60 protein-coding genes (2 of these 60 cut by a window edge) are annotated in these 54027 nt (G+C 71.1%); 33 read left to right on the forward strand and 27 right to left on the reverse strand.

Annotated elements, in window-relative coordinates; translation table 11 throughout:
* The 5 genes in view from AMIS_RS16135 to AMIS_RS16155 are tightly spaced (at most 16 nt apart) and all read right to left on the reverse strand, a layout consistent with a single transcriptional unit that may run on beyond the window.
* On the reverse strand, nucleotides 1-491 hold the beginning of the coding sequence (locus tag AMIS_RS16135) for a class I adenylate-forming enzyme family protein (RefSeq protein WP_014443398.1). 1000 nt of this gene lie to the left of the window's left edge; the window shows 491 of its 1491 coding nt (coding positions 1-491); it begins with the start codon at nucleotides 489-491; its stop codon lies beyond the left edge, outside the window.
* Nucleotides 488-1465 carry an acyl-CoA dehydrogenase family protein gene (locus tag AMIS_RS16140; protein WP_014443399.1) on the reverse strand — a complete coding sequence of 326 codons (978 nt, stop codon included), beginning with the start codon at nucleotides 1463-1465 and terminating at the stop codon, nucleotides 488-490. Before AMIS_RS16140 ends, AMIS_RS16135 begins: the two co-directional genes overlap by 4 nt.
* Nucleotides 1462-2634 (reverse strand): acyl-CoA dehydrogenase family protein, encoded by a 1173-nt coding sequence (locus AMIS_RS16145; protein ID WP_014443400.1) that lies wholly within the window; start codon nucleotides 2632-2634, stop codon nucleotides 1462-1464. The genes AMIS_RS16140 and AMIS_RS16145 overlap by 4 nt, the downstream gene beginning before the upstream one ends.
* Before the next feature lie 16 nt (nucleotides 2635-2650).
* A complete protein-coding gene (locus AMIS_RS16150; protein WP_014443401.1) occupies nucleotides 2651-4219 on the reverse strand; it encodes a succinic semialdehyde dehydrogenase in 1569 nt (522 codons plus the stop codon).
* Nucleotides 4216-5550 carry a cytochrome P450 gene (locus AMIS_RS16155; protein ID WP_014443402.1) on the reverse strand — a complete coding sequence of 445 codons (1335 nt, stop codon included), beginning with the start codon at nucleotides 5548-5550 and terminating at the stop codon, nucleotides 4216-4218. Before AMIS_RS16155 ends, AMIS_RS16150 begins: the two co-directional genes overlap by 4 nt.
* Nucleotides 5551-5636: 86 nt before the next feature.
* Here AMIS_RS16155 and AMIS_RS16160 point away from each other — a divergent pair, with 86 nt between their 5' ends.
* From AMIS_RS16160 to AMIS_RS16170, 3 genes are all read left to right on the forward strand, one after another.
* Nucleotides 5637-6248: a TetR/AcrR family transcriptional regulator gene (locus tag AMIS_RS16160; protein ID WP_014443403.1), complete on the forward strand. Its 612-nt coding sequence runs from the start codon at nucleotides 5637-5639 to the stop codon at nucleotides 6246-6248.
* Nucleotides 6249-6334: 86 nt separating this feature from the next.
* Entirely contained in the window at nucleotides 6335-7924 is a 1590-nt protein-coding gene (locus AMIS_RS16165; protein WP_197538032.1) for an MFS transporter, read from the forward strand.
* Nucleotides 7925-7936: 12 nt separating this feature from the next.
* Nucleotides 7937-9505: a GMC oxidoreductase gene (locus AMIS_RS16170; RefSeq protein ID WP_014443405.1), complete on the forward strand. Its 1569-nt coding sequence runs from the start codon at nucleotides 7937-7939 to the stop codon at nucleotides 9503-9505.
* Here AMIS_RS16170 and AMIS_RS16175 read toward each other — a convergent pair.
* Both AMIS_RS16175 and AMIS_RS16180 read right to left on the reverse strand, forming a co-directional pair.
* Nucleotides 9491-10582: a cytochrome d ubiquinol oxidase subunit II gene (locus tag AMIS_RS16175; protein ID WP_014443406.1), complete on the reverse strand. Its 1092-nt coding sequence runs from the start codon at nucleotides 10580-10582 to the stop codon at nucleotides 9491-9493. The two genes, AMIS_RS16170 and AMIS_RS16175, sit on opposite strands and share 15 nt — an antisense overlap.
* Entirely contained in the window at nucleotides 10579-11976 is a 1398-nt protein-coding gene (locus AMIS_RS16180) for a cytochrome ubiquinol oxidase subunit I (protein ID WP_157434889.1), read from the reverse strand. Before AMIS_RS16180 ends, AMIS_RS16175 begins: the two co-directional genes overlap by 4 nt.
* A 122-nt stretch (nucleotides 11977-12098) precedes the next feature.
* On the opposite strand from AMIS_RS16180, the gene AMIS_RS16185 reads away from it, so the two are divergent.
* The 3 genes from AMIS_RS16185 (at nucleotide 12099) to AMIS_RS16195 (ending at nucleotide 15453) form a co-directional block, all read left to right on the forward strand.
* On the forward strand, nucleotides 12099-13418 hold the full coding sequence (locus AMIS_RS16185; RefSeq protein WP_014443408.1) for an NAD(P)/FAD-dependent oxidoreductase: 1320 nt from the start codon (nucleotides 12099-12101) through the stop codon (nucleotides 13416-13418).
* On the forward strand, nucleotides 13396-14793 hold the full coding sequence (locus tag AMIS_RS16190; RefSeq protein ID WP_014443409.1) for a glucose-6-phosphate dehydrogenase: 1398 nt from the start codon (nucleotides 13396-13398) through the stop codon (nucleotides 14791-14793). The genes AMIS_RS16185 and AMIS_RS16190 overlap by 23 nt, the downstream gene beginning before the upstream one ends.
* A gap of 222 nt (nucleotides 14794-15015) precedes the next feature.
* Nucleotides 15016-15453 (forward strand): hypothetical protein, encoded by a 438-nt coding sequence (locus tag AMIS_RS16195; protein ID WP_014443410.1) that lies wholly within the window; start codon nucleotides 15016-15018, stop codon nucleotides 15451-15453.
* On the opposite strand, the gene AMIS_RS16200 is transcribed toward AMIS_RS16195, so the two are convergent.
* The 4 genes from AMIS_RS16200 to AMIS_RS16215 all read right to left on the reverse strand — a co-directional run bounded on the left by AMIS_RS16200 (nucleotide 15418) and on the right by AMIS_RS16215 (nucleotide 19020).
* Nucleotides 15418-16599: an alanine--tRNA ligase-related protein gene (locus AMIS_RS16200; protein WP_014443411.1), complete on the reverse strand. Its 1182-nt coding sequence runs from the start codon at nucleotides 16597-16599 to the stop codon at nucleotides 15418-15420. The two genes, AMIS_RS16195 and AMIS_RS16200, sit on opposite strands and share 36 nt — an antisense overlap.
* Nucleotides 16600-16811: 212 nt before the next feature.
* Nucleotides 16812-17408 carry a YdeI/OmpD-associated family protein gene (locus tag AMIS_RS16205; protein WP_014443412.1) on the reverse strand — a complete coding sequence of 199 codons (597 nt, stop codon included), beginning with the start codon at nucleotides 17406-17408 and terminating at the stop codon, nucleotides 16812-16814.
* A gap of 9 nt (nucleotides 17409-17417) precedes the next feature.
* Entirely contained in the window at nucleotides 17418-18563 is a 1146-nt protein-coding gene (locus AMIS_RS16210) for a Fic family protein (RefSeq protein ID WP_014443413.1), read from the reverse strand.
* Nucleotides 18564-18795: 232 nt separating this feature from the next.
* Nucleotides 18796-19020: a hypothetical protein gene (locus AMIS_RS16215; RefSeq protein WP_014443414.1), complete on the reverse strand. Its 225-nt coding sequence runs from the start codon at nucleotides 19018-19020 to the stop codon at nucleotides 18796-18798.
* Nucleotides 19021-19143: 123 nt separating this feature from the next.
* Here AMIS_RS16215 and AMIS_RS16220 point away from each other — a divergent pair, with 123 nt between their 5' ends.
* Entirely contained in the window at nucleotides 19144-19644 is a 501-nt protein-coding gene (locus tag AMIS_RS16220; RefSeq protein ID WP_014443415.1) for a hypothetical protein, read from the forward strand.
* Here the strand turns inward: AMIS_RS16220 and AMIS_RS16225 are convergent.
* Genes AMIS_RS16225 through AMIS_RS16235 form a run of 3 tightly spaced genes read right to left on the reverse strand, consistent with a single transcriptional unit; the run spans nucleotide 19641 to nucleotide 21971 of the window.
* Nucleotides 19641-20429, reverse strand: a complete 789-nt coding sequence (locus tag AMIS_RS16225) for a MerR family transcriptional regulator (RefSeq protein WP_014443416.1) — start codon at nucleotides 20427-20429, stop codon at nucleotides 19641-19643. The two genes, AMIS_RS16220 and AMIS_RS16225, sit on opposite strands and share 4 nt — an antisense overlap.
* Nucleotides 20430-20445: 16 nt before the next feature.
* Nucleotides 20446-21207 (reverse strand): ABC transporter permease, encoded by a 762-nt coding sequence (locus tag AMIS_RS16230; protein ID WP_014443417.1) that lies wholly within the window; start codon nucleotides 21205-21207, stop codon nucleotides 20446-20448.
* Complete coding sequence (locus AMIS_RS16235; protein WP_014443418.1) at nucleotides 21204-21971, reverse strand: ABC transporter ATP-binding protein; 768 nt, start codon at nucleotides 21969-21971, stop codon at nucleotides 21204-21206. Before AMIS_RS16235 ends, AMIS_RS16230 begins: the two co-directional genes overlap by 4 nt.
* A 55-nt stretch (nucleotides 21972-22026) precedes the next feature.
* On the opposite strand from AMIS_RS16235, the gene AMIS_RS16240 reads away from it, so the two are divergent.
* The gene (locus AMIS_RS16240) at nucleotides 22027-22713 is read left to right on the forward strand and encodes a phosphatase PAP2 family protein (protein ID WP_014443419.1); all 687 of its coding nucleotides are present in this window, start codon (nucleotides 22027-22029) and stop codon (nucleotides 22711-22713) included.
* Nucleotides 22714-22769: 56 nt separating this feature from the next.
* On the opposite strand, the gene AMIS_RS16245 is transcribed toward AMIS_RS16240, so the two are convergent.
* Nucleotides 22770-23657, reverse strand: a complete 888-nt coding sequence (locus AMIS_RS16245; RefSeq protein ID WP_014443420.1) for a helix-turn-helix transcriptional regulator — start codon at nucleotides 23655-23657, stop codon at nucleotides 22770-22772.
* 101 nt (nucleotides 23658-23758) lie between these two features.
* Between AMIS_RS16245 and AMIS_RS16250 the strand changes: the two genes are divergently transcribed.
* Nucleotides 23759-24799, forward strand: a complete 1041-nt coding sequence (locus AMIS_RS16250; protein ID WP_014443421.1) for an NAD(P)-dependent alcohol dehydrogenase — start codon at nucleotides 23759-23761, stop codon at nucleotides 24797-24799.
* 41 nt (nucleotides 24800-24840) lie between these two features.
* Nucleotides 24841-25233, forward strand: a complete 393-nt coding sequence (locus tag AMIS_RS16255) for a pyridoxamine 5'-phosphate oxidase family protein (protein WP_014443422.1) — start codon at nucleotides 24841-24843, stop codon at nucleotides 25231-25233.
* 63 nt (nucleotides 25234-25296) lie between these two features.
* Here the strand turns inward: AMIS_RS16255 and AMIS_RS16260 are convergent, their stop codons facing one another.
* Nucleotides 25297-26076: a glycoside hydrolase family protein gene (locus tag AMIS_RS16260; RefSeq protein WP_014443423.1), complete on the reverse strand. Its 780-nt coding sequence runs from the start codon at nucleotides 26074-26076 to the stop codon at nucleotides 25297-25299.
* A gap of 237 nt (nucleotides 26077-26313) precedes the next feature.
* Here AMIS_RS16260 and AMIS_RS16265 point away from each other — a divergent pair, with 237 nt between their 5' ends.
* The 9 genes from AMIS_RS16265 to AMIS_RS16305 all read left to right on the forward strand — a co-directional run bounded on the left by AMIS_RS16265 (nucleotide 26314) and on the right by AMIS_RS16305 (nucleotide 32761).
* Nucleotides 26314-26991: a TetR family transcriptional regulator gene (locus tag AMIS_RS16265; RefSeq protein ID WP_014443424.1), complete on the forward strand. Its 678-nt coding sequence runs from the start codon at nucleotides 26314-26316 to the stop codon at nucleotides 26989-26991.
* 88 nt (nucleotides 26992-27079) lie between these two features.
* On the forward strand, nucleotides 27080-28087 hold the full coding sequence (locus AMIS_RS16270) for an NADPH:quinone reductase (protein WP_014443425.1): 1008 nt from the start codon (nucleotides 27080-27082) through the stop codon (nucleotides 28085-28087).
* 123 nt (nucleotides 28088-28210) lie between these two features.
* Nucleotides 28211-28681 carry an SRPBCC family protein gene (locus tag AMIS_RS16275; RefSeq protein WP_014443426.1) on the forward strand — a complete coding sequence of 157 codons (471 nt, stop codon included), beginning with the start codon at nucleotides 28211-28213 and terminating at the stop codon, nucleotides 28679-28681.
* A gap of 19 nt (nucleotides 28682-28700) precedes the next feature.
* Nucleotides 28701-29099 (forward strand): ArsR/SmtB family transcription factor, encoded by a 399-nt coding sequence (locus AMIS_RS16280; protein WP_014443427.1) that lies wholly within the window; start codon nucleotides 28701-28703, stop codon nucleotides 29097-29099.
* Nucleotides 29096-29839: a cation transporter gene (locus tag AMIS_RS16285; RefSeq protein WP_014443428.1), complete on the forward strand. Its 744-nt coding sequence runs from the start codon at nucleotides 29096-29098 to the stop codon at nucleotides 29837-29839. The genes AMIS_RS16280 and AMIS_RS16285 overlap by 4 nt, the downstream gene beginning before the upstream one ends.
* A gap of 138 nt (nucleotides 29840-29977) precedes the next feature.
* Entirely contained in the window at nucleotides 29978-31159 is a 1182-nt protein-coding gene (locus AMIS_RS16290) for an NAD(P)/FAD-dependent oxidoreductase (protein WP_014443429.1), read from the forward strand.
* Nucleotides 31160-31169: 10 nt separating this feature from the next.
* Entirely contained in the window at nucleotides 31170-32111 is a 942-nt protein-coding gene (locus tag AMIS_RS16295) for a sigma-70 family RNA polymerase sigma factor (RefSeq protein WP_014443430.1), read from the forward strand.
* 52 nt (nucleotides 32112-32163) lie between these two features.
* Nucleotides 32164-32364 (forward strand): hypothetical protein, encoded by a 201-nt coding sequence (locus AMIS_RS43380; protein ID WP_014443431.1) that lies wholly within the window; start codon nucleotides 32164-32166, stop codon nucleotides 32362-32364.
* Nucleotides 32365-32542: 178 nt separating this feature from the next.
* Complete coding sequence (locus AMIS_RS16305) at nucleotides 32543-32761, forward strand: helix-turn-helix transcriptional regulator (protein WP_014443432.1); 219 nt, start codon at nucleotides 32543-32545, stop codon at nucleotides 32759-32761.
* 37 nt (nucleotides 32762-32798) lie between these two features.
* On the opposite strand, the gene AMIS_RS16310 is transcribed toward AMIS_RS16305, so the two are convergent.
* From AMIS_RS16310 to AMIS_RS16325, 4 genes are all read right to left on the reverse strand, one after another.
* Nucleotides 32799-35132 (reverse strand): PAS domain-containing hybrid sensor histidine kinase/response regulator, encoded by a 2334-nt coding sequence (locus tag AMIS_RS16310; RefSeq protein WP_014443433.1) that lies wholly within the window; start codon nucleotides 35130-35132, stop codon nucleotides 32799-32801.
* Nucleotides 35133-35223: 91 nt separating this feature from the next.
* Nucleotides 35224-35724, reverse strand: a complete 501-nt coding sequence (locus AMIS_RS16315) for a flavodoxin family protein (RefSeq protein WP_014443434.1) — start codon at nucleotides 35722-35724, stop codon at nucleotides 35224-35226.
* 6 nt (nucleotides 35725-35730) lie between these two features.
* Nucleotides 35731-36597, reverse strand: a complete 867-nt coding sequence (locus tag AMIS_RS16320) for a universal stress protein (protein ID WP_041829824.1) — start codon at nucleotides 36595-36597, stop codon at nucleotides 35731-35733.
* Nucleotides 36598-36698: 101 nt separating this feature from the next.
* Nucleotides 36699-37052 carry a hypothetical protein gene (locus AMIS_RS16325; RefSeq protein WP_014443436.1) on the reverse strand — a complete coding sequence of 118 codons (354 nt, stop codon included), beginning with the start codon at nucleotides 37050-37052 and terminating at the stop codon, nucleotides 36699-36701.
* A 123-nt stretch (nucleotides 37053-37175) separates the two neighbouring features.
* Here AMIS_RS16325 and AMIS_RS16330 point away from each other — a divergent pair, with 123 nt between their 5' ends.
* From AMIS_RS16330 to AMIS_RS16345, 4 genes are all read left to right on the forward strand, one after another.
* Nucleotides 37176-38123: a YihY/virulence factor BrkB family protein gene (locus AMIS_RS16330; RefSeq protein WP_014443437.1), complete on the forward strand. Its 948-nt coding sequence runs from the start codon at nucleotides 37176-37178 to the stop codon at nucleotides 38121-38123.
* An 18-nt stretch (nucleotides 38124-38141) separates the two neighbouring features.
* Nucleotides 38142-39332 (forward strand): low temperature requirement protein A, encoded by a 1191-nt coding sequence (locus AMIS_RS16335; protein ID WP_014443438.1) that lies wholly within the window; start codon nucleotides 38142-38144, stop codon nucleotides 39330-39332.
* Nucleotides 39333-39418: 86 nt separating this feature from the next.
* Nucleotides 39419-39763, forward strand: coding sequence for a YciI family protein (locus AMIS_RS16340; protein ID WP_014443439.1), 345 nt, complete (start codon nucleotides 39419-39421; stop codon nucleotides 39761-39763).
* A 40-nt stretch (nucleotides 39764-39803) separates the two neighbouring features.
* Complete coding sequence (locus AMIS_RS16345; RefSeq protein ID WP_014443440.1) at nucleotides 39804-41003, forward strand: RNA polymerase sigma factor; 1200 nt, start codon at nucleotides 39804-39806, stop codon at nucleotides 41001-41003.
* Nucleotides 41004-41061: 58 nt separating this feature from the next.
* Here the strand turns inward: AMIS_RS16345 and AMIS_RS16350 are convergent, their stop codons facing one another.
* Nucleotides 41062-41364 (reverse strand): TraR/DksA family transcriptional regulator, encoded by a 303-nt coding sequence (locus AMIS_RS16350; protein WP_014443441.1) that lies wholly within the window; start codon nucleotides 41362-41364, stop codon nucleotides 41062-41064.
* Between the two features lie 293 nt (nucleotides 41365-41657).
* Between AMIS_RS16350 and AMIS_RS16355 the strand changes: the two genes are divergently transcribed.
* The gene (locus AMIS_RS16355; protein ID WP_041829825.1) at nucleotides 41658-42482 is read left to right on the forward strand and encodes a DUF4397 domain-containing protein; all 825 of its coding nucleotides are present in this window, start codon (nucleotides 41658-41660) and stop codon (nucleotides 42480-42482) included.
* Nucleotides 42479-43201 carry a class F sortase gene (locus AMIS_RS16360; protein ID WP_014443443.1) on the forward strand — a complete coding sequence of 241 codons (723 nt, stop codon included), beginning with the start codon at nucleotides 42479-42481 and terminating at the stop codon, nucleotides 43199-43201. The genes AMIS_RS16355 and AMIS_RS16360 overlap by 4 nt, the downstream gene beginning before the upstream one ends.
* A 9-nt stretch (nucleotides 43202-43210) precedes the next feature.
* Here the strand turns inward: AMIS_RS16360 and AMIS_RS16365 are convergent, their stop codons facing one another.
* Nucleotides 43211-43705 (reverse strand): glutathione peroxidase, encoded by a 495-nt coding sequence (locus AMIS_RS16365; protein ID WP_014443444.1) that lies wholly within the window; start codon nucleotides 43703-43705, stop codon nucleotides 43211-43213.
* Between the two features lie 85 nt (nucleotides 43706-43790).
* Between AMIS_RS16365 and lipB the strand changes: the two genes are divergently transcribed.
* The gene (gene lipB / locus AMIS_RS16370; protein ID WP_014443445.1) at nucleotides 43791-44441 is read left to right on the forward strand and encodes a lipoyl(octanoyl) transferase LipB; all 651 of its coding nucleotides are present in this window, start codon (nucleotides 43791-43793) and stop codon (nucleotides 44439-44441) included.
* A 23-nt stretch (nucleotides 44442-44464) separates the two neighbouring features.
* On the opposite strand, the gene AMIS_RS16375 is transcribed toward lipB, so the two are convergent.
* Entirely contained in the window at nucleotides 44465-44743 is a 279-nt protein-coding gene (locus tag AMIS_RS16375; RefSeq protein WP_014443446.1) for a hypothetical protein, read from the reverse strand.
* A 284-nt stretch (nucleotides 44744-45027) separates the two neighbouring features.
* On the opposite strand from AMIS_RS16375, the gene AMIS_RS16380 reads away from it, so the two are divergent.
* From AMIS_RS16380 to AMIS_RS16400, 5 genes are all read left to right on the forward strand, one after another.
* Nucleotides 45028-45732 (forward strand): hypothetical protein, encoded by a 705-nt coding sequence (locus tag AMIS_RS16380; RefSeq protein WP_014443447.1) that lies wholly within the window; start codon nucleotides 45028-45030, stop codon nucleotides 45730-45732.
* Between the two features lie 38 nt (nucleotides 45733-45770).
* Complete coding sequence (locus AMIS_RS16385) at nucleotides 45771-46451, forward strand: uracil-DNA glycosylase (RefSeq protein WP_014443448.1); 681 nt, start codon at nucleotides 45771-45773, stop codon at nucleotides 46449-46451.
* Nucleotides 46452-46554: 103 nt separating this feature from the next.
* Complete coding sequence (locus AMIS_RS16390; RefSeq protein WP_051042489.1) at nucleotides 46555-47013, forward strand: hypothetical protein; 459 nt, start codon at nucleotides 46555-46557, stop codon at nucleotides 47011-47013.
* A gap of 7 nt (nucleotides 47014-47020) precedes the next feature.
* Nucleotides 47021-47758, forward strand: coding sequence for a YqjF family protein (locus AMIS_RS16395; RefSeq protein ID WP_014443450.1), 738 nt, complete (start codon nucleotides 47021-47023; stop codon nucleotides 47756-47758).
* A gap of 50 nt (nucleotides 47759-47808) precedes the next feature.
* A complete protein-coding gene (locus tag AMIS_RS16400; protein WP_014443451.1) occupies nucleotides 47809-49308 on the forward strand; it encodes an aminotransferase class I/II-fold pyridoxal phosphate-dependent enzyme in 1500 nt (499 codons plus the stop codon).
* Here the strand turns inward: AMIS_RS16400 and AMIS_RS16405 are convergent.
* From AMIS_RS16405 to AMIS_RS16420, 4 genes are all read right to left on the reverse strand, one after another.
* Complete coding sequence (locus AMIS_RS16405) at nucleotides 49271-50047, reverse strand: amino acid ABC transporter ATP-binding protein (RefSeq protein WP_014443452.1); 777 nt, start codon at nucleotides 50045-50047, stop codon at nucleotides 49271-49273. The two genes, AMIS_RS16400 and AMIS_RS16405, sit on opposite strands and share 38 nt — an antisense overlap.
* Nucleotides 50048-50052: 5 nt before the next feature.
* Nucleotides 50053-50847, reverse strand: coding sequence for an amino acid ABC transporter permease (locus AMIS_RS16410; protein WP_014443453.1), 795 nt, complete (start codon nucleotides 50845-50847; stop codon nucleotides 50053-50055).
* A 33-nt stretch (nucleotides 50848-50880) separates the two neighbouring features.
* Entirely contained in the window at nucleotides 50881-51705 is an 825-nt protein-coding gene (locus tag AMIS_RS16415) for a transporter substrate-binding domain-containing protein (RefSeq protein WP_014443454.1), read from the reverse strand.
* A 105-nt stretch (nucleotides 51706-51810) separates the two neighbouring features.
* A complete protein-coding gene (locus AMIS_RS16420) occupies nucleotides 51811-52845 on the reverse strand; it encodes a hypothetical protein (RefSeq protein ID WP_014443455.1) in 1035 nt (344 codons plus the stop codon).
* A gap of 152 nt (nucleotides 52846-52997) precedes the next feature.
* On the opposite strand from AMIS_RS16420, the gene AMIS_RS16425 reads away from it, so the two are divergent.
* Both AMIS_RS16425 and AMIS_RS16430 read left to right on the forward strand, forming a co-directional pair.
* Nucleotides 52998-53465: a peroxiredoxin gene (locus AMIS_RS16425; protein ID WP_014443456.1), complete on the forward strand. Its 468-nt coding sequence runs from the start codon at nucleotides 52998-53000 to the stop codon at nucleotides 53463-53465.
* A 59-nt stretch (nucleotides 53466-53524) separates the two neighbouring features.
* Nucleotides 53525-54027: the 5' end (the start) of a fibronectin type III domain-containing protein gene (locus tag AMIS_RS16430; RefSeq protein WP_172666593.1), read on the forward strand. 1834 nt of this gene lie beyond the right edge of the window; 503 of the gene's 2337 nt are visible here — the first part of the coding sequence; its start codon is at nucleotides 53525-53527; its stop codon lies off the right edge, out of view.

Consider the following 54027-nt stretch of genomic DNA (forward strand, 5'->3'; position numbering starts at 1 on the left):
CGCCCGGTGGTGCCGCCGGTGTAGAGCAGCGCCGCCAGGTCGTCGTCCTCGCGCGGCACGATCGCGGACGGCTCGGCGGACTCCAGCTCGGAGAACGAGGAGCCGATCGTGTACGCCGTGACCCCCAGCCCTTCCGCGGCGTTCCGGAAGAGATCGGCCAGCTCCGGGCTGATGATCGCCGCCGTGGCGCCCGAGTCGGTGAGGATGTGCCGCAGCTCCGGCACGCTCTGCAGGAAGATCACCGGGGTGACCACCGCGCCGGCCCGCCAGATCGCCCGGTAGGAGATGAACACCTCGGGGGCGTTCATGGTCAGCACGACGACCCGGTCGCCGGGCCGGACGCCGCGCGCCCGCAGACCACCGGCCACCCGCGCCGACCGCTCGTGGATCTCCCCGGAGGTCACCCACCGGCCTTCGAAGAACAGGTACTCGTAGTCGCCGTGGCGTTCGAAGGACTGCTCGGCGAGGACGGCGAGATGATGCCCGGTCATGACGAAGCCTCCATTGCCAGTCGTGCCACCTCGTCGAACGCCGCCACGTCGTCACCGAGCAGGAACCGGTCCACCTTGGCCCGCCGCCAGTACAGGTGCGCGTCGTGCTCCCAGGTGAAGCCGATGCCGCCGTGCACCTGGATCACCGCCTCGGCCGCCTGGTCGAGGGTGGTGGCCGCGGCGGCCTTGGCGGCGGCCGCGGCGAGCGGCAGTTCGCCCGGCGCGTGGTCGGCGGCCCAGGCGGCCCACCAGACCAGCGACCGCAGCTGCTCCACCGCGACGTAGACGTCCACGAGCATGTGCTTGATCGCCTGATAGGAGCCGATCGGACGCCCGAACGTCCGGCGCTCCTTCGCGTACTCCACACCGATCTCCAGGATCCGTGCGGCGGCGCCCAACCCCTCAGAGGCGAGCACGGTACGGCCGACGCGCTCCCCGCGACGCCACAACTGTTCGGCGTCGCGGGCCAGCACGACGGTCTCGCCGAGCGCGACGTCACCGAGTCCGCGGGTCGCGTCGATCGGGTCCCGGACGGTGACCGTGCCCGGCCCGCAGACCAGGTCGCCGTCGCGCAGCGCCAGGAACGTGTCCGCGCCCGCCGCGTCCAGGACCGGCCCGTCGTCGTCGGCGACCGCCACGGCCAGGCTGCCGTCGGCGAGACCGGCCAGCCGGTCCGGATGATCGGCGAGCAGCACGGCGGCCCGCGCGTAGGTCACCAGGGACGGCCCGGCGAGGACCCGCCCGGCCTGCTCGGCCACCACGGCCAGATGCAGGACGCTGCCGCCACCCCCGCCGGCTGACTCCGGGACGGTGATCGCCGGGTAGCCGCTCTTCACCAGTTCCGCGCGTCCCGGCCGTACCGGTGCGCCGCCGTCCAGCGCCGCACGGGCCACCGCCGGACCACCCGCCGCGGCCAGGAACTCGCCCGCCGCGGCGGCCAGGTCCCGGTGCTCCTGATCGAGGTCGAAGTTCATCGCAGGCTCTCCCGGAACGTGAGTCCCTTGTCGGCACGAGGTTCGGCGGGCAGCCCGAGGACCCGCTCGCCGATGATGTTGCGCAGCACTTGGTCGCTGCCGCCCGCGATGGCCATGCCGGGCATCACCGCCTGCGCGTTCTGCCACACGCCGTCGCCGTCGGGGGTGGTCGCCACCCGGGCGTCGCCGCCGAGCACCCGCACCGCGAGGTCGGCCAGGTCCCGTGCCGACCGGGTGCCGCTCAGCTTGCCCGCCGACGCCTCCGGCCCGGGCAGCTCGCCCCGGCTGAGTTTCGACAGCTGCCGATAGCCGGTGTAGCGGGCGCCGAGCGCGGCGACGTACCCGCGTCCCAGCTCCTGCCGGGCCAGGGCCTGCCGGTCGGCGCCGAGCGCGCCGATCCGCGCGGCGACGTGCCGGGCCACCGTCTCGGATTTCGGGCCGATCGCGGTGCCGCCGCCACCGAGCGAGAGCCGCTCGTTCATCAGCGTGGTCAGCGCGACGGTCCAGCCGTCACCGACCTCGCCGAGCCGTTCCGCGTCCGGGATCGGCACGTCGTCGAAGAACACCTCGTTGAAGTGCGCCTCGCCGTTCATCTGCCGCAGCGGACGGACCGTGACGCCGGGCGCCTTCAGATCGACCACGAACATCGTCAGGCCGCGGTGCTTGGGCACATCCGGATCGGTACGGGTGAGCAGGATCCCGTAGTCGGCCAGGTGCGCGAGCGTCGTCCACACCTTCTGCCCGCTGACCCGCCAGTCGCCGTCGTCGCCGCGTACCGCCCGGGTGCGCAGCGCGGCCAGGTCGCTGCCGGCGGCCGGCTCGCTGAACAGCTGGCACCACAGGTCGTCGGCGCGCAGCAGCCGCTTGAGGTAGCGCTGCTTCTGCTCCTCGCTGCCGTGCATGATCACGGTCGGGCCGCACATGCCGATGCCGATCAGGTTGATCAGGGCGGGCAGGCCGAGCCGGGACATCTCCTGGTCGACGATCGCCTGCTGCATCGGGGTGCCGCCCCGGCCGCCGGCGGACTCCGGCCAGGTGACCCCGACGAATCCGGCGTCGTAGAGGGCGGCCTGCCAGGCCCGGGGATCGCCGGGCGGGCCGCAGCGTTCCAGGTAGGCGCGGACCGAAGCGCGCCAGGCAGCCTCGTCCGGGGTGTCGTCGAAATCCATCCAGGTCCCTCCCGCTCTATCGGATGCCCAACCTCCGCAGCAGCTTCAGTTGCTTGGTGCCGAGCGCCACGAACGACTCCACCGGCCGGCCCGGCGGGGGACCCAGCGGGCCGAGCCGGGAGACCGCCACGGTCTGCGCGTCGGTGAACCGGCGGATGCCCTCGGCGCCGTGCCGGCGGCCCAGGCCGCTCTCCCCGCGCCCGCCCATCGGCGCCTCCACGGTGGCGATCGCCAGGCCGGCGCCGTCGTTGACGTTCACCGCGCCGGACCGGATCCGCCGGGCCAACGCCTGCGCGGCGGCGGTGTCGGCGGTGAAGATGCTGGCGGACAGGCCCTGCCGGCCCAGGTTGGCGGCGGCGACCGCCTCGTCGTCGCCGTCCACCCGGTGCAGGGCGACGACCGGCCCGAACGTCTCGCCGAGGCAGAGGTCCATGTCGCCGGTGACGCCGTCGAGGACGGTCGGCTGGTAGGCGTACGGGCCGATGTCGGGGCGGGCGCGGCCGCCGGCCAGCACGGTGGCGCCCTTGGCGACCGCGTCCGCCACGTGCCCGCTGACCTTCTCCAGCTGGGCCCGGCTCGCCAGCGGGCCGACGTCGTAGCCGAACCCGAGGCCCTGCCCGAGCCGCTGCGCGCTGGTGGCGGCCAGCAGCGCCTCGGTGAACGCGTCGTAGACCTTCCGATGGATGATCACCCGCTCGATGTGGATGCACATCTGGCCGCTGTTGGCGAACGCCGCGTCGACCGTGCCGCGGGCGGCCAGGTCCAGGTCGGCGTCGGCGCGGACGATCAGCGGGTTCTTCCCGCCGAGCTCCAGCGAGACGCCGATCAGGCGGCGGGCCGCGCGTTCGGCGACGATCCGGCCGGTGGCGGTGGAGCCGGTGAAGCAGACGTAGTCGGCGGCGTCGACGACCGCCTCGCCGAGCGACGGCCCGTCACCGGCGACCACCTGCCACACGTCCTCCGGCAGGCCCGCCTCGGCCATCCGGGCGCGGGCCCAGAGCAGGGTCAGCGGCGTCTGCGGGTCCGCCTTGCTGACCACGGTGTTGCCGGCCAGCAGGGCCGGGATCAGGTCGGCGACGCCGAGGTAGAGCGGGTAGTTCCAGGGGGAGATGACGCCGACGACGCCCTTCGGGACGCGGACCTCGGTGACCCGGGTGACCACCGGGACCGGCGGGCGCACCGCGCGGTCCTTCAGATAGGACCGCCCGTGCCGGGCGTAGTGGCGGGCCACCGTGCCGAGCAGCAGCAGCTCCTGCCAGGCGTGCAGGCGGGCCTTGCCGACCTCCCACTGGATCAGGTCGAGGACCTCGTCCTGCCGCTCGACGAGCAGATCGTGGAACCGCAGTATCACCGCGGCGCGGGCCTCGAAGGAGAGCGCCGCCCAGGCGGGTTGCGCCGCCCGGGCACGGGCGGCGGCGGCCTCGACGTCGTCCGGGGAGCACTCCGGCACCGGCGCGGTGGGGAGGGCGTCGAAGGGGGAGAGGGCGGTGATCGTACCCAATCGGTCGGTTCTGACCCATCGGCGAAGCGAAGCGAGCCGGGCGTCGGTGAGCCAGGCCGGACGGTGGGCGCTGACCGGGCTCATGCGTTCTCCAGCAGGACGATCGGCTGGCCGTCCTTCGGGAACGGCAGCGAGTGATGGTCCAGCGGCGGCAGGTACGCCGGATCGACGCTCCAGTGATAGCGGCGCAGCAGGTGATGCATGATCGCCTTGACCTCCAGGCCGGCGAAGTACAGGCCGATGCACTTGTGCACACCCCCGCCGAACGGCTCCCAGGCGAACCGGTGCGAACGGTCCTCCCGGCGGGGCTCGGCGAACCGTTCCGGGTCGAAGACCATCGGATTGGTCCAGTACTCCTCCATCAGATGGGTGAACTGGATGCCGACCGCGCACATCGTTCCCGCCGGGATCCGCACGCCCTGCACGGTGGTGTCCTTGACGGTGTAGCGGACCAGGACCGGCACCGGCGCCCGCAGCCGCAGCGCCTCCCGCATGACCAGGTCGATCGCGGTGAGCGACTCCAGGCCGGCCCGGTCCGGCGCCGGGCCCAGCGCGAGCGCCTCGGCCCGGCAGCGCTCCTGCCACTGTGGATACTGGCCGAGGTACTGCAGGATCGTGGAGGTGGTGATGGTCGACGTGTCGTGCGCCGCCATCATCAGGAAGATCATGTGGTTGATGACGTCGTCGTCGGAGAAGCGGTCGCCGTCCTCGGTCTCGATGTGACAGAGCACCGAGAAGATGTCGTCGGTGCGGGTGGCCCGTTTCGCCGGAAGGTACCCGCGCAGAAAACCCTCGAGGACCCGCCGCGCGCGGTAGGCCCGGCCCCAGCGGGTGAACGGCACGTCGGCCCGGACGATCCCGGCGGCCGCCTGCACGCAGGCGAGGAACGCCCGGTTCACCCGGGCCATCTCGGCCGGACCGGTGTCCCGGGCACCGCCCATGAACAGGTCCGCGGCGATGTCGAGGGTGAGCTGCTTGAGCCGCCAGTGCGCCGGGAACCGCTTGCCCGACTCCCAGCCCCGCAGGCCCTGCTCGATCGCGGGGTGCAGCCGCCGGGTGTACCCGTCCAGCCGGGCCGGCGTGAACGCCTCCTGCATGATCCGCCGATGACCGTGGTGCACGTCGAAGTCGATGAGCATCAGGCCGCCGTGGAAGAACGGCCCGACCAGCTGCGACCAGGCCGGCTCGTTCGCGAACGCCTTGTCCCGGTTCTGCAGCGCCTCGCCGCAGGCGTCCGGGCCGAGCAGCATCACCGAGGTCCGGCCGAGCATGTAGGACGGCGCCACCGGCCCGTAGTTGTCGTAGTGCCGCCGATAGAGCCGCACCGGATCACGCTGGTAGTCGAAGAACCCACCGACCCAGGGCAGCCCCCGATCGGCACGGCGCAGTGTCGCGATCTGGTGTGGTTCCCTCATCGGCCCACCCCCTCCGGTATCGACAAGCGTGATTCGGGAAGGGCGTCCTGTCAATGTTGCCGTCCCGGTGTGGCATGGTGGGCGACATGGCGGTCCCATCGGGCTTCTACCGGGGTGTCAGCGCCGCCGACCGGGTCGCGCAGCGCCGCGCCCGGCTGCTCGCGGCCGGCCTCACGGTCTGGGCCGATCCGCGGATCCGCACCACGATGACGGCCGTCTGCGCCGAGGCCGGCCTCAGCGAGCGCTACTTCTACGAGAGCTTCACCGGTCTCGAAGCGCTGCTCGAAGCGGTCATGGACACCATCGCGGCGGAGATCGAGGAGACCAGCCGGGCCGCGGCCGAGGCCGCGGGCGACAACCCGGCGGCGAGGGTACGGGCGGCGGTCCGCGCCTTCGTCGACCTGCTGCTCGCCGATCCCCGCAAAGGGCGGGTCGCCATCGTGGAGTCGCTCGCGGTGCCGAAACTGCGGCAGCGCCGGACGGAGTTGTTGCGTCACCTGGCCCACCAGTCGGCGGTCGAGTCGCGCCGGGTTCTCGGCTCGCCCGGGCACAGCGTCACCGAGGACGAGATCGGCGGCATGCTCTTCATCGGCGGGATGGCCGAACTCATCACCGCCTGGCTGGACGGCACCCTGCGGGCCTCCACCGACGAGATCGTCGAGGCCGCATCCCGAGCCCTGCTCGGCATCTACCGCTGACGCGTTTCACCCCGCGCGAACGATGCGCGCGGCCGCCCCACGCGCGACGTTGGTGACATTCCGGCCAGTCGAGGGGGGCGAGCGTCGTGGCGGACACCGACCGCAGTGCGAGCGCGATGAGGACCGGTCAGGCTCCACCGCGAGCCGGCCTGGTGCTCACCGCGCTGATCGTGGTCGCCGGGGTGGCCAATCTGAACCTGTCGGTGGCGAATGTGGCCCTGCCGTCGATCGGGCGGGCGTTCGACTCGTCGCAGACCTCCCTCGACCTGATCGCGGTGGGCTATTCGCTGGGCCTGGCCGCGTCGGTGCTCTACCTGGGCGCGCTCGGTGACCGGTACGGCCGCAAGCTGATGCTGCTGCTCGGCATGAGCTTGTCCGTGCCGGCCTGCCTGCTCGCCGCCTACGCGCCGAGTGACACGGTGCTGTTCCTGGCCCGGCTGCTGGGCGGCTTCTCGGCGGGCCTGGCGTATCCGACCACGCTGGCACTGATCACCGCCTTGTGGTCGGGCGCAGGCCGTACCAGATCGATTGCTCTGTGGTCGGCGATCGGGGGCGGCATCGCCGCGCTGGGGCCGCTGGTCGCCGGCGCGCTGCTGCAGAACTTCTGGTGGGGGTCGGTCTTCCTGATCACCCTGCCGCTCGTGGTGATCGCGCTGCTGCTCGCCTGGTTCCTGGTGCCGAGCGGGGTGAACGAGACCACCGACCCGGTCGACAACCTGGGCGGCGTGCTGTCGGTGGTGCTGGTCGGCTCGCTGATCCTGGCGATCAACTTTGCGCCGGTGCCGAACGAGGGCGCGCTGACGCTCGGCCTGGTCGCGATCGCGCTGGCCGCGCTGATCGGGTTCGTGCTGCGCCAGCGGGTGGCCCGTAACCCGCTCTACGACCTGCACGTGGCGCGCCGCCGGGTCTTCTGGGTGGCCGCCTGCGCCGGTGTGATCGTGTTCGGGTCGCTGATGGGGTCGGCGTTCGTCAGCCAGCAGTACCTGCAGAACGTGCTTGCCTACTCGACCTTGGAGGCGGGCGCCGCGTTCCTGCCGGCGGTGGTGCTCATGGTGCTGGTGGCGCCGCGCTCCGCGCAGCTCGTGGAGACCCGCGGGGCCCGGTTCACCCTTCTTTGTGGGTACGGGTCTCTGCTGCTCGCTTTCGGCTGGATGCTCGTGTTCTGGCAGGAGGGCAGCCCGTACTGGCAGATCGGCCTGGCTTACGCCTTCATCGGGGTCGGTGTCGGGCTGGCCGGCACCCCGGCGTCGCATTCGCTCACCGGCTCGGTGCCGGTGCGCCGGGCCGGCATGGCCTCCGGCACCGCCGACCTGCAGCGTGACCTCGGCGGGGCGATCCTGCAGTCGGTGTTCGGCGCGCTGCTGACCGCGGGGTACGCGTCCGCGTTCGCCGCCACGCTGGCCTCCACACCGGACGCCGAGACGATGAGCAGCGACATGCGCAACGTGCTCACCAAGTCGTTCTCCAGCGCCGCCGACGCCGCCCAGCAGTACCCGCAGTACGCCGGCCAGATCACCGCGGCCGCGAAGGGGTCGTTCCTGGACGGCGCCGACTGGGCGTACACGGCCGGCATCCTCGCAATCGTGGCCGGCGCGACCCTGGTGTTCTTCCTGTTCCCGCGCAAGGAGGAGGAGCAGCGGCTCCTTGCGGATTACCACGCCGAGGACAACGGATAGGGAGCGAAGTCCATGCAGCACGCCGACGTGATCGTCATCGGTACCGGCGCCGGAGGGGGAACCCTGGCACACCGATTGGCGTCCACCGGAAAACGGGTCCTGATTCTGGAACGCGGGGACTATCTGCCCCGCGAGCGGGACAACTGGGAGTCGACAGCGGTGTTCGTGAAGGGGAAGTACCGCGCACCGGAGTTCTGGCTCGACAAACACGGGCACGAGTTCCCACCGGAGGTGAACTACTACGTCGGCGGGAACACCAAGTTCTACGGCGCGGCGCTGTTCCGGCTGCGGCCGCAGGACTTCGGCGAGATCCGCCATCACGGCGGGATCTCCCCGGCCTGGCCGATCGGCTACGACGAGCTGGAGCCCTACTACGACGAGGCGGAGCACCTGTACGGCGTGCACGGCCTGCACGGTGAGGACCCGACGGCGGGCCGGGCGAGCCGGCCGTACCCGTTCGCGCCGGTCCAGCACGAGCCGCGGATCCAGGAGCTCAGCGACGGGCTGGAGAAACTCGGCAGGCATCCGTTCCACCTGCCGATCGGCGTGAACCTGAACGAGAACGCGGCGGGCGCCCCGGTCCACGGCAGCGCGTGCATCAGGTGTGACCGGGTGGACGGCTTCCCGTGCCTGCTCGACGCCAAGTCGGACGCCCAGGTGCGGTGCGTTGATCCGGCCCTGCGGCACGACAACGTCACGATGATCACCAACGCGTACGTGGAGAAGCTGGAGACCTCCGCGTCCGGTCGCGAGGTGACGGCGGTCGTCGCCGTGGTGAACGGCGAGCCCCAGCGGTTCAGCGCCGGCGTCGTCGTGGTCGCCTGCGGCGCGGTGAACTCGGCGGCGCTGCTGCTGCGCTCGGCGAACGACAGCCATCCGCGCGGGCTGGCCAACGGCTCGGACGTGGTCGGGCGGCACTACATGCGGCACAACAACCTGGCCGTCATGGCGGTCTCCCGCGAGCCCAACCCGACCCGCTTCCAGAAGACGCTGGCGCTGCACGACTGGTACTTCGCCTCGGACGACTGGGAGTTCCCCATGGGCGGCATCCAGATGCTCGGCAAGTCCGACGCCGAGCAGATCCGGGCGAACGCCCCGCGGATGGCCGGCCGGGTGTCACCGGAGATGCCGTTCGAGGTGCTCGCCCACCACGCCGTGGACTTCTGGCTGTGCGGCGAGGACCTGCCGGATCCGGCGAGCCGGGTGACCCTGGAGGCGGACGGCCGGATCCGTCTCAGCCTCGACGAGTCGAACAACGCCGAGGGCGTCAAACGGCTGCGCCACCAGCTGCAGAAGATGCTCGGCGACCTCGGGATGCACCCGCACCGGCTGCTCGACCACAGCATCTACCTGCACAAGGGGATGCCGATCGGCGCCACCGCTCACCAGGCCGGCACCGTGCGGTTCGGTACCGACCCGGCGAGTTCCGCGCTGGACGTGAACTGCAGGGCCCACGAGGTCGACAACCTGTACGTGGTGGACACCAGCTTCTTCCCGAGCATCGGGGCGGTGAACCCGTCGCTGACCGCGATGGCGAACGCCCTGCGGGTCGGCGACCACCTGGCGTCACGCCTGGGCTGAGCCCTCCTGAACCGAGCCCTCCTGAACCGAGGAGCCCTCCTGGACCGAGCCGCCCTGGGCGGGGATCCGCGACGTCGCCGGGTCCTCGCCCAGCTCGCCCTTCTGGTCCAGCCAGAACAGCAGGATCAGGGCGGGGACCACCAGCACCAGCGCGCCGACGAACCAGATCAGCAGCCAGCGCAGCGTCGCCGGGCCGGCCGCGCCGTCCTGCACGGTCAGCGAGAACGGCAGCAGGTACGGGTACTGCGCCACCGCCCACGCCCCGACCAGGGCCGCGATCCCGCCGGCGGCGACCAGCCGCATGCGCCACACCCGTACCCCGGCGGCCAGCCGGAACGATCCGGCCAGCAGCGCCAGGCTGAGCAGCAGCAGCGGCCAGCCGCGCTGGACCACCCGGTCGAACATCTGCCGCTCGTCGACGTGAAGCGCGAGCAGCAGCCCGAGGCCGAGCAGCAGTCCGGTCACACCGGCGGCGCGGGCCCGGAACCGGAAGTACCCGTGCAGCGCTGCCGTGCCGTGCCGGTGCGCCTCGGCGAGCAGGTACACCGCGGAGACGTACGCGCCGACCGCCACGGTCAGCAGACCGGCCAGGATCGACGACGGGTTGAGCCAGCTGGTGATCTCGTCGCCGGCCGCGTTGCCGACCGGGATCCGGCCGGTCAGCACCGCGCCCACGGCGGTGCCCAGGCAGAACGGGGTGAGGAACGAGCCGACCCCGAACAGCCAGCCGGCCAGGTGCCGCATCCGGGCCCGGGCGGCGTCCTTGCTCATCGCGAACCCGGCGGCCCGCAGCACGATCCCGAGCAGCGCGAGAGCGAGCGGGATGTAGAGCGTCGACATGACCGACGCGAAGGTGCTGCCGAAACCGGTCCAGCAGAGCACCAGCACGTAGATCAGCCAGACGTGGTTGGCCTCCCAGACCGGGGTGACCGCGTTGTCGATCAGCGAGCGCGGCAGGCGTCCCCGGTCGCGGCCACCGGCGGTCAGGTCCCAGAACCCGGCGCCGTAGTCGGCGATGCCGGTGCACGCGTACAGCGTGAGGGCGAGCACCAGGATGGCGGCCACGGTGACACTCATGAGCTGACCTCTTCGATGGACGGGCGCGGGCCGTACACGGCAAGCTCGTCGTCGGTCTGGTCGCTCCGGCGCCAGCGCCGCGACATCGCCCGGAGCACGGTGATCGTGCCGATCGCCAGGGACAGATAGAGCAGCGCGATCAGGCTGAAGCTGATCCACAGGGTGCCCGCGTCGGTGTTGGTGACCGCCTCCTCCGTACGCATGATGTTGTAGACGATCCACGGCTGGCGGCCCACCTCGGTGACGATCCACCCGGCCTCCACCGCGATGTAGGTGAGCACACCGGCGGACGCCGCGAACCACAGGAAAACCCGATTGTCGGGTACGTCTCGCCGCCTCCAGTAGGCGACGAAGAACCAGAACGCGAGCAGCAGCAGAACGGTCCCGACGCCGACCATGATGTCGAACGCCCAGTGCACGATCGTCACGTTCGACGGGCGGTTCTCCGGCGGCACCTGGTCCAGCCCGGGTACGTAGGTGTCGACGCTGCCCCCGGCGAGCCACGAGTTCAGGCCGGGCACCGACAGGCCGCCCTCGACCGTGTTGGTGGCGCTGTCGTACCTGCCGAACAGCACCTCGGGCTGGTGGGTGCCGGACTCGGTGACCACCTCCATGGCCGCGAACTTGGCCGGCTGGTCCTTGAAGACGGCGACCGCGGTCAGGTCGCCGACGACGAACTGCACCGGGGTCAGCACCGTCGCGATGGTCAGCGGGATGAGGATGCCGAGCCGGTGATAGCGGTCCCGGCGCCCCTTCAGCCACCCGACCACGTAGATCGACGCGACGGCGAACGCGGCGGCCATGTACGCGGCGACCAGGAAGTGCCCGAACTCGTACGGAAGCGCCTTGTTGAAGATCGCACCGATCGGGTCGACGTCGGTGATCTGCCCGTTCGCGTCGATGGTGAAGCCGGCCGGCATGTTCATCCAGGCGTTCGCCGAGATGATCGAGAAGGCGCCGCCGATCGCCACGAACGGGATCGGCATGCCCAGCCAGAAATGCGTCCACGGCTTCAGCCGCCGCCAGCCGTAGATGTAGATCGCGACCAGGATCGCCTCCAGGAAGAAGAGCACCCCCTCGATCGCGAACGGCAGCCCGAACACCTCACCGAACTTCCCGGTCAGGCCCGGCCAGAGCAGGCCCATCTCGAACGACAGCACGGTTCCCGAGGCGGCGCCGACGGCGAAGGTCAGCCCCGCCGCGTGCGACCAGCGCCGGGCCAGGGTCAGCGCCACCGTGTCGTTGCGTTTCAGGCCCTTGTAGTTGGCGATCAGCATCATCGTCGGCAGCGCTATCCCGAACGGCACGAAGACGATGTGGAACATCAGGGTCAGCGCCATCTGCTCCCGTGCCGGCAGCAGCTGGGCGGGAGCGGCGAGCAGGTCGGCATTCACGCGATCCACCATCGGGTACGGCGGGGATCGGACACCTCATCCGTCCGGGGTGAGGCCGCCGGGTCCGGGCCCGGCCGACGATGTGCCTCGTCACTGCGGTTGCCTGCGGGGAGGAGTCACGGATGGCCGGCACGACCGAGGTGGTTATCGTCGGCGCGGGGTTCGCCGGGGTGGCATGCGCGCGGCGGCTCGCCGCCGAGCCACGCGCCCGGGTGACCCTCGTGGACCGCAACGGATATCACCAGTTCCAGCCGCTGCTCTACCAGATCGCCACGGCCGAGCTCGCGCCGCGCGACATCCGGTTCGACCTGCACGAGATGTTCGCCCGGCACGCGAGCGTGCGAACCCGTACCGGTGAGGTGGTGGCGATCGATCCGCATTCGCCGTCGGTGACGTTCGCCGACGACAGCATGCTCGCCGCGGACGTGCTGGTGCTCGGGGCGGGCGCGCAGCCGAACTTCTTCCACACGCCGGGCGCGGAGCAGCACACGGTGCCGCTGTACAGCCTGACCGACGCGGAACGGGTCCGCGGCCGGATCCTCGAGCTGTTCCGCGACGCGGCGGCCAAGCCGGAGCTGGCCGCCGACGGCGCGCTCACCTTCGTGGTGGTCGGCGGCGGCCCGACCGGCGTGGAGACCGCGGGCGCGCTGGCCGAGATCGTGCACGACGTGATGCCGCACGTCTATCCGCACCTGGCCATCGCGGGCGCCCGCGTGATTCTGGTCGATCTCGGACACACGGTGCTGACCGCCTTCTCCGACGACGCGCACTCCTACGCCGTCCAGCAGCTGACCCGCCGCGGAGTCGAACTGCGCCTCGGGGTGTCGGTCAAGGAGGTGACGCCGGACGGCGTCACGCTCAGCGACGGCACCACGATCAAGACCCGCCTGGTGGTGTGGGGCGGCGGTCAGTCGGCCGCGCCGCTCGCCTCCCGGTCCGGGCTGCCGCAGGGGCGCGGCGGCCGGATCGACGTCCAGCCGGATCTCTCGGTCGCCGGTTTCCCGAAGGTCTACGCGCTCGGCGACGTCGCCAACATCCCGGGCGCCGACGGGGAGGCGCTGCCGCAGCTCGGCAGCGTCGCGCAGCAGGCCGGCGACTGGGCGGCCGGGAACATCATCGCCGACCTGGAGGGCGATCGGCGGCAGCCGTTCCACTACCGGGACAAGGGAATCATGGCGATGATCGGCCGCAAGGCCGCGGTCGCCGAGATCGGACCGCACCGGCACGAGCTGAAGGGCCGGTTCGCCTTCGCCGCCTGGCTCGGGGTGCACGCGCAACTGCTGGCCAACGCGGGCGCCGAGATGCGCGCCTTCGTCAGCTGGCTCGACGACTTCTACGTCCGGCCGGCGCACCGTTCGGCCGAGCTGCTCGATCCCGCCACGATCGACCGGCCACGCATCCGTCTGGAAGGGACACACGATGGCACCGAACACGCGGGGTGACGTTCTCGTCATCTTCGGCATCACCGGCGACCTGGCCAAGGTGATGACCTTCCGGTCGCTGTACCGGCTGGAACTGCGCGGCCTGCTCGACTGCCCGATCATCGGCGTCGCGGTGAACGAGTGGACCCACGACGACCTGGTCAGCCACGCCCGGGCCGCGATCGAGGGTACCGGCGAGAAGATCGAGGACGAGCCCTTCCAGCGGCTCACCGCCCGGATGAGCTACCTCAATGGCGACTTCGGGGACCCGCGCACGTACCAGCGCCTCGGCGCGGCGATCGGCGACGCCGCCGTGCCGGTCTTCTACCTGGAGATCCCACCGTTCCTGTTCGGCCGGGTCGCCGCGGGCCTGGCCGAGGCCGGGCTGGTCCGGGCCGGCCGGGTGGTGGTGGAGAAGCCGTTCGGCCACGACACCGCGTCCGCCGTCGCGCTGGCCGCCGAGATCCACCAGCACATCGACGAGTCCCAGCTGTTCCGGATCGATCACTTCCTCGGCAAGATGGGCCTGGAGGAGCTGGTCTACTTCCGGTTCGCGAACACGCTGCTGGAGCCGGTGTGGAACCGCAACTACGTCGAGTCGGTCGAGATCACCATGGCGGAGAGCTTCGGCGTCGAGGACCGCGGCCACTTCTACGACCCGGTCGGCGCCGTCCGGGACGTGGTGGTCAACCACCTCATGCAGGTCCTCGCGGCCGGCGCGATGGAGTCGCCGGCCGGCCAGAACCCGGACATGCTGAAGAACACCCAGCTCGCGCTCTGGCGGGCGGTCGCCGAGGCGGACCCGGCCCACTACGTCCGCGGCCAGTACGACGGCTACCGCGCCATCCCCGGCGTCGCACCGGACTCGCAGACCGAGACGTACGCGGCGATCCGCCTGGAGATCGACAACTGGCGCTGGGCCGGGGTGCCGTTCTTCATCCGTACCGGTAAGCGGCTCCCGGTCACCCAGACCGAGTTCCGCCTGGTCTTCAAGCGCCCGCCGAAACTCGGCCTGCGGCTGCCCGGCCTGGCCCGCCGCCCGGAGCCCGACCAGCTCGTCGTCAAACTGGACCCGTCGACCGGCCTGCGCTTCGAGATGCAGGCCCACCGCTCGGACGCGGACGGCCCCGAGGGCGTCACGCTCGACATGGAGTTCGCCGACGAGGGCGGCGAGGGCCCGACACCGTACGAGGTGCTGCTGCACGCGGCGCTGCTCGGCAACAGCACCCGGTTCCAGCGCCAGGACGGCGTCGAGGAGACCTGGCGGATCATGCAGCCGCTGGTCGACGCCCCGCCGCCGGTCGAGTCGTATGCGCCCGGCAGCTGGGGCCCGCCCGGCGCCGACCGCCTGGTGGCCGGTCACGGCGGCTGGCACGGCCCGTGGGTCGTGTCCTGACCGCACGGCGTCAGCGACGCGACCCGGCGATCGAGCGGATCGCCGCGGGAGGGCCGCGATGCCGTCGCTCGGCGCGGTCCGCGGCAAGCTCGACTTCCCCGGAGGCGGCCTGATCAGCGAAATCATCGCCGTCAACTGACGAGGCCCGGTCGCGGCGCGCGTCCGGTCCCGTGGTCGACTGTCAGGTCACCGGACCGCGTTCGCGAGAGTGGGAGTTCCAGCATGAGCACCGGCGAGCACGAGGAACGGGTGCGTGCGCACCTCCAGCCCGGTGAGGTGTTCCGGGCGGCGGTGTGGGTGAGCCGGGCGGACGAGCAGCCGCCCATGGAGATCACGCGCTCGGAGTTGTCGCCGTTGCGGTTCCGGCGGCGGCCTCGCGACATGCCGTACCGGCCGCCGGTCGAACTCGCCGCCGGGCTGGAGGAGCACGTCCGGCTGGTGAGTGAGCCGCGGATCCTGGCGATCACCGACCGGCGGCTGCTGGTGCTGGCGAAACGGGCCTTCTCCTCGGCGCTGCGGGTGCGCTGGGAGTGCCCCCGGGACCGGCTCACCGCGGCGGCGGAGGAGGGTGGCCGCCTGCGCCTCGACTTCGCCGACGGCTCCACCCTCACCCTGCTCACCCCGTCAGCGCAGGTCCGGCCGTTCCTCGATCAGGTGTGACCCGGTCAGCACCAGGTCGACCAGCTCGCGGGGCACGCCGTGCGTCTCGTGCAGGTCGCGGTAGTCGTCGTCGGTCAGCGGGCCGGGGGAGCGCCGCCGGGACAGCACCTGGCGGCCCCGGCGCAGCAGGTCGCGGAACCTGTCCTCCTCGGTGCGCAGCACACCCCGTACCCGGGGAAGGGTGTCGATCTGCTCGAAGAGGTCGAGGGTGTGCTGGATCAGGTCGGTCGGCAGGTCGCCCGGTGTCCGATCCGGATCAGTGCGCCAGAGGGTGGTGAGGACCCGGCGGACGAGGCGGCGCAGCACGTGGCCGCGCGAGGTGTTCGACGGTTCGACGCCGTCGCCGATCATCACGATCGTGGAGCGCAGGTGGTCGACGACGACGCGGAGGTCCCGGTCACCGAGGGTCCACAGGCCGGGGACCGTCGTCATCCACGGCTCGAACACGTCGGTCTCGAAGACCGACCGGCGGTTCTGCAGGACGGTCAGCATGCGTTCCAGGCCCATCCCGGTGTCGACGCACTCCGGCACGAGCGGGCGCAGGCTGCCGTCATCGAGGCGGTCGTAACGCATCGTGACGTGATTCCACACCTCGGTCCAGCCGTCGTCGGTCGTCGGCGTGCCCCGCGGCGGCCCCTCGCCGGTCCACACGAAGATCTCCGAGTCCGGGCCGCACGGTCCGGTCGGGCCGTTGGACCACCAGTTCTCGTCGGTGGTGAGCTCGACCGGCACGCCGAGGCGCTCCCACGTGCGCAGCGACGCGGTGTCACAGGTGTGCACGGTGACGTGCAAGCGGCCCGGATCCATCCCGAAGCCGTCCCGGAGCAGCTCATAACCCCAGGTCAGGCTCTGTGGGCCGGGATAGTCGCCGAGCGACCACGAGCCGAGCATCTGGAACACCGTGAGGTGCGTGTCGTCGCCGATCTCGTCCAGGTCGGTGGTGCGCAGGCAACGCTGCCGGTTGACCAGCCGCCGACCCAGAGGATGAGGACGACCTTCAATGTACGGGGTGAGCGGGTGCATGCCCGACGTGGTGAACAGCACCGGATCACCCGGTGGTGGGATCAGCGTGCTCTCCGGTAACCGAACGTGACCGCGATCGCGGTAGAAGTCGAGAAACGTGCGGACTGTTGGATCGACGTACATGACAAAGGTCCTTCCGGGGTCGGAACGACCGGAAAGGAACCGCGCGGCGACACAGGAAACGGTTCGTCTCCGGTCGCGGCGAGAAGAGTGGAGGTCAGGCAGCGGCGACCGTCGAGCCGATAGCTCGCACGGTCGCGATCGTGGATCGCAGGCTGACGTCCATGCCCGGGACGGTACCGCTTGACGCGTCGCGATGCCCAGCGCATTTTCGGTCAGCCGGGCATCGCCTTCTGCGGGTGCAGGGTCTCGTGCCGGGCCAGCATCGCGACGAACTCGACGATCTTCCGCTCCCGCGTCTCCGCGCGCTTGACCGCGTTGAGCCGGTGGATCATGGCGAACCGGTTGGTCTTGGTGAGCACGTCGAACATGGCCTGCGCGTCCGGGTTCGCGGCGATCGCGGCCAGCAGATCGTCCGGCACCACGGCCTCCGACGGCGGGGCGTAGGCGGCCGCCCACCGCCCGTCCGCCTTCGCCGCCTCCACCGCGGCGCGCCCGGCCGGCAGCATCCGGCCCTCGCCCTCCAGCCGGGCCACGTGCATGACGTTCCGCTGCGACCAGATGCTGCGGGCCGTCCGCGGCGTCAACCGGATCCACGACGATTGCTCGTCACGGCGGCGCGCCTGCCCGTCGATCCAGCCGCAGCAGAGCGCCTCGTCGACCGCCTCCTGCCAGGTCAGGGTGGTGACCGTGCCGCCCTTCCTGGTCAGCGCCAGCCACACGCCGGCGGACGTGGCGTGATGGTCGGCCAGCCAGGACCGCAGCGCCGCCGCGTCCGGGACGATCAGCTCTTCGAGTTCCGCCTTCCCCATGACGGCAGGTTAGTCGCTGTCGCCCGGCCGGTAGGGGTCACGGCCGGGACCCCGCACCGCCGCGGCGGCCGCTTCGGCGATCTCGGAGGCGACCCCGGTCAGCACGTAGACCCGGGCGGTGGCGTGACCCTGCGGGGTGAGCAGCCCGGTGCGGGTCAGTGCCTGGATGTCCCGGATGGCCTGGTCCCGGCTGAGGCTCTCGTCCTGCTGGTAAGTGGTGCGGCGGAGTTCGCCGACCGCTGCCGCGTAGAGGGCGGAGACGATGCGCTCGGGGAGCCCTCGCTCGCCGGCGAGCCGTGCCAGATCGTTCCACAGTCGCACGGTCCACTCGTAGCGTCGCTGCACACGCTGGGCCTGACGGTGATGAGCGGTGAACACGAACCTGAGCCACGGATGCGCGTCGCGAGCCGGCTGGAAGCTGCCACCCTGGGCGGTGCGCAGCGCCTCGTAGTAGTGCAGCGTGTTGGTCTGCTCGCCGAGCCACTCCTCGATCGAGGAGAACTCGGGTGCCACCTCTCCGGTGCGGGCCAGGACCAGGGTGTGCAGCGCGCGGGCGGTCCGGCCGTTGCCGTCGTGCCACGGGTGGATGGCGACGAGGTTGAGGTGGGCCATCGCCGCCCGGGCGTAGGCGGGCGCGTCGAGATCCCCGCTGCGGAGCCAGGCGACGAACTCACCCATCAGATCGGGTACGAGATCGGCGTCCGGCCCGGTGTAGACCGGTTCCAGCGGGTCGGCGCTCGAGACGTAGACGCCGCCGGTACGGTACCGGCCCGGCCACTTCGCCGGCTGGTACTTCGTGATCATGAAGTGCAGGGCGGACAGCGCGGTCTCCGAGTAGTCGAAGAAGCTCATCAGCGGTGTCTGCTGCACGTAGGTCATGGCGTCGCGGTAGCCGATGACCGCCTGCTGCGTCTCGTCGCCGGCCGCTGCGGACATCGGGGCGTGCTCGACCAGCGCCCGGGCGTCCGCGCTGCTGATCGTGATGTTCTCGATGGTGTTGGACCCCTGGATCGCCGCGGCGAACAGGCTCCGGCGCAGCTGACCCTCCCAGCGGGGCTTGGAGCGGAGGTGGGCGCTCAGGTCGGCGCGCATCGCGTCCAGCTCGGTGAGGACCCGCATGTCGGCCGCGTCCAGGGTCGGCATCGCATACAGCATGCTCTGATGCTACAAGGCTGGTAGCACTGCGTTGGCTGGTGATCGGTGCGGGTAGCGCCAGCCGGACCGGGTGGGCGGTGCGTGCGGTTTCGGCAATCAGCGCCCCGCCCCACGAATCCCCGCGTGTCCGCTGCTCGCGGCGGTCACCGCGCCCCGCGTGCCGCTGTTGCCGCGCCCCGCTGTTGCCGTGCTCGCCGCCGAGGCGTCCCCAACGGCTCATCGTGCCCGCTGATCAGCGGTGCCGGCGTCGCGGGAGGGCCCACCGGTGCGCCGGCCTGCGACGACTCGCCGCTGGGCAGTCCGACCGCAGGCGGCGGCGGGGGTGACGGTCGGGCTCGTGGCGTCCCTGGCGCAGGCGGGCGAGCGCCCGCCGGTACTCGAAGTTCTCGCCGAGGTTGCGGAACACGACCCAGGCGGCCGGCGCAGCGGTGATCATCGACGGCGCGTGCACCCACATAGGGCGGTCACCTCCAGCAACGAGAAACGACGCAACGAGTAGAACGATGGTCACCACGCTAAGCACACCAAGTGAACCCGTCGATCCATTTAGGCCATTCACGATCATGTACTCTTCGCCGTCGTGCGCGCGTTCTTCGTCCTCGCCGTCGCGGTGATCCTCGGTTTCGTCCTCAGTCCTCTGCTCCGCGCCGACGCGGCCTGCACCCCCACCCCGAAGACCCCATCCCCGGGTACGTGGAACGACGAGCAACTCGCCAACGCCCGCATCATCGTCACGGCCGGGACCGAGCGCCGCGTACCGCACCAGGGCGTGGTGATCGCCGTCGCCACCGCTCTGCAGGAGTCCGGCCTGCGCAACCTGCGCGGCGGCGACCGGGACTCGATCGGTCTCTTCCAGCAGCGGCCGAGCCAGGGCTGGGGCACGCCGAAGCAGCTGCGCGACCCGGCCTATCAGACCCGCAAGTTCTACGACAAGCTGCTCGACGTCGACGGCTGGCAGCAGATGCGGCTCACCGAGGCTGCGCAGGCGGTGCAGGTGTCGGCGTACCCGGAGGCGTACACGAAGCACACCCGCGCGGCGACGGCGCTGGTCGAGACGTTGAGCTGCACACCGGAGGGCTAGGAGGGCTTCGGGATCCGCTCGGTCCGGGTCCAGCTGTACCAGCCCCGCTCCCGCATCAGGTTCCGCATGATCTGCGCCCCCGGATGCGCCTCGTCGGCCAGCGCGTCGAGCAGGTCGAACGGCAGGTTGTCCTGTTTGTCCTCGGTGCTGATGACGTCGCCGGACTCCACGGCCTCCTCGGAGAGGGCGGCCATGATGTCGGCCGCCTCCTCCATCAGCGCGACGGCAGCCTGGTCCCCGGACGGGTCACTGTCGATGAGCGCCGACAGGATCCGGTAGAGCCGGACCACCCGCGGATCCTCGAGCTGGGCGAGCTTGCCCGGGATCCACTCGACGACCCGGTCCGGCCAGCGGGCCGTGACCAGGATCCATCCGTCGCGTTCGGCGCGCACCATCGCCTCGGACGCGCCGATCTCCCGGAGCCGGTCGAGGAAGTAGGTGACCGCCGACGGAAGCGCCGCGTTGTCACCGGACGCGAGCTGGGCGATCTGCTTGCGGATCGTCTCCAGCCGCTGGATCTCGTCCGACACCCGCCTGTCGATCCGGCGTACCGCCTCGCCGAACTCCTCGGGTCCGGCGGCGAGCATCGGGCGGATCTGGGCCAGCGGCACGCCGGCGTCGGCCAGCGTGCGGATCTTGATGAGCGACACCACCGCGGTCGCGCCGTACCGCCGGTACCCCGACGCGTCGCGCTCCGGCTCGGGCAGCAGCCCGACCTGGTGGTAGTGCCGCACCGCACGCACGGTCACGCCGGCGTACGCCGCCAGCTCACCGATGGTCAGCATGATCCGATCCCCCCTTTCAGGAGATCTTCCGCCGGTACGCCATGGTGGCGAAGAAGTAGGCGACGACGAGAATACCGGTGCACCAGCCGAGAGCCGTCCAGATGGCCGAGCCGACCGGCTGCCCGGTGAACAGGTCGCGGATGGTGTCCACGATCGATGTCACGGGCTGGTTCTCGGCGAACGCGCGCACCGGCCCCGGCATGGACTCCGTCGGCACGAACGCGGAACTCACGAGGGGCAGAAAGATGATGGGGTACGCGAAAGCGCTCGCCCCGTCCACGGATTTCGCGGTGAGTCCCGGGATCACGGCGATCCAGGTCAGCGCCAGCGTGAACAGCACCAGGATGCCCGTCACCGCCAGCCACGCCGCGACGCTCGCCCCGGTCCGGAAACCCATCAGCAGCGCGACGAGCACCACCACCGCGAGCGAGATCAGATTGGCGACCAGCGATGTCAGGACGTGCGCCCAGAGCACCGCGGGACGCGCGATCGGCATCGACTGGAAACGCTCGAAGATACCCCCTTGAAGATCAAGGAACAGCCGGTACGCGGTGTACGAGATACCCGACGCGACAGTGATCAACAGGATGCCGGGGAGCAGGTAGTTCACGTACGAGTCGGAGCCGGTCTCGATCGCCCCGCCGAACACGTAGACGAACAGCAGCATGAACGCGATCGGCATGACCGCGGTGGTGATGATGGTGTCCGGGCTGCGGGCGATGTGCCGCAGCGAGCGGCCCAGCAGGACGGCCGTGTCGCCGATGAAATGCTTGGTCATCGCGGGTCCTTCCCGACCAGGGCGAGGAAGACGTCCTCCAGGGTGGGCTGCTTCTCGACGTACTCCACGGTGGCGGCCGGCAGCAGTTTCTTCAGCTCGGCGAGCGTGCCCTCCACGATGATCCGGCCCTGGTGCAGGATGGCGATCCGGTCGGCCAGCTGCTCGGCCTCCTCCAGGTACTGGGTGGTGAGCAGCACCGTGGTGCCACCCGCGGCCAGCTCCCGGACGGCGTGCCAGACCTCGATGCGCGCCTCCGGGTCCAGCCCGGTCGTCGGCTCGTCGAGGAAGACCACCGGTGGGTTCCCGATCAGGCTCATCGCGATGTCCAGGCGGCGACGCATCCCCCCGGAGTACGTGGCCACGCGTCGACCACCGGCATCGGTCAGCGAGAAGCGGGCCAGCAGACGGTCCGCGATCGTGCCGGAGTCCTTGAGGTGCCGCAGGCGGGCGACCATGACAAGGTTCTCCCGCCCGGTGAGGATCTCGTCGACCGCCGCGAACTGCCCGGTCAGGCTGATCGACTCGCGGACGTCGGCCGGCTGTGCGGCGACGTCGAACCCGTTGACCACGGCGGTTCCGCCGTCGGCGCGGAGCAGGGTGGACAGGATCCGTACCACGGTGGTCTTGCCGGCCCCGTTGGAGCCGAGCAGGGCGAAGATGCTGCCTCGTGCCACGTCGATGTCCACGCCCCGCAGCACATCGACGTCCTTGAAGGACTTCGTCAGGCCGTGCACCCGGATCGCGGGTGCCGATGTCACGCTCATGCGGCCAGCATGGAGGGTTGACGCTGCGTCAGGGTCAAGTCCATTCTGCCTGACGATGATGACATCCCCGGAATCACCGAAGTCGATCGATCGTATCCCCCGGCAGCGGCGCCCGTCGTCGCCGGAGACCGGCCCGTCGCCGGCCGGAACCGATCGGGTCACCCGCGCGGCGCGGGTGCTCACCGAGATCTTCTCACCCGGTTACCTGGTCGCCCTCCTGCTGGCGGCCGTGGCCTGGACGTCGTCGCGCTCGGTCGCCCAGGCGGTCCTGGTGAGCCTGATCGCGGTGGCGGCCGCGAGCGTGCTGCCGATGGTCTCGATCCTGCGCGGCGTCCGCCGCGGCCGCTGGACCGACAAGCACGTCGTCGTGCACGCGCAGCGGCGGGTGCCGCTGCTGATCATCCTGCTGTCGACGGCCGGCGGGATGCTCGCGCTCGTCGCGGTCAGCGCCCCGCGGCAGCTTCTCGCCCTGATCGCCGCGATGGTGGCGGCGCTGCTGGTCGCCGTGCCGATCACCGTCTTCCTGCATTGGGGGATCTCGATCCACGCCCTGGTAGCAGCCGGGACGTCGGTGGCGCTCTGCGTCGTCTTCGGGCCGGTGCTCGCGCTCACCGCGCCGGTCGCGGTGGCGGTGGGGTGGGCGCGCGTGCGGCTCGGGGAGCACACGGTGGCCCAGGTCCTGGCCGGCGGCCTCGTCGGCACGTGCGCCACCGGCCTGCTGTTCCCCCTGCTGGCCGGCTGACAAGCGGCCGGAACGCTCGGTCAGCGCCGGGGCGAACCGGACGGCCCCGGGGATGCTCAGTCTTGGTGTTCTTTCTGCTGGTGCGGGGTGGGCGCCTGCATCGGTGCGGACCATGCCGCGAGCAGACGCAGTGCGTCTGCCGACGGGCTGCCGGGTTCGGCCGCGTTGACGTACAGGGTGAGGTCGGGTTCGCCGGGCAGGGCGAGGGTCTCGTAGACCAGTTCCATGTCGCCGACGAGTTCGTGGTGGACCCGTTTCACCCCGGCTCGGTGTTCGTGCACGTTGCGGGAGGCCCACCGGACCCGGAAGTCGTCGGACCGGGTGGCGAGTTCGCCGATCAGCTTGGACAGCTCGGTGTCGAGGGGGTTCTTGGCGGCGGCGACGTGGAGCATGGCTGCGCTGTGGCTGGCGACCTGGTCCCAGTCGCGGTAGAACGTCTGCGCGCCCGGGTCGAGGTGGATGTAGCGGGCGTGGTTCCACGGTCCGGGGGAGCCGGACAGCAGCCCGCAGTAGAGGGCTCGCGCGAGCGGGTTCATCGCCACGATGTCGGACCGGTCGTTCTGCACGATGGCCGGCAGATCCGTCATCTGATCGAGGACCAGTTGCAACGTCGCGCGGATCGCCGGTGCCGCCGGGCGCCGGGCGGGGGTCTTCGCCGTACTGCGCTGGCTGCCGCGCACGAGGTGGAACAGATGGCGGCGTTCCAGATCATCGAGCTGGAGCGTGTTGGCGATCGCGTTCAGCACGGCGTCGGAGGCGCCGACCGCGTCGCCGCGTTCGAGCCTGATGTACCAGCTGACGCTCACGCCGGCCAGGGCGGCCAGTTCTTCGCGGCGCAGCCCGGGAACCCGGCGACCGGTGCCGGCGGGGAGCCCGGCGTCCTGCGGCCGGATCTTCGCGCGGCGCGAGGCGAGGAACTCCCGCAGCTCGGTCTTGTTGTCCATGATTTCGACTCTAGGCGCGTCCCTCGGGCTGAGGGTGTCACTGCCAGTGACCCCATCAAGCGGCTCTGCCAGCCCGCACGATGGTGCTGTTCTCTGGGGTCATGACCACCGCACGGGCTTACACCGCAACTTCCGCCACCGACCCGCTCGTCCCCACCACCATCGAGCGCCGTCCGGTCGGCCCGCACGATGTCCTGATCGACATCGCCTACTCGGGCATCTGCCACTCCGACATCAGCACCGTCCGCGGCGACTGGGGCCCGATCTCCTACCCGCTGGTCCCCGGCCACGAGATCGTCGGCACCGTCGCACAGGTCGGCTCCGAGGTCTCCCGGCACCGGGTCGGCGACCGGGTCGGCGTCGGCTGCATGGTCAACTCCTGCCGCGAGTGCGTCAACTGCCTCGCCGGCCTGGAGAACTACTGCCTCAACGGCGCCACCTTCACCTACAACAGCATCGACCGCGACGGCACCCCCACCCAGGGCGGCTACGCCACCCAGGTCGTGGTCGTCGAGGACTTCGTGCTCAGCGTTCCCGAGAGCATCCCGTTCGAGGCCGCGGCCCCGCTGCTCTGCGCCGGCGTCACCACCTACTCGCCGCTCGCTCACTGGAAGGTCGGCCCGGGTTCGAAGGTCGCCGTCGTCGGCCTGGGCGGTCTCGGCCATCTGGCGGTCAAGTTCGCCCACGCGATGGGCGCCGCGGTGACCGTGCTGTCCCAGACGCTGGGCAAGAAGGATGACGGCCTGCGTCTCGGGGCCGACCACTACTACGCCACCAGCGACGCGAGCAATTTCACGACGCTGGCCAACACCTTCGACCTCATCGTGAACACGATCAGCGCGCCGATCGACGTGCAGGCGTACCTGTCGCTGCTCGCCCTCGACGGCACGCTGGTCAACCTCGGAGCACCGGCCCAGCCGCTGCCCGTCTCGGTCTTCGCCCTCATGGGCAACCGTCGCTCCTTCGCCGCGTCCTCGATCGGCAGCATCGCCGAGACCCAGCAGATGCTGAACTTCTGCGCCGAGCACGCCATCGCCCCCGAGATCGAACTCATCACGGCAGCCGACATCAACACCGCCTACGAGCGCGTCCTCACGTCCGACGTCCGCTACCGGTTCGTGATCGACGCGGCCACCCTCTGACATCCGAGCCCAGGCGATCCCCTTGAGAGGAAGGTGCTGTCATGATCGATGGAGAAATCGGGGAGCGGCTCGCGCTCGCGCAGACGGCATGGTTCACGTCCGTGCGGCCCGACCGTTCGCCGCACACGGTGCCCGTCTGGTTCGTGCACGACGAGGCCGGCCTCTGGGTAGCCAGCTCCCCATCGAGCCGCAAGATCGCCAACGTGCGACTGAACGACCAGGTGTCCCTCGCCGTCGACGGATCCGGTGGGGAGCCGTTGGTCGCGTTGGCCGGCGCTGACATCCTCGACGATGTGCCTGATCATCCGCGAGTTGTCGCGAACTTCGCCCGCAAGTACGGCGGCTTCGACATCACGACCGAGTCCTACTCCGGCCCCCTCGTGCTCCTGCGCCTCACCATCACCCGGTGGCTGCTCGAGGGTTCCGCTCAGTAACGTCGGCGCCTGCTCGATCACCGATGTCCGCAGCCTGACCGGATTTGCCGACAAGGGCGCGTCTCACGGCCTCACGCTGAGTTCATCGATGAGATCTCGATAGGTGGTGGCCGCCGGTTTCGGCCGGTAATCGGAGTCGAGGAGGCCGAGTTGGTAAAGGGGATGATCGTGGCTGGTGTTCGCGTCTCGTAACGCGAAGTGCTCGTATGTGGTGATGTTGAGTTCTTCGCTGTGGTCGTGAACGGTACGCACGACGGTTTCGAGAACCTCGGCCTGGCGCGAGTACGGCCGGTCGGCGCCAGTGCCCCAGCCGTGCTCGGTGATATGGATCGGCACTGATTCTTCGATGCCCGCCGCGGCGAGGCTCTGATGGCGGAAGAGGTTGATGACCCCTTCGATCGTCTCGGGAAGGCGTTCCCGGGGAATCGGCTGGAAGACGTCGGGGAAGAAGTCGAGGCCCGCGTAATCGAGGGCGGACCGGAATTCGTCACCGCCTCGACGGCCGAGGTCGGTCCAGAATTCCTGCGCCGGATCGAAGGCGATGGTGGAGTTGCAGCCCACCCGAACATCGAGCCCGAGCCGGTTTGCTTCGCGCTTCGCAGCGACGACACCGTCGACGAGCGCTTGTCGCGCGGCCGGGAAGCCGCCGTCCCCTCCGGGGCCGGCGTGGTCGGCTTCCTCGGTGATCTGCAGTGTGGCGAGGCATGCGGCGTGCCGGCGCACCTGCGCGCGGACGAAGTCCAGCCAGCCGCTGAGATCGAGACCGGGTTCACGGAAGCACAGCACCAGGTCGAGGCGCCGGCTACCGGTGGCGTACTGGGCGGGGTTCGGCGGGGCCTGCACGGCGCCCGGAGCCGTATCGCTGTAGTGGAGGTAGCCGCGGACGAGAAACGGGTGCTCACCGTGCAGGGCGTCGAGCGCGGCGCTGATGCGAGCGGGCTGTTCAGCGGGGCCGTCGGTGACTGATCCGTCTCCGCGCCGCTGAGGCCGCCGGGGTAGATGCCGAAGAGGAGGGCCATGGTCGCACCGTACGCTAAACTTGGAGTCACACCAAGTTTGGGGTGAAGCTATGATTCGAGGATGGGGTTACGAGACGAGAAGAAGCAGGCGACCCGGACCGCGATCGCTGACACCGCCTTGTCGCTCTTCCTCAGCCACGGCTTCGACCAGGTCACGGTCTCCGACATCGCGAAAGCGGCACACGTCTCGGTCAACACTGTCTTCAACTACTTCCCCACCAAGGAAGACCTGTTCTTCGACCGCCAGGCCGACGTGGTCCAACGACTCGCACGGGCACTCGACGACGGTGCTCCCGGCGCATCAGCGGTCGATGCGGTGCATCGATCCTTCCTTGCGGCGGTGAGCCGGAACGATCCCACCTTGGGGATCAGCAGCGACATGGTCGCTTTCTGGCGCGTAGTCGACAACAGCCCTGCGCTTCAGGCAAGGGCGCGCCTGCTCGCCGAACTGACCGAGGCCGCACTGGCCGTTAAGCTCGCGGAGATCAGCAGGACGCCCGCGGATTCATTGGTTCCGTACGCCACTGCCGCGGTGATCGCCGGCGTGGACCGGGCGCTGCACGCGGAGATTCGGCGCCGCATATCCCGCGGTGAAGAAGGCGATGCCGTACGCGCCGCGATCGTCGACGCCGCCGCAGGGGCTTTCGCGGCGGTGCGCGCCGGACTGGACACCTATCTCGAGACCGGCGGTGACAGCGAGAGCGCTGGGGAACCGAACCCGCAGACGGTCGACGAGTGACCTCCTGGCATCCTCACACACCACCGGTGGCAGCTACCTGGGTACCAAGCGGCTCGGCTGAGCGTCGGGACTGCCGTAGGTTCACAGGATGAAGACGATCGTGTTCAGCGGCGCCGGGGACAGCACGGTGCTCAGCCTGGTCGAGCGAGATCTTCCGGAGCCCGGCGACGGTCAGATCCGGGTACGGGTTCATCGCTCCGGAGTCAACCCGACGGACTGGAAACGACGCTCGGCCGGCGACCCGGGTTTCCCCGAGGTCACGCCGAACATGGACGGCGCCGGCGTGGTGGACGCGGTCGGTCCCGGGGTGCTGTCACACGCGGTCGGCGACCGGGTGTGGGTGATGCTCGCGGCGCACGGCAGCCCGTACGGGACCGCCGCCGAGCACACGATCGTCCCGGCTGCGCACGCCTTGCCGCTGCCCGAGGGGACCTCCTTCGACACCGGGGCGGCGCTGGGCGTCCCGGCGGTCACCGCGCATCGCGCCCTGACCGTCGCCGAGGGCGGGCCCAGCCGGCTCGAACCGGGCGCGCTCGACGGCCGTACCGTGTTGGTTGCCGGCGGAGCCGGCGCGGTCGGCCATGCCGCGATCCAGCTGGCGCGCTGGGCCGGGGCGAGCGTGGTGACCACGGTCAGCAGCGCGGAGAAGGCCGCACTGGCGCGGGCGGCCGGTGCGCACCACGTCGTCGACTACACGGGCGGCGAGCCGGCGGCCGAGATCCGCGCGGTGGCGCCGGACGGCGTGGACATCGTCGTGGAGGTGTCGGCGGCCCGCAACGCGCCGCTCAACCAGGCGGTCGCCGCGAACCACGCCACCATCGCGATCTATGCGAACAACGGCGGTGACACGGCGGCGTTCGACATCCGCCCGCACATGATGCTCAACACCCGGGTGCAGTTCCTGATCCTCTACACGGTCGGCGAGGCGGCGCTGCAGGCGGCGGCCGAGGACGTCGGGGCCGCGCTGCGGGACGGCGCGCTGCCGGTGGGGGAGGAGCACGGGCTGCCGCTGCACCACTTCCCGCTGGAACGCGCCGCCGACGCCCATGACGCGGTCGAGCGGGGCATCGTCGGCAAGGTGCTGATCACGGTCTGAGGTCAGCGCTTGCGGGCCACGGCGCCGTCGGCGTCGAGCCACTCGGTCACGGATTATCACGCGTCGCTGCCGCAGGCCGGCGGATAGGCTTGATCGCGAGCACAACCGCCCGGGAGTCGACACATGGCCCGTTTCACCGTCGTCCGCGATGTCCACGCGCCCGCCACCGCCGCCTGGCGTGTCCTGGTGGACTGGCCCCGGCACGGCGACTGGGTGCCGCTGACCGCGGTCCGGGTCACCACCGGGCGTCCGGACGGGGTGGGCGCCGCGTTCGTCGCCCGTACCGGGATGGGGCTTGTGGGTTTCGACGACCCGATGACCGTGGTCGGCTGGGAGGCGCCGGAGGGCGACGAGCCGGGGGATCGCCCCGGGCGCTGCGAGGTCGCCAAGTCCGGCCGGGTCGTGCACGGCGGGGCGGTGTTCACGGTGACACCGCTGGCCGGCGGGCGCTGCCGGGTCGCGTGGACCGAGGACGTGACGGTCTCACCGCGCCGGCTCACCCGGTACGCCGAGCCGCTCGTCGCGCTGGCCGGCCGGCTCGCCTTCACCGCCACGATGCGCGCCTTCGCCCGGGACGCGGAGGGTCATCGCTGAGGTAGGCTATCATCGCCGCATGGCGATGATGGATGACGGCTGTGCGCCGGCGGTGGCCCTGTTCCGTTCCCTGGCCGACGAGACCCGGCTGCGAATCGTCCGGCGGCTCGCCGCCGGGGAGGCCCGCGTCGTCGACCTGACCGGCGAGCTCGGTCTGGCGCAGTCCACGGTCTCCAAACACCTCGCCTGCCTGCGCGCCTGCGGGCTGGTGGACTATCGGGTCGAGGGCCGCCAGTCGTTCTACGCCCTGACCCGGCCCGAGCTGATGGACCTGCTCGCCGCCGCCGAGGGCGTGCTGGCGGCGACCGGGACCGCGGTGGCGCTCTGCCCGGTCTACGGCGCCGGCGCACACGACGGCCGGCCGGGAGTCAGCGGCTCGGGCGACGGCGCCGGCCGGACCGCGGCGGCTAGCCGATGAGCAGCCCGATCATCGCGGTCCTGTCGCCGCGGCGGCGTGCCCAGCTGAACCGGCGCAGCCTGCTCCTGGCCTACGCGACCGCCGGATACAACCTCCTCGAGGGCGTCGTCGCGATCGCCGCCGGCGCCGCGGCGTCCTCGGTGGCGCTGCTCGGGTTCGGCCTGGACTCGTTCGTCGAGGTGTCGTCCGCGCTGGTGGTGATCTGGCAGTTCCGGTCCCGGATGCCGGAAGCCCGCGAACGGCTCGCGCTGCGCCTGATCGCCGTCTCGTTCTTCGCCCTGGCAGCCTGGGTCACCATCGACGCCGTGCGCTCGCTGATCGCCGCCGAGCAGCCCGGCGCGGCACCCGTCGGGATCGCGATCGCCGCCACCTCGGTCGTCGTGATGCCGCTGCTGGTCTGGGCGAAACGCCGCACCGGCCGGGAACTCGGCTCGGCCACCGTGGTCGCCGACTCGATGCAGACCATGCTGTGCACCTACCTGTCCGCGATCGTGCTGGCCGGCCTGCTGCTCAACGCCACGCTCGGCTGGTGGTGGGCCGACCCGGTCGCGGCCCTGGTGATCGCCGCGGTCGCGGCGCGCGAGGGCGTGCAGGCCTGGCGCGGCGACCAGTGTGACGACTGCGCCATCCCCGCAGCCGGCGGCGCCGCGCCCGGCAGTTGCGCTCAGCCCGTGACCAGCAGCGGCGCGACTGACTGTTGCGCTCCACCCGTCACCGCCGCCGGCCCGGCCGGCTCCTAGTGTCGGCAGGCGCCCCGAACGGCGCATCCCGTCCCCTTGCGGCCGACGATCGCCAGTGATCCAGGTCACCGGTTCGCCCTGTCAGGAAAGCACGCCCCGTCTCGTTCAGGGTGCACGCGAACCAGACAGGAGCGAACCATGCCGCACCGCATCGTCGTGCTCGGCGCCGGGTACGCCGGCACCTACTCCGCCGGATATCTGGCCCGTCACCTCCACCCCGGCGACGTCGAGATCACCGTCGTCAACGCCGAGCCGGACTTCGTCGAACGCCTGCGCCTGCACCAGCTCGCCGCCGGGCAGGATCTGCGTCCCCGGCCGCTGACCGGGATGTTCTCCGGCACCGGCGTGCGTCTGCGCATCGGGCGGGTGACAGCGGTCGACGCCGAACGCCGGACGGTCACCCTCGGCGACGGCAGCGCCCTGACCTACGACACCCTTCTGTACGCGCTCGGCAGCACCGTCGCCGACCATGGCGTCCCGGGCGTCGCCGAGCACGCCCTCCACGTCACCGGGCGGGCGGCCGCGCTGACCCTGCGGGCCCGGCTGAACGAGCTCGGCACGGGTGGCTCGGTGCTGGTCGTCGGCGGAAACCTCACCGCGATCGAGACCGCCACCGAGATCGCCGAATCCCACCCCGATCTGCGGGTAACCCTCGCCACCAGCGGCGAACTCGGCGGCTGGCTGGGCCCGAAGGCACGCCCTCACCTGTTGCACGCCTTCGCCCGGCTCGGCATCACGATCCACGAGCACAGCACGATCGAGCGGGTCGAGCCGGGCGCGGCGATCACTGCCGGTGGCGGCGTGCTGACCTGTGACGCGACGGTGTGGGCGGCCGGGTTCGCGGTGCATCCGATCGCCGCCGCGAGCGGGCTCGAGGTGACCCCCGACGGCCGGATCACCGTCGACCGGCAGATGCGGTCGGTCTCGCATCCGGGCGTCTACGCCGCCGGTGACAGCGCCTTCGTCATCGGCGAGAACGGCCGCCCGTTGCCGATGTCCTGCGCGTCCGCGGGTTTCACCGGCATGCAGGCGACCGCCGCGATCGTCGGTGACCTGACCGGACGAAAGATCTCCAAAACCTCCCTGGTGTACGTCGGGAACCACATCAGCCTCGGCCGGAACGACGCGATCTTCCAGTTCGTCGACGGTGAGGTACGGGCGCGGTCAGGGGCCTTCCAGGGCCGGCTGGCGGCCCGCGTCAAGTCGGCTGTCCTGCGGGGAGCGGTGTGGAGCATCAGCCACCCGACGTTCGGCAGGCCCGGTCACCGGTACCGGCTGGCGGCCACTCATCAGCGCTCGGCGGACGTGGTGACTGCTTAGAGTCGTACCCATGGATGTGTCCGCCGTGGCCCGTTTCGAGGCCAGCCGCGACCGGCTGGCCTCGCTCGCCTACCGTCTGCTCGGGTCGGCCGCCGACGCCGAGGACACGGTTCAGGACGCGTTCCTGCGCTGGCAGGCCGCCGATCGGGACCGCGTCGAGGTGCCCGAGGCGTGGCTCACGAAGATCGTCACGAATCTCGCGCTCGACCGTCTCCGCTCCGCGGCGGCACGGCGGGAACGCGCGGCCGGCGACTGGCTGCCCGAGCCGCTGCTCGCCGGCGACCCGATGCTCGGCCCGGCCGACACCGCCGAGCAGCGTGAATCGGTCACGCTGGCGGTCCTGACGCTGATGGAACGGCTGTCGCCGGTGGAACGGGCGGTCTACGTCCTGCGGGAGGCCTTCGCGTACCGGCACGCCGAGATCGCCGAGATCATCGGCATCACCGAGGCCGCGAGCCAGCAGCACGCCCACCGCGCCCGGCGCCGGATCGCCGCGACCGGCAACGGCGCCGGCGTCGACCGGGCGTCCGCGCGGCGCGTCGTCGAGGCGTTCGTCGACGCGGCCGCCTCGGGCCGCACCGAACGGCTGGTGGCGCTGCTGACCGCCGACGCCACGGGCGTCTCCGACGGCGCCGGCGCGGGCCTGCCCGGCAAGCTGATCCGCCACGCCACCCCGGAACGGCTGGCCGCCGCGCTGCGTGCCGGCTTCAAACCGACCCCGGCCAAGCACAAACTGGTCGGCGGCACCCCGGCACTCCACGCCGCCGTGGTGAACGGCTGCCCGGCGGTCGTCGCCGCCCTGAACGACCAGGTCGTCGGGGTGGTCGTCCTGGAGATGCACAAGGACAAAATCGCGGGGGTACGGGCCATCGCCTCCCCGAGCCGGCTGGCCCGCCTGACCGCCCAGTGGCAGCAGCAGGACCACGACGCACCGCTGATCGCCGCCTGGTAGCGCCCGTCTGGATGGCCCGGCAGCTCCGTCCGGCGACCACGCTCTGCCGGACGTGGCGGTCGTCCGCGCCGACACTGTGGACCGGCTGGTCCGGCTGGTCCGGCTGGTCCGGCTGGTCCGGCCGGTCCGGCTGGTCCGGCTGGTCCGGCTGGTGCACAGTGTTGTTCGGGCGCCCGCCGGGCAGCACTGGGAGCCAGCTCGCCTCGGCCGGCTGGTCCACAGTGCTGCTGGGCGTCCGGTTTGTCCGCGCTGAGCGCCAGCCGGCATCGAGATTTCCAAGATCTGCGAGGCCGGGATCGCAGAACACAACCCATGGCGCGTCCGCGGCGCGCACCGGCTCCGGCTCGCCGGCCCGAATTCCATAAGCCGCTAAAACGGGCGCCATCCATACCTTTGAGTGTCGTGGGCAGGGTTGTCGCGGGACTATAGTCATGAGCGTGGAGTACAAGGCGCAGCAATTCATGGGGACCGCTGAGATCGGCGCCCGCCTCGGCGGGCTCACCCGGCAGCGGGTCTACCAGCTGACCAGTGAGCCCGATTTTCCCGCGCCCGTCGCCGACCTCGGTCAGGGCCGGATCTGGCTCACCGCGGACGTGGAGGTGTGGATCGCCGAGCACCGCAAACAGACCGAGCACCGCAAACAGGCCTAGCCCCGCAAACAGGCCGAGCCCCGCAAACAGAAGGACGCTACCCCAGGATCCGCAGCAGATTCGCCGTGGTGAAAGGCTTCTCCAGCATCGGCGCCGCGGCGTAGGAAGGCTCGGTGTCGAGCAGCGGCTCGGCGTAACCGGACATGTAGATCACCCGTACGCCGGGGATCAGCTCGGCGACCCGGGCGGCCAGCTCGCCGCCGTGCATGCGGGGCATGATCACGTCGGTGAGCAGCACGTCTATCTCGTCGCGGTGCTGTTCGGCGACGGCCAGGGCGCTGGGGCCGTCATGGGCGGTCAGCACGCGGAACCCGTGGTGGTCGAGGATCCGGGCGGTGGACTCGCGAATCTCGTCCTCGTCGTCGGCCAGCAGGATGACGCGCGGCCGGGGCACATCGGCGGAGGCCGCGGGGAAACCCCCGGCCGCAGAGCCGCCCGCAACGGAGCCGCCCGCAAGGGAGTCGCCCGCAGAGGAGCCGCCCGCAGAGGAGCCGTCCCCCGGGGAGCCGCCCGCAGGGGAGCCGCCGACCCCCACAGCGGCGGACTTCTCGTCAACGGCGGGCAGGAGCACGGTCATCGTGGTCCCTGCACCGGGAGCGGAGTCGATCGCGAGACAACCCCCGGCCTGCCCCACGATGCCGTGCACGGCGGCCAGCCCGAGACCCGTACCCGTACCTTTGGCCTTGGTGGTGAAGAACGGCTCGAAGGCGCGGGCGGAGGTCTCCACCGACATGCCCGCGCCCGTGTCCGCGACGCGTAACCGCAGGTAACGCCGCCCTTCTTCGGCGGCCGGCTGGAAGCTCGGGTCGGCCCGCGCGGGACGCAGATTGTCCGCGGTGATCCGCAGGCGCCCGCCGTCCGGCATCGCCTCGGCGGCGTTCGTGCAGAGGTTGACCAGGATCTGTTCGAGCTGGCCGGGGTCGAGCAGCACCGGCCACGTGTCCGGGGCGACGTCCAGATCGAGGTCGATCCGGTCGTCGGCGGTGGCGCGCAACGCGGGCCGCAGCTGCCGCAGGATCACGCCCGGTTCCAGGACGCGGGGACGGTTGAGGTCGCGGCGGCTGAACGTGAGCAGCTGCTGGGTCAGGGCGGCGCCGCGCTGCGCGGCCTGCTGGATACGGGTCAGGTCGTCGGCGACCGGCTGCCAGCGGTCCGGGTCGGCGCCGGCCAGCTCGTTCACCTCTTCGCCCAGCAGGTCGGCGTAGTTGGAGATGATCGCGAGCAGGTTGTTGAAGTCGTGTGCGACGCCGCCGGCGAGCTGGCCGAGCGACGCGAGCCGCTGGGCCCGTTCCCGTTCCGCCAGTACCCGGTCGGTGATGTCACGGCCCACCACGAGCAGCATGGTGTCGAACCGGGTCACCGTGTTCTCGGTCGGCACCCGGACACCGTCGGAGCGGATCGCCTCGGTGTAGATGACCATGCGTGGCTCGGCCGCGGCGAACACCTCGGCCACCATCCCGGCGACCCGCCCACGCTCCTCCTCGGGTATCAGCCGGGCGTACGGCTGACCGAGCAACTGGTCCCGCGGATAGCCGAGCAGCCGTTCGGTGCCCTGGTTGACCAGCACGATCAGGCCGTCGGGGGAGATGCCGGTGATCGCGTCCGGCACCGTCTCCAGCAGGGCGCGCAGACGCTCCTCGGCGCGGTGCAGCTCGGACAGGTCGCGGGTGGCGGCGACCAGCAGCGGCCCGCCGGGCTCGTCCTGCCAGCTCAGCCGGGTCTCGCCGGGCAGCACCGTGCCGTCCTTGCGCAGCATCCTGGTGCGCAGCGTCCGGGTCTCGTCGCGCAGCCGCGGATCGGTGAACAGGCGCTCGCGCAACTCGACCAGGTCGGCGCGGTCCTCCTCGGCGAACAGGGTGCGGGCGTGCCGGCCGATCAGTTCGTCCTGGTGGTAGCCGAGCAGCCGCTCGCAGGACGCGTTCGCGAACACGATCCGGCCGTCCCGGTCCACCCCGATGATCGGGTCCGGCGTGGCCTGGAGCACCGCCACCATCCGCGCCTCGGACCGGATCTCGTCGGTCAGCTCGTGGGCGACGCTGACCACGCCGCGTACCGACCCGTCGACGCCCTCGATCGGGGCGAACGACATCCGGACCGGGACCCGGGTGCCGTCCTTGCGCAGCCGCACGGTCCGGTGCTGGCCGGTGGGGGTGCCGCGGAGCGCCTTCTGGAAGACCTGCCAGTCGCGTTCGAAGACGTCGGTCGGGTACATCATGGTGACGGGCCGCCGCCGTACCTCGTCGCAGTGGTAGCCGTAGATCCGCTCGGCGGCCGGGTTCCAGGCGGTGATCCGGCCCTGCGCGTCGCAGCCGATGATGGCATCCGCGGCCGACCTCACCACCGACGACAACAACGCCTCGCCCCGCTTCATCACGACCTACCCCCGCTCGATCATGATGAGAGGCGGCCCGGCCGGGTGCCCGTCCTTCGCCGCAGCGCGGCCCGGACGGGCCAGAGGGTGCTCAGCCCGGCACCGCGGCGGCGACCGATCTCGCCCATTGCCGGGCCCGTTCCAGCTCACCGTCGATCAGTGGGCCGGTGGTGCCGCCGACCCGGAAGCTCTGCGCGGGCAGCACCACCCGGGCACCCAGGCCGTGCAGCTTGCGGGCCGCCTTGCGCGCGGCGGAACCGGTCAGCATCGGCTTGTTCACCTTGGTGTCGAAGGCCGCGACGGGCGCCCCGGCCGGCAGCGACAGGGCGTCCAGGTACTCCCGTACGCCGTACTCCTGCGCGCCGGTCCGCACCTCGCCCTGCCGGGCCGCGTCGGCGCGGGTGGCCGGGCGGCTGAGGCCGAAGGCGTGCGTGGGCGCCCCCACCACCAGCAGGTCCATCCCGGTCGCCGGCGGCCTTGAGTGGACGTCGGCGACCGTGACCTGGAACGTCTCGGCGAGGCCGTCGGCGACCGCCCGGGCGATCGTGGCGGTGTTACCGAACATCGATTCGTAGACGACGAGCGCGCGCATGACGGCTCACGCCTCGCGGACGATCAGAACCGGGCTTTCGGCGTGGTGCAGCAGCTGCAGCCCGGTGGATCCGAGCAGGGTCCCGACGACCACGCCGTGTCCCCGGCTGCCGACCACCACGAGCTGGGCGGTGTGCGAGACACCGGTCAGCACCGCCGCGGCCGTGTCGTGCGACATCAGCGCCTCGACCGGCACGTCCGGGTACTTCGCCCGCCACGGCGCCAGCCTCTCCAGGAAGCGCGCCCGTTCCGCCTCGTCCTGTTCCTCGGTCTGCAGCGCGGCCGCCGGCAGGTAGCCGGCGTACATCGGCGGGACCGGAGGGTACGCGCGGATCGCCACCAGGCTGCTGCCACGGTCGCGGGCTGCGGCGAACGCGCTCTCCAGCACCGTGTCGGCGCTCTCCGCGTCATCGACACCCACCACCACCGGCCCGGTGTACGGGTCCGGCCGGCCCCGCACCACGACCACCGGCGCGTGGGCGTGGGTGGCGACCCGCTGGCTGACCGAGCCGAGGCGCAGCTCGCTGAAACCGCCGGTGCCGCGGTGCCCGAGGACCATCAGCTCGCCCTCCTCGGACGCGATGATCAGCTGGGCGGCCGGGTTGCCGGTCCGGACATCGGTGACCACGGTGATCGCCGGGGCGGCGTTCTTGGCGTCCTCGGCTGCCCGGGCCACGATGCCGCCCGCGATCTCCTGCGCCAGCGCGTAGTGCTGGCCGCCGAAGTCGTACCGGGAGGCGTTCCACTCCCAGTCCAGGATGTGGAGCACCAGCAACGACCGGTTGCTGAGCTCGGCTTCACGCGCGGCCCACCGCACCGCCGCCCGGCTGGGCTCGGTGCCGTCGACTGCGACCACGATCATCGGGGTACGCATGGTGTCCTCCCTCGCCGTTCCTCCTTTCATCGTGATCGTGATCGATGAAGGCGGTCAGGGGGAGAGGTCCCGTCGCGGGGGGGCCGTCCGGCCCGGAAGGGCTACCCGGCCTGGGCCGCCTTCCAGCGGGTGATCTGGTCGAGGATGTCCCGCAGCGCCACGTCGACGATCTCGCCGGTCGCCACCCGCCGGCGCATGACGTCCTCCACGTGGGCGGCCAGCTCGATCTCGTCGTCGGTCTGCGTCCACGGCACGTCGGTCAGCACGTCGGTCTCCTGCCGCTCGCCGATGGTGACCGACAGGGCGGTCATGGTGCCGACCCGGTGCACCTGGATCAGCTGGGGGCCGACGAGCGGGTAGTACGCGAGCCACTCGTTCCCGGAGGGGTCGTCCGGCCGCTGACGCCAGCCCATCCGCTGGCCGGTGAGCACGTAGCGTCCCGTCGTGTCGTCCACGCCCCGACGCTAACGGCTGCGGTGGAGCCGGGGAGTGCGTTCGGCCGGAACCCGCATGAGCCGTGCCCGTGGTGGGCATCACCAGGCCATGCACACCGCTGACGGCCATGGACACTGACGGCCATGGATACCGCTGAGCCCGCGCCGGGCCGGACTCCGGCGAGCCCGGCTCAGCTGCCGGCGCCCGCCTGGTGGGCGACGTTGAAACGCACGGTCAAGGAGTTCGACGACGACGGGCTGGCCGACTGGGCCGCCGCGCTGACCTACTACGCCGTGCTCTCGGTCTTCCCCGGCCTGATCCTGCTGGCCTCGGTGCTCGGGCTGATCGGCCGCCCGGTCATCCAGCCGCTGATCGACAACCTCGGCCAGGTCGCGCCCGGCCCGGTCCGTGACATCCTCACCAGCAGCCTCGCCACCCTGGGTCAGGACCAGGGCAAGGCCGGCTGGCTGGCCGTCGTCGGCCTGGCCGGCGCGCTCTGGACCGCGTCCGGGTACGTCGGCGCCTTCATGCGCGCCTCCAACGTCATCTACGACGTCCCGGAGGGCCGGCCGCTCTGGAAGACGCTGCCGATCCGGATCGGGGTGACCCTGGTGGTGGGCGCCGCCTTGGCCGCGAGCACGCTGATCGTGGTCTTCACCGGGGAGGCCGCGGAGTGGGTGGGTCACCTGCTGGACCTGGACCGCACCGCGCTGACCGTCTGGGCGATCGTGAAGTGGCCGGTGCTGCTGATCCTGCTCGGCGGGATCCTGGACCTGCTGTTCTGGGCCGCGCCGAACGCCCGGCAGGCCGGCTTCCGGTGGATCACCCCCGGCGGCGTGCTGGCGGTGCTGGCCTGGATCGTCACCTCCGCCGGCTTCGGCGTCTACGCGGCCCACTTCGGCTCCTACGACAAGACCTACGGCACCCTCGGCGGCGTCGCGGTCTTCCTCGTCTGGCTCTGGATCTCCAACATCGCCGTCCTGCTCGGCGCCGAACTCGACGCGGAGCTGCATCGCAGCCGCGCGATCGCGGCCGGCCTGCCGCCGGACGAGGAGCCGTACGTCCCCCTCCGCGACACGAAGGCGCTCTGAGATGACCATGGACGGGAAATGATGGACAAGGACGAGGCGGAACAGATCGATCCGGTCCGGCCACCGGACCTGAACCAGGAGTCGAACCGCTCGGCGACCCGTCTGGAGCTCTTCTTCGATCTGGCGTTCGTGCTGTTCGTGGCCCGCTGCGCGGACATCCTGGCGAAGGACGAGACCTGGCACGGCGCGCTGATCTTCGCCGCCGTGCTGTCGATCGGCTGGTGGGCGTGGGCGAGCACCACCCTGTACGCCAACCGGTTCGACACCGACGACGCGGTGTTCCGTCTGCTCACCCTGGTCGCGATGGCCGGCGTGGTGGTGATGGCGGCGGCCGTGGACGCGATCGACGGCGCGGCCGGGCGGTGGTTCGCGATCGGGTACGTGCTGATCCGGCTGGCCCTGGTCGCCGGTTACCTGCGGGCCTGGCGGCACGTGCCGGAGGCCCGCTCGACCGCCCGGCTCTACCTGATCGGCCACGGTGTGGGCGCTGCGTTCTGGCTGGTCTCGCTCGCCGTGCCGGCGCCCGGCCGGTACTGGCTGTGGGGCGCCGGGGTCCTCGCCGACGTGGTGTGGCCGACCGCCGCCGCCCGGCTGAAGGACGCCGTCCCGCTGCACCTGGAACACCTGCCGGAACGCTTCGGCCTCTTCGTCATCCTGGTGCTCGGCGAGTCCGTCGCGGCCGTGGTGACCGGCCTGCACGACGCGGGCTGGGGCGCCGCGGTGCTGGTGACGGCGGCGTGCGCATTCGTGTCCGCGGCCGCGCTGTGGTGGGTCTACTTCGACCTGTCCGGCGGCGCGGCGAAACGGCGGCTCACCCGGGAGGGCGAGGTCACCAAGCATGGCGTGCACGACTTCTATGTATACGTCCACCTCCCGCTCGCCGTCTCGCTGGCCGCCGTGGCGGTCGGGCTGGAACACGCGGTGCTGCACGGCGCCGACGACCACCTGAGCGCCGGGACCCGCGGGGTGCTCGGCATCGCCACCGCCGGGTACCTTCTGAGCGCCGCCCTGATGCAGGCGCAACTGGGCCGGCGGGTCCGCGGCACGCTGCTCTGGCCGGGCGCCGGTGTGCCGCTGGCCCTGCTGATCGTCCTGCTCGACATGTCGCCTGTCGCGACGACCGGATGGCTGGCCGCGCTCCTGGTGGCGGGCGTGGTCACCGGCTTCCAGCTGCATCGCGCGGGCGAGGTCCGTACCGCGAAGGTGTGATCGGAAATTTTCTTCGGGTCGTCGTGTCCATCCCGGGCTGTCCCGCTCGTAGTGATGTCGTAAGCGGATTCGAGAGGGAGTTGACGATGAAGTACATGCTGCTGATCAACGCGGACGGGATCGACGAGCAGGGCGGCGCGGCCGGCTGCGAGCCGGCCGACTGGATGGCCTACGACAAGCAGGTCCGCGACGCCGGGATCCTGGTCGCCAGCGAGTCCCTGGCCGACCTGGTGACGGCCACGAGGGTGCGGGTCGCGGCGGACGGGACGCGCACGGTCACCGACGGGCCGTTCGCCGAGAGCCGTGAGGTGCTCGGCGGCTTCTACGTGATCGACGTGCCGGACCTGGACGCGGCGCTGGACTGGGCGGCCCGCTGCCCGGGGTCCCGGGACGGCTCGATCGTGGTCCGCCCGGTCGCGGACTTCGGATGATCACCGGTCCGATCAGTGCCGGCGCTCCTCCCGAGGGCCGATGAGCTCCGGTGACAGCGTGGAAGCCGTGTTCCGTGAGGAGCACGGCCGCCTCCTCGCCGCCCTGGCCCGCCGGTTCGGCGATCTCGACCTCGCCGAGGAGGTCACCTCGGAGGCGATCGAGGCGGCGCTGGTCCGCTGGCCGGTCGACGGGGTCCCGCCGAACCCGGGCGCCTGGCTGATGACCACCGCCCGGCGCAAGGCCGTCGACCGGCTGCGGCGCGACGCCGTGCTCGCCACCCGGCTGGCGGTGCTGCGGGTGGAGGCGGAACGGGCCGCGCCCCCGCCGGCCGGCGACGAGTTCCCGGACGAGCGGCTGCAGCTCTTCTTCACCTGCGCGCACCCGGCGCTCGCGGCGGAGGACCGGATCACGCTGACCCTGCGCTGCCTCGCCGGTCTCACCACACCCGAGGTGGCCCGCGCGTTCCTGGTGCCCACCGCGACGATGGCGAAGCGGATCACCCGTGCCAAACAGAGGATCCGGGACGCGCGGATCCCGTTCCGCGTCCCCGATCCCGACGAGCTCCCGGACCGGCTTCCGGTGGTCCTTCACGTCATCTACTCGATCTTCACCGAGGGGTACGCGGCGAAGCGCGCCGACCTCGCCGACGAGGCGATCCGTCTGGCTCGTATCCTGCGCCGCCTGGCGCCGGCCGAACCGGAGGCGACAGGTCTGCTGGCGTTGCTGCTGCTGGTGCACGCCCGGCGGACCCCGGCGGCCGTGCCCCTCGCCGAGCAGGACCGCGGCACCTGGGACCGGGACCTGATCGCGGAGGGCGCGGCGCTCGTCGTGGAGGCGCTGACCGGGGGGCCGCCCAGGTTCTACGCCGTGCAGGCCGCGATCGCCGCCCTGCACGACGAGGCCCCGGACCTGGAGAGCACCGACTGGCCGCAGATCGTCGCCCTCTACGACGTGCTGATGGCGATCGCGCCGTCCCCGGTGGTGGCGCTCAACCGGGCCGCCGCGGTGGCCATGCGCGACGGTCCGGCGGCCGGCCTCGCCCTGCTCGACGAGCTGGCGGACGAGCCTCTGCTGCGCGGCTATCACCCGTACCCCGCAAGCCGTGCCGATCTTCTGGACCGGCTGGGACGGCGCGGCGAAGCCGTGGCGGCCTATCGTGACGCGCTCCGCCTGGCCGGCACCGACGCCGAGCGCGCGTTCCTGACCCGCCGGATCACCGCGATCGAGGAGGCCGGCTGACCCGGATCCCGTGCGGTGGCAGGGCTGCCGTTCCCGCGAAGGAACGGCAGCCCGTCCGTCACCCGTGGTGTTTCTGCTGGCAGGGGACGCAGAACCGGGCGTGCGGCAGGACCTCCAGCCGCTCCTCGGGGATCGTCGTCTCGCACCGCTGGCACAGGCCGTAGGTGCCGTCGGCGATCCGTCGCAGCGCGCCGCTGATCTGCTCCAGGCTCTGCCGGGTGGCGGCGAGCAGCGCGGCCCGGTCGTGCGCCTGCGCGGGGTCGCCGGTGTCGGCGTTGATCTCGGTTAGTTCCTTGAGCCGCGCGGTCTGTACCGCGAAATCCTCGCTCAGTGATGCTCGGATGGTGCTGTCGATGGTCATGGCGGACGCTCCTGATCGGAAAAAGGCCGGAAAACAAAAAAGGGCCGAAGCTGTGCGCTTCGCCCTGGCGGTGATCGAGGATGTGCCTCCGCCGGTGGGCCGCGACCGGTGGGCGCGGGGCTCGGCAGGCCCTGGGCAGCACGAGCAGCCGTCACCACGGTGACGGCGAGCGAGTGCGAGCTCACGACCAGCATCCGGACACCATAGCCAATGCGAAACGGGTGCATCCACCGGCGGTGGCCGGAGCGAAGGAACGGGCGTACCGAATCCACGAGAAAAGCTCAGGAGATCCGATGCGCACTCTGCTTCTCGGCCGCGCGGCTGCTGTCGGTGCGGTAAGCATGCTGGCCCTCGGCACGGTCGGGGCGATGTCCGCCTCCCCGGCGTACGCCAGGGCGAACTCCGACGTCACCGTCGTGCACGGCATCCCGGGCCAGCCGGTGGACGTCTACGTCAACGGCGAGAAGACCATCCCGGACTTCCAGCCGGGCAAGGTGGCCGGGCCGCTGAGCCTGCCGGCCGGCCAGTACGACATCGCGCTCACCAAGCCCGGCGACGCGATCGGCGACGCGCTGCTGACCCTCGACGACGCCGAGGTGCCCGGCGACGCGAACGTCAGCCTCGTCGCCCACCTCACCGAGGACGGCAAGCCGGCGCTGACGCCGTTCGTCAACGACACCTCGAAGGTCGGCGCCGGCAAGGCCCGGCTGATCGTCCGGCACGCCGCCGCGGCGCCCGCGGTGGACGTGCGCGCCGGGGGACAGCCGGTCTTCGAGGACGTGACGAACGGCAAGGAGGGCAAGGCGGACGTCGACGCCGGAACCGTCTCGGCCGACGTGGTGCTGGCCGGCACGGACACCCGGGTCCTCGGCCCGGCCGACCTGAACCTCAAGGAGGGCACCGCGACCGTCGTCTACGCGGTCGGATCGGCCGACGACAAGACCCTCGACATCGTCTCCCAGACGATCTCCGGCCTGCACTCCGCTCCCGGTGGTGTGCCCAGCGGCGACGGCGGTCTCGCCGGCACCCCCAACACCCTTCCCTGGTACGGGGTGGGCGCCGCCGGCATCCTGCTGGCCCTGCTCGGCGCCGTCCGGCTGGCGACCGCCCGTCGATGAGCATCACCCCTGGTGACGGCACGTCCCGGCGCTGGCCGGGGCGTGCCCTGCTCCTGCTGGTGGCCGGGCTGGTCGTCGCGGTCACGGCCGGGGTGGTGCTGTGGTGGTCACGGCCGGCGGCGGACTTCGGCGCCCCGGCGGTGACCGCGCTCGTCTCGTCGTCCCCGGTGCCCGGCTCTGCGGGGTCCTCGGACTCGCCGGGCTCGTCCGGCCGTGTGGTCGCCGAGCGGGTGCCGATCGTGGACGGTGGGCTGCCCGAGGCCGGGGACGCCGACGCGCCGGTCCGGCTGCGGATCCCCGCGCTCGGCCTCGACGCGGACGTCGACGCGGTCGGCCTCGACGAGTCCACCGGGGACTTCGCCGTCCCGCCGAGTGTCGACCGGGTCGGCTGGTACCGGTACGGACCCGGCTTCTCCGCGGACACCGGCTCGATCGTCGTGGCCGGGCACGTGGACAGCGCCGCCGAGGGCGAGGGCGCGTTCTTCCGGCTCGGCGCCCTGAAATCCGGCGACCGGGTGACCCTGGTCGGGCCGGGCGGACGGGACCGCACGTTCGAGGTGGTCGCGCGCGAGCGCTACCGCAAGACGGCGATCCCGCTGCCGAAGTATTTCGCCCGCGAGGGTGAGGCGCGGCTCACGCTGATCACCTGCGGCGGGCCGTTCGACGAGAAGACCGGCCACTACCGCGACAACGTGGTGATCACCGCTGCCGCGGCGTGACGGCGCTTCTTACTGGCGCGCGAGCGCCGCGTCGATGGCGGTGATCACCTCGGGGGCGTCCGGGGCGGTCTGCGGGGCGAACCGGGCGACGACCGTGCCGTCCGGGCCGACCAGGAACTTCTCGAAGTTCCACCGGACGTCACCGGTATAGCCCTCGGCGTCCGGCTCGGCGGTCAGCGCCTGGTAGAGCGGGTGCCGCCCGTCGCCGTTGACCTCCACCTTCTCGGTCAGCGGGAACGTCACGCCGTAGGTCGCGCTGCAGAACTCGGCGATCTCGTCGGCGGTGCCCGGCTCCTGCCCGGCGAACTGGTTGCACGGCACGCCGAGCACGGTGAAGCCCCGATCGGCGTACCGTTTCTGCAGCTCCTCGAGCGTCTCGTACTGCGGGGTCATCCCGCAGCGGGAGGCCACGTTGACGATGAGTGTGGCCGTGCCCCGGAACTGCCCGAGGTCCAGCGGCTCGCCGCGCAGGCCGGCGATCTCCACGTCATAGATGGTCGACACGCGGTTCTCCTCCAGGGGTGCAGACTGATCTACCGAGCCAGACTAGCGGGCGGCCCGTCGCCGGCCCACCGGACGGGAGAGTCACATGCCCCATCTGATCCGCGTCGACCTGGGCGAGGTGGACTACGACACCGCCGTACGGGAGATGGCGGGCTGGGCCGACGAGCGTCGTGCCGGAGTCGCGCCCGACCGGCTGTTCCTGCTCAGTCACCCGCCGGTGATCACGTACGGCCGCCGCACCCCGCCCGGCGACCTGCCCGCTGATCTGTCGGCCATCCCCGCCGTGATGGTCGATCGCGGCGGCAACGCCACCTATCACGGTCCCGGTCAGCTGGTCGGCTACCTGGTGATGGATCTGCGCCGGTGGGGACCGGTCGACGTCGTACGGTGGCTGGAACTGGGTTTGATCGATGCCCTCGAATCTCTGGGATTCGCGGCCCACCGCCGTGACACCCCACCCGGGTCGCCGAGCCTGGTGGGCGTCTGGACGCCCGGCGACCGCAAGGTGGCCTCGATCGGCATGCGCATCCGGGGCGGCGTGACCACCCACGGGTTCGCGCTGAACATCAGCACCGATCTGGCCGTCTTCGAGAGGTTCGTCGCCTGCAGCCTGGACGACGTGGCGATGACCTCGCTGCATGAACTGGCCGCTGAGCAGGGGGTCAGGCCGCCGTCGGACGCCGAGGTGCGGGACGCCGTGGCCACCGGTCTGAGCGCCGCGCTCGTGGCCGGCTGATCGTCGCGCTCGTGACCGGTTGATCAGAAGGGGGCGGGACCACTGCCCGCGAGCGACACCAGGATCTGCGTGGCCAGCAGTTTGCGAACGCCGGTGACGGAGACCGGGCCGACCTGGTCGTACGGCAGCTCCAGGGAGAGGCCGGTGCCGGAATTGCGCATCTCCTCGGTGTTCTGGTCCGGGCGGAAGGTGCCGCCCCAGCTCTCGGCTCCGGCACGGTAGTTGGTGCTGAGCGAGGCCATGCCGGACACCCGTGTGCCGTCGGCCAGAGTGAGCCGGGCCGGACCGGAGTAAGTCGTCATGGTGAGTAACGGTAGCCGGAGCGCCCCGCGAGACCACAATCGGAACCGGTGGCTCACGTTTCACAAGCCGGGGCATGGCGCGTGCGGGCCGCCGCCGGCCGGACGCCGATCCAGCCGTGCTGATGATCCGGGAAACCGCCGGCATGCTCTTTCTCAATATCACTCATCGGTGCATCAGATGATCGGTTATGGCTTTTGCCCGCATGGCTGGAACGTTACCTTCTGCTCCAGCGGAAATGCGGGTTAGGGTGCCTCCAATGACAGTAAATAATTGGATATCGTCAATGCAAAAGGTCCTGCCGGTCGTTGTCGAAGCCGCCATTGCCGGAGTGATCACAGTGGGGATGAGCCTGGCGGCCAACCTGGTCACTGACGGCCGCTCGCTCTGGTGGGCGCTGGTGTTGATCGCTCTCCTGTCCTGCGCCGTGGCTGTGGACACCCTGGAGCGTTTGCGGAAACGACGTGCGGAGGATCCGGATGTGCCGATGATCCCGCGCAGCCGGAGCGCGGCGACCGGCAAGCACATCGCTCTGGGCATCGCCCTGCTGACCTTGCTCGGCTCGTTCGCCCTGGTGGTCGGACGGCTGGTCAGCACCGACGCTTCCTGCCGGGTGGAGGAGCTCCGGAATTACCGGGAACTTCCCTACAACTGTGACATCGCCTGGTCGCGGACGGATCCGGCCGAACGGCGAGTGCCGCTCTATCGATGGCCGAAACCGGGACCCGTGGCGCTGGACGTCCTGGACGCCGACGACAGTGGCAGCGACCAGTTCTTCGCCTGCCAGATCGAATCACCGGACGTCAGTGACGGATATGGTTTCTCGGGCGGTTCGCGGTACTGGGCACTCGCGCCCGGGGACGATGCGGACCTCTGGGGCTGGATGCCTCAGGTGTTCTTCGAACACGGCGCGAACGGAGACCGGGAGCCGAATCTTCCCGAGTGCAGCGAGGAACAAAAGGCCAAGGCGGGTACGACGTTCGTGGCCTGACTCGGCCCGGGAACGGGTGAGGGGCTACCGTTCATCGGGTGTTCGCGCGGTCGCTGGGGGAGCTTGAGCGGCGGGTGGTGGGCTGCCGGCTGTGCCCGCGGCTGGTCGCGCACCGGGAGCACGCGGCGGCGCATCCCCGGCCCGCCTTCGCCGGGCAGGACTACTGGGCGCGGCCGGTGCCCGGTTTCGGGGATCCCGGGGCGGGGGTCTACCTGCTCGGCCTGGCCACGTCCGCGCACGGCGGGAACCGGACCGGGCGGGCGTTCACCGGCAACGCCACCGCGGACTGGCTGGTCGCCGCGATGCACCGGGCCGGCCTGGCGAACCAGCCGACCTCGGAGCATCGGGATGACGGGCTGCGGCTGCACGGGGCGTGGATGGCGTCGGCGGTGCGGTGCGCGCCGCCGCACGACCGGCCGACGAGCGACGAGCGCCGTGCCTGCGCCCGCTATCTGGACGCGGAGCTGGAGCTGCTCACCGGCGTACGCGTGATCGTGTGTCTTGGTGCTCTGGCCTGGAACGCCGCCGCGGCCTGGGCCGGGCTGCGGCCCCGGCCACCGTTCGGTCACGGCCGTGAGCAGTCCGTGAGCTCGGGGCGGCTCCTGCTGGGGTGCTATCACCCCAGCCCGCAGAACACCCGGACCGGCCTGCTGACCGAGCCCATGCTCGACGACGTGCTGCGCCGCGCCACCGCCCTCGCCGCCCTGCCGGCCTCTTGACCCTCGACCTGGTCGAGGCCCCAGCCTGTGCGGGACAGAGATCACCCGTACGACCGGAGGGACCACCGTGTCCGAAGCATCGACCGTCCACGAGGACACCGTCATGGCTGCCATCGGCGCGGCCGTCGAGCAGGGCCGGGCGGGAGACCGTGCCGAGGCGAGAGACTCCCTCACCAGGCTGTGGGAGAGCGTCGGCGAGAACGGTGACGCGCTGCACCGGTGCAGCATCGCGCACTACCTCGCCGACCTGCAGGACACGGTGGCGGACGAGCTGGCGTGGGATCAGCGCGCCCTCGCCGCGGTGACCGATCTCGACGACGAGCGGGCCCGCCGGTTCGACGAATCCCTGCAGGTCCGGGCGTTCCTGCCGTCGCTGCATCTGAACCTGGCCGACGCGTACCGGCGTGCCGGGCGGCCCGACGAGGCCCGGCACCACCTCGCGGCGGCGGCCGTGGGTCTGGATCTGCTTCCCGACGACGAATACGGATCCATGATCCGGACCGGCGTCACCAGGGTGTCCGAAGCGGTGGCCGCCGCATCCCAGGAACCGCTGAGTGCATGATGGGGGTGTGCGGATCGAGGATGTGACGGCGGAGACCGTGCGGCCGGTGCTCCGGTCGCTGCTGGTGCAGCGCTGGGTGGACCTGAGCTTCCTGCACTGGGCGGTCGACCCGGCGCTCGTCGCGCCGCTGCTGCCGGCCGGCACGGTCCCGGACACGCTCGACGGGGTGACCTATGTCGGGCTGATCGGTTTCCGGATGGTCGGGCTCGGCTTCCTGCGCGGCCCCGGCGTGCCCTACCTGGGCACCTTCTGCGAGACGAATGTCCGGCTCTACAGCGTCGACGGCCGGGGCCGGCGTGCCGTGGTGTTCCTGTCCCTGGACGCGGAACGGCTTCTGCCGGTGCTCACGGCACGGGCGACGCTGCGCCTGCCGTACATGTGGTCGCGGATGCGCCTGACCCGCCGCGGTGACGTGCTGGACTACACGAGCCGGCGCCGCTGGCCGGCGAGACCGGAGGCCGTCAACCGGATGACGGTCCGGGTCGGCGCGCCGATCGCGGAGCCCACCGCGCTGGAGCACTTCGTCACGGCCCGCTGGGGTCTGCACACCCGCGCCTGGGGCCGGTCGCTGCACCTGCCGAACGAGCATCCGCGCTGGCCGCTGCACCGCGCCGAGCTGCTCACCCTGGACGACACCCTGATCACCGCGGCGGGCCTGCCGGCGCCGGCAGGCCCGCCGGACAGCGTCCTGTACTCACCGGGTGTCCCGGTCACCTTCGGCGCACCCGACGTGCTGCGCCCCTGACCACCGCTCTGGGCAGTTTCGGTCATCCGGGGAAGTGGTACATATGCCGCATGCTTGATCATTCCAAGGCCCCGCTGCTGGACGCCCTCGCCGACTACCACCGGCAGGACCGGTACGGGTTCACGCCTCCGGGGCACCGCCAGGGGCGTGGCGCGGATCCCCGGGCCCGGGCCGTGCTGGGGGAGCAGACGTACCGGTCGGACGTGCTGGCCGCCAGCGGCCTCGACGACCGGGCGTCGTCGCACGGGTACCTCGCCGAGGCGGAGCGGCTGATGGCCGACGCGGTCGGCTCGGACCAGGCGTTCTTCTCCACCGCGGGCAGCTCGCTGTCGGTCAAGGCGGCGATGCTCGCGGTTGCCGGGGACCGCGGTGAGCTCCTGATCGGCCGGGACGCGCACAAGTCCGTGGTCGCCGGGCTGGTCTTCACCGGGGTGGAGCCGCGCTGGGTCGACGTGCGCTACGACGACGAGCTGCGCCTGGCCCACCCGCCGTCGCCGGAGCAACTGGAGCAGGCGTGGCAGCGGCACCCGACCGCGGCCGGCGCGCTGATCGTCAGCCCCACCCCGTACGGGACGTGCGCCGACATCGCCGCGCTCGCCGACATCTGCCACCGGCGCGGGAAGCCGCTGATCGTCGACGAGGCGTGGGGCGCCCACCTGCCGTTCCACGAAGACCTGCCGACCTGGGCGATGGACGCCGGGGCGGACATCTGCGTGGTCAGCGTGCACAAGATGGGCGCCGGTTTCGAGCAGGGTTCGGTGCTGCACTCGCAGGGCGACCTGGTCGACCCGGCGCACCTGGCCGCCTGCGCCGATCTGCTGATGACCACCAGCCCCAACGTGATCGTCTACGCGGCCCTCGACGGCTGGCGGCGGCAGATGGTCCAGGACGGTCACCGGCTGCTGTCGGACGCGATAGCGCTGTCCCGCGGGCTGCGGGCGGACATCGCCGGGCTGCCCGGCCTGCGGGTGCTCGAGGACCGGCTGATCGCGGTCGAGGCCAGCCACGACCTGGACCCGCTGCAGATCCTCGTCGACGTCGGTGAGCTGGGCGTCAACGGTTACCAGGCCGCCGACTGGCTCCGCGAGCACCGGCGCATCGACGTGGGCATGTCCGACCATCGCCGGATCCTCGCCACCATGTCGATGGCCGACGACGCCGGCACCGCCGCCCGGCTGATCGAGGGGCTGCGCGGCCTGGTCACGGCCGCGCCCGGGCTGCCGGCGGCGTCCACCGTGGAGCTTCCGCCGCCGGCCCAGTTCGACCAGGAGCCGGTGATCTCCCCGCGCGAGGCGTTCTTCGGCCGCACCGAGACCGTCAAGGTGGACGAGGCGGCCGGGCGGATCTGCGCCGAGCAGATCACCCCGTACCCACCGGGAATTCCCGCTCTTCTCCCCGGCGAGCGGATCACCGAGGAGATGCTGGACTACCTGCGGTCCGGGCTCGCCGCCGGCATGGTCCTTCCGGACCCCACCGACAAGACCTTGGAGACGGTACGGGTCGTCAGCGAGCTCAGTCCGTCGGATGCGCGCCGATCTCCGTCTCGCTGACCCGGTTCGGTTCCAGGACGCGGTGCAGGAATTCCCTGGTCCGCGCCTCGCGGGGCTGGCCGAAAACCTCCGCCGGCCGGCCCTGCTCGACGATCAGGCCACCGTCCATGAAGACCACCCGGGAGGCGACCTCGCGGGCGAACGCCATCTCGTGCGTGACCACCAGCATGGTCATGCCCTCGGCGGCCAGCCCCCGCATCACCGCGAGCACCTCGCCGACCAGCTCCGGATCGAGCGCGCTGGTCGGCTCGTCGAAGAGCATCAGCTGCGGGTCCATCGCCAGCGCACGGGCGATCGCCGCGCGCTGCTGCTGCCCCCCGGACAACTGCGCGGGGTACGCGTCAGCCTTGTCCACCAGCCCGACCCGTTCCAGATTCGTGGTGGCGATCCGATCCGCCTCGGCCCGGCTGCGCTTGAGCACCCGGCGCTGGGCGATCGTCACGTTCTCCCGGACGGTCAGGTGCCCGAACAGGTTGAACTGCTGGAAGACCATGCCGATGCCCCGGCGTACGGCGTCGATGTCGCAGTCCGGGTCGGTGACCTCGACGCCGGCCACCCGGATCGACCCGGAGGTCGGCTCCTCCAGCAGGTTCACGCAGCGCAGCAGCGTGGACTTGCCGGAGCCGGACGGGCCGATCACGCAGACCACCTCGCCCGGCTCCACCGACAGGTCGATGCCGCGCAGCACCTCCAGGCTGCCGAACGACTTGTGCAACCGGCCGATCTCGATCGTGGACATGCCTGTCACCTCTCCCTCGCGGCGCGGCGCTCCAGCGCGCGGACCACCTGCGACAGCGGCAGCGTGATCAGCAGGTAGAGCAGTCCGGCCACGACCAGGGGCGTCGGGTTGACCCGGGTGTTGAGTGTGTCACCGGCGAACTTGGTCAGCTCGATCGTCGCCGGGGTGACGCCGAGGACGTACACCAGGGAAGTGTCCTTCGTCAGCAGGATGATCTCGTTCGTCAGCGGGGGGATCACGATGCGGAACGCCTGCGGGAGCACAATCGAGACCATCGCGCGGGTGTGCGACATGCCGAGCGTCCGCGCCGCCTCCAGCTGGCCTTTCGGCACCGCCTGGATGCCGGCCCGGATCGTCTCCGCCATGTAGGCGGCGGCGGTCAGCCCGAGCCCCACCGTGACCGAGCCGTAGACGCCGCCGGGGATCTCCCGGTCCGGGAAGGCCAGCGGCACGCCGTACCCGACCATGAAGAGCACCAGCAGAGCCGGCAGACCCCGGAACAGTTCGATGTACGCGGTGGCGGCCCACCGGTACGGCAGGATCGATGACAGCCGCATGAGCGCGAGGATCAGCCCGACCGTGAGGCCGAACACGAACGCCAGCAGCGTGTAGATGATCGTGTTGCGCAGCGCGACGGTGATCGCCTCGGGGAACATGCCGCGCGCGATGTCCCCGCGGAAAAAGGCGTCGGACAGCCGGCCCCAGTCCGCGGAGGCGACCACCGCGACGATGACCAGCACGAAGACGACGTAGCCGGCGACGCGGACGATCCGCTGCCGCCGGCGGCGACTGAGTTTCATTGTCGTCGGGCTCAGCTTCATTTGTCGTCGGGCTCAGCTGGCCGGCTTCTCACCGATCCACTCGGCATAGAGCTTGTCGTACGTCCCGTCCGTGCGGGCCGCCGCGATCGCCGCGTTCACCTCGGCGAGCAGCTTCGCGTTGCCCTTCTTCACGGCGAACCCGTACTGCTCGCCGGTGTCGAAACCGGTCGCGACCTCGACCTTGCCGGGGTTCGCCTTGATGTACTCGTTCCAGACCGGCAGGTCGTTGACGGCCGCCTCGACCTGATTCGTCACGAGCGCCTGCTGCAGAGCGGCGAGATCACGGTACGAGACCACCTCGATCTTCAGGCCCTTCTCCTTGACCTGCGCGTTGATGTACTCCTCGCCGGTGGTGCCGCCCTGCACGCCGAGGCGCTTGCCGACCAGCTCGTCGAGGGTCGCGACCTTCTTGCCGGTGACCACGGCGAGCGCCTGGGTGGCGTCGAAGTACGGCTCGGAGAAGTCGAGCACCTGCTTGCGCTCATCGGTGATCGTCATGCCGGCCGCCGCCACGTCACACTTGCCGGAATTCAGGTCGGCGCCGGATTTGATCCCCTCGAACGGGGTGTCCACGATCTCCTGGGTCACGTTCAGCTTCGCGGCGACCAGGTCGATCAGCGCCACGTCGAAGCCCACCACCTTGCCGGAGTCGTCCTTCGACTGGAACGGCGCGTACGGCAGGTGGGTGCACGTGGTGAGCGCGCCGGCCTTGATCAGGGGCACGCCGCTGTCGCTGGTGCCGCCGGTGTCCTCCTTGGCGCATCCGGCGGCGCCGACCGCCAGCAGCACGGCAGCCGCCAGGGTCGTCGCCGTCCGGGCATGGTGCAGCTTGGTCATGATGCTCTCCCCGGTTCCCGACTCGTGGTCGCATTTCGGTCAACACAGCTTAAGTCATGTTGATCGATTTCCGATCACTGCGGTAGGTGAAGTATGCCGGGGGTGTCAGGGGAGTGAGCGGAGGAACTGGTCGGGGCCCTGGAGGAGGGGGCAGCTCACCGCAGAGTGGCAGGACTCCCAGAGGGAGGCGTGGGCGGAGCCGAGGGGGTGCTGGACGGCGATCTGCTCGCCGTCGTAGACGACGACGAAGCCGGAAGATGGGTCGCCGATCGTGAACGGGCGGTTGGTGGGTTGCTGGGGCCGGTGGGGGATGGGGCGGGTGTTGTTGATGACCGCCGGCCGGGTCGTGGATGGGTTGTTGTTCGCCGGCTTGATGTTGACGGGCCTCGTGTTGACCGGTTTGACATTGACTGGCTTGGCCTTGACTGGCTTGGCCTTGACTGGTTTGGGCTTGACGGGCTTGGGCTTGATGTTGATTTGCTTGATGTTGACTGGCTGGGGTTTCGTGTTGACCGGCTTGACGTTGACCGGCTTCGGCTTGACGGGATCAACGTTGCCTTGCGTCGTGTTGACTGGCTTGGGTTTCGTGTTGACCGGCTCAACATTGACCGGCCGGGGCTTGACCGGCTCGGGCTTGACCGGCTCAGCCTTGACCGGCTCAACGTTGCCTTGCGTCGAGTTGACCGCATCACCCGCAGCGGACTGTGCCGGATACGGCTGCGTCCCGGTGGGCCGCGTGTCGACGGCTCCACTGGCGTCCGCCGGCGACGACTGATCCACGGCAGGCGACTGCCCGGCAGCGGACGGCTGCCCGACGCCCGGCACTTGACCCACACCGGGCGTCTGATCCCCACCGGGCATCTGGCTGGCGGACGGCCCCACCACCCCGGGCTGACCACTCGGCGACGCCGACCCCGGCGGCGCCGGCTCACCACTGACACCCGCGGACGGCCCGACCGATCCACCCGCACCCGGATCAGCCGGCACCGCCGACCCCTGCGGCCCGAGAATCCGCAGCACGTAGGCATCCGCGTCAGCGTCAGCACTGGGGCCGGGCTCGGGACCGTCAGCCAGTGCCAGCAGCGACGGCGGCAGTGCCGTGACGACGGTGATCCCCGCGACGGCGACGATCCTGCGCATCCGGTCGACCTCCTCAAGCTAGGGACGAATCCCTCCGAGGCTAACGCCGTAACCGACATAACGGTCATAACTCGCATTACTCCCGCGCGCCGTCACCCCTCCCCGGCGCTGTGTGCGTGGCCGCGTTCATTCAGCTCCGTACACTCGATCGGGTGAGCATCGGCAAGGGCGACATCGCGCCCGACTTCGAACTTCCCGACCAGGACGGCACCCCGCGACGACTGACCGACCTCCTGGCCGACGGCCCCGTCGTCCTCTTCTTCTACCCCGGCGCGATGACGAAAGGGTGCACCGCCGAGGCGTGCCACTTCCGTGACCTCGCCGCGGAGTACCAGGCGGCCGGCGTGCAGCGGGTCGGCATCAGCAAGGACCCGGTGGAGAAGCAGAAGCGTTTCGCGGACGCCTACACCTTCGACTATCCGCTGCTGTCCGATCCGGATTCCGAAACCATCGCGGCGTACGGGGTGAAGCGCAAGCTCAGCCTCGGCCCGCTGAGCACGAAGCGGATGACGTTCGTGATCGGCGCGGACCGCACGATCCTGGGCGTGATCCACAGCGAGCTGGACATGAACCAGCACGCCGCCCAGGCGCTGACCGTGGCGGCCGCCGCCACGGCCTGACGTTGGGCTTTAGGGCGAAAAGCCCGATATAAGGCCTGATATTTCCTACTGTGATGGGCATGGTCAGGTCCATCCCGCGGCGGTGCGGCGCCGGGTTGCTGTCTCTCGTCGTCATGGGCCTGGTGGCCGTCGTCTGCCCGGCGCCCGCCGCGGCGGTCGTCGTCGATGGCGACATCTCGGATGTCGCCATCTATCACCGTGCGTCCAACGGGCTGACCACGCGCGTCTCCCCGGACGGATCGTCCGCCGTCATCGGCAACGTCGCGGCGGGCCTGGACGGCAGCGCCGGTATCGCGGTCGACGACGACGGCACCGTCTACGTGACGAACCAGTACACCAGCAAGATCTACAAGATTCCGCCGGGCGGCGTCGCCACCCAGGTGCCGTTCACCACGCCTCTGTCGAGTCCCACCGACGTCGCCGTGGACGGTTCCGGCGCGCTGTACACGACCACCGCCTCCTTCGGCGGAGTGGTGCGGCGGGCGGCGGGCGGCGCGGAGACCTCCTTCGACTTCACCGGCACCTGGTCGACCGGCGCCATGGTCGTCGACGACCAGGGCAG

Origin of the sequence: Actinoplanes missouriensis 431, assembly GCF_000284295.1 — a bacterium.
In the GTDB taxonomy this organism is placed as follows: domain Bacteria; phylum Actinomycetota; class Actinomycetes; order Mycobacteriales; family Micromonosporaceae; genus Actinoplanes; species Actinoplanes missouriensis.

Excerpts from the sequence above, each read along its gene's own strand:
- AMIS_RS16340 (WP_014443439.1), top strand. The coding sequence starts at position 39,419 with ATGAAGTACATGCTGCTGATCAACGCGGACGGGATCGACGAGCAGGGC.
- AMIS_RS16225 (WP_014443416.1), bottom strand. The coding sequence starts at position 20,429 with ATGCTGACCATCGGTGAGCTGGCGGCGTACGCCGGCGTGACCGTGCGT.
- AMIS_RS16250 (WP_014443421.1), top strand. The coding sequence starts at position 23,759 with ATGACCACCGCACGGGCTTACACCGCAACTTCCGCCACCGACCCGCTC.
- AMIS_RS16175 (WP_014443406.1), bottom strand. The coding sequence starts at position 10,582 with ATGAGTGTCACCGTGGCCGCCATCCTGGTGCTCGCCCTCACGCTGTAC.
- AMIS_RS16400 (WP_014443451.1), top strand. The coding sequence starts at position 47,809 with ATGCTTGATCATTCCAAGGCCCCGCTGCTGGACGCCCTCGCCGACTAC.
- AMIS_RS16190 (WP_014443409.1), top strand. The coding sequence starts at position 13,396 with ATGGCACCGAACACGCGGGGTGACGTTCTCGTCATCTTCGGCATCACC.
- AMIS_RS16360 (WP_014443443.1), top strand. The coding sequence starts at position 42,479 with ATGAGCATCACCCCTGGTGACGGCACGTCCCGGCGCTGGCCGGGGCGT.
- AMIS_RS16305 (WP_014443432.1), top strand. The coding sequence starts at position 32,543 with ATGAGCGTGGAGTACAAGGCGCAGCAATTCATGGGGACCGCTGAGATC.
- AMIS_RS16295 (WP_014443430.1), top strand. The coding sequence starts at position 31,170 with ATGGATGTGTCCGCCGTGGCCCGTTTCGAGGCCAGCCGCGACCGGCTG.
- AMIS_RS16255 (WP_014443422.1), top strand. The coding sequence starts at position 24,841 with ATGATCGATGGAGAAATCGGGGAGCGGCTCGCGCTCGCGCAGACGGCA.
- AMIS_RS16390 (WP_051042489.1), top strand. The coding sequence starts at position 46,555 with ATGGCTGCCATCGGCGCGGCCGTCGAGCAGGGCCGGGCGGGAGACCGT.
- AMIS_RS16185 (WP_014443408.1), top strand. The coding sequence starts at position 12,099 with ATGGCCGGCACGACCGAGGTGGTTATCGTCGGCGCGGGGTTCGCCGGG.
- AMIS_RS16230 (WP_014443417.1), bottom strand. The coding sequence starts at position 21,207 with ATGACCAAGCATTTCATCGGCGACACGGCCGTCCTGCTGGGCCGCTCG.
- AMIS_RS16270 (WP_014443425.1), top strand. The coding sequence starts at position 27,080 with ATGAAGACGATCGTGTTCAGCGGCGCCGGGGACAGCACGGTGCTCAGC.
- AMIS_RS16315 (WP_014443434.1), bottom strand. The coding sequence starts at position 35,724 with ATGCGCGCGCTCGTCGTCTACGAATCGATGTTCGGTAACACCGCCACG.
- AMIS_RS16345 (WP_014443440.1), top strand. The coding sequence starts at position 39,804 with ATGAGCTCCGGTGACAGCGTGGAAGCCGTGTTCCGTGAGGAGCACGGC.
- AMIS_RS16335 (WP_014443438.1), top strand. The coding sequence starts at position 38,142 with ATGATGGACAAGGACGAGGCGGAACAGATCGATCCGGTCCGGCCACCG.
- AMIS_RS16310 (WP_014443433.1), bottom strand. The coding sequence starts at position 35,132 with ATGAAGCGGGGCGAGGCGTTGTTGTCGTCGGTGGTGAGGTCGGCCGCG.
- AMIS_RS16140 (WP_014443399.1), bottom strand. The coding sequence starts at position 1,465 with ATGAACTTCGACCTCGATCAGGAGCACCGGGACCTGGCCGCCGCGGCG.
- AMIS_RS16330 (WP_014443437.1), top strand. The coding sequence starts at position 37,176 with ATGGATACCGCTGAGCCCGCGCCGGGCCGGACTCCGGCGAGCCCGGCT.
- AMIS_RS16200 (WP_014443411.1), bottom strand. The coding sequence starts at position 16,599 with ATGTACGTCGATCCAACAGTCCGCACGTTTCTCGACTTCTACCGCGAT.
- AMIS_RS16320 (WP_041829824.1), bottom strand. The coding sequence starts at position 36,597 with ATGCGTACCCCGATGATCGTGGTCGCAGTCGACGGCACCGAGCCCAGC.
- AMIS_RS16285 (WP_014443428.1), top strand. The coding sequence starts at position 29,096 with ATGAGCAGCCCGATCATCGCGGTCCTGTCGCCGCGGCGGCGTGCCCAG.
- AMIS_RS16205 (WP_014443412.1), bottom strand. The coding sequence starts at position 17,408 with ATGGGGAAGGCGGAACTCGAAGAGCTGATCGTCCCGGACGCGGCGGCG.
- AMIS_RS16150 (WP_014443401.1), bottom strand. The coding sequence starts at position 4,219 with ATGAGCCCGGTCAGCGCCCACCGTCCGGCCTGGCTCACCGACGCCCGG.
- AMIS_RS16210 (WP_014443413.1), bottom strand. The coding sequence starts at position 18,563 with ATGCTGTATGCGATGCCGACCCTGGACGCGGCCGACATGCGGGTCCTC.
- lipB (WP_014443445.1), top strand. The coding sequence starts at position 43,791 with ATGCCCCATCTGATCCGCGTCGACCTGGGCGAGGTGGACTACGACACC.
- AMIS_RS16215 (WP_014443414.1), bottom strand. The coding sequence starts at position 19,020 with ATGTGGGTGCACGCGCCGTCGATGATCACCGCTGCGCCGGCCGCCTGG.
- AMIS_RS16240 (WP_014443419.1), top strand. The coding sequence starts at position 22,027 with ATGATGACATCCCCGGAATCACCGAAGTCGATCGATCGTATCCCCCGG.
- AMIS_RS16355 (WP_041829825.1), top strand. The coding sequence starts at position 41,658 with ATGCGCACTCTGCTTCTCGGCCGCGCGGCTGCTGTCGGTGCGGTAAGC.
- AMIS_RS16415 (WP_014443454.1), bottom strand. The coding sequence starts at position 51,705 with ATGACCAAGCTGCACCATGCCCGGACGGCGACGACCCTGGCGGCTGCC.
- AMIS_RS16235 (WP_014443418.1), bottom strand. The coding sequence starts at position 21,971 with ATGAGCGTGACATCGGCACCCGCGATCCGGGTGCACGGCCTGACGAAG.
- AMIS_RS16160 (WP_014443403.1), top strand. The coding sequence starts at position 5,637 with ATGGCGGTCCCATCGGGCTTCTACCGGGGTGTCAGCGCCGCCGACCGG.
- AMIS_RS16265 (WP_014443424.1), top strand. The coding sequence starts at position 26,314 with ATGGGGTTACGAGACGAGAAGAAGCAGGCGACCCGGACCGCGATCGCT.
- AMIS_RS16405 (WP_014443452.1), bottom strand. The coding sequence starts at position 50,047 with ATGTCCACGATCGAGATCGGCCGGTTGCACAAGTCGTTCGGCAGCCTG.
- AMIS_RS16195 (WP_014443410.1), top strand. The coding sequence starts at position 15,016 with ATGAGCACCGGCGAGCACGAGGAACGGGTGCGTGCGCACCTCCAGCCC.
- AMIS_RS16410 (WP_014443453.1), bottom strand. The coding sequence starts at position 50,847 with ATGAAACTCAGTCGCCGCCGGCGGCAGCGGATCGTCCGCGTCGCCGGC.
- AMIS_RS16380 (WP_014443447.1), top strand. The coding sequence starts at position 45,028 with ATGCAAAAGGTCCTGCCGGTCGTTGTCGAAGCCGCCATTGCCGGAGTG.
- AMIS_RS16420 (WP_014443455.1), bottom strand. The coding sequence starts at position 52,845 with ATGCGCAGGATCGTCGCCGTCGCGGGGATCACCGTCGTCACGGCACTG.
- AMIS_RS16275 (WP_014443426.1), top strand. The coding sequence starts at position 28,211 with ATGGCCCGTTTCACCGTCGTCCGCGATGTCCACGCGCCCGCCACCGCC.
- AMIS_RS16145 (WP_014443400.1), bottom strand. The coding sequence starts at position 2,634 with ATGGATTTCGACGACACCCCGGACGAGGCTGCCTGGCGCGCTTCGGTC.
- AMIS_RS16350 (WP_014443441.1), bottom strand. The coding sequence starts at position 41,364 with ATGACCATCGACAGCACCATCCGAGCATCACTGAGCGAGGATTTCGCG.
- AMIS_RS16245 (WP_014443420.1), bottom strand. The coding sequence starts at position 23,657 with ATGGACAACAAGACCGAGCTGCGGGAGTTCCTCGCCTCGCGCCGCGCG.
- AMIS_RS16375 (WP_014443446.1), bottom strand. The coding sequence starts at position 44,743 with ATGACGACTTACTCCGGTCCGGCCCGGCTCACTCTGGCCGACGGCACA.
- AMIS_RS16155 (WP_014443402.1), bottom strand. The coding sequence starts at position 5,550 with ATGAGGGAACCACACCAGATCGCGACACTGCGCCGTGCCGATCGGGGG.
- AMIS_RS16170 (WP_014443405.1), top strand. The coding sequence starts at position 7,937 with ATGCAGCACGCCGACGTGATCGTCATCGGTACCGGCGCCGGAGGGGGA.
- AMIS_RS16280 (WP_014443427.1), top strand. The coding sequence starts at position 28,701 with ATGGCGATGATGGATGACGGCTGTGCGCCGGCGGTGGCCCTGTTCCGT.
- AMIS_RS16290 (WP_014443429.1), top strand. The coding sequence starts at position 29,978 with ATGCCGCACCGCATCGTCGTGCTCGGCGCCGGGTACGCCGGCACCTAC.